At 44.0% G+C, this 57,671-nt stretch carries 52 protein-coding genes, 6 tRNA genes and 2 pseudogenes (1 of these 60 only partly in view); 24 read left to right on the top strand and 36 right to left on the bottom strand.

The genetic code is table 11. The features are described 5' to 3' along the window. From C6H00_RS06320 to C6H00_RS06300, 5 genes are all read right to left on the bottom strand, one after another. Positions 1–3,023, bottom strand: the 5' portion of a protein-coding gene (locus C6H00_RS06320) for an efflux RND transporter permease subunit (protein ID WP_104750139.1). 28 nt of this gene lie to the left of the window's left edge; only the first 3,023 of its 3,051 coding nucleotides appear in the window; its start codon is at positions 3,021–3,023; its stop codon lies off the left edge, out of view. 9 nt (positions 3,024–3,032) lie between these two features. Further along, positions 3,033–3,734: an efflux RND transporter periplasmic adaptor subunit gene (locus C6H00_RS06315; protein ID WP_199769203.1), complete on the bottom strand. Its 702-nt coding sequence runs from the start codon at positions 3,732–3,734 to the stop codon at positions 3,033–3,035. Positions 3,735–3,737: 3 nt separating this feature from the next. Beyond that, positions 3,738–4,970, bottom strand: a complete 1,233-nt coding sequence (locus C6H00_RS06310; protein ID WP_233704458.1) for a TolC family protein — start codon at positions 4,968–4,970, stop codon at positions 3,738–3,740. A gap of 152 nt (positions 4,971–5,122) precedes the next feature. Continuing rightward, positions 5,123–5,199 (bottom strand) — tRNA-Arg (locus C6H00_RS06305). Positions 5,200–5,224: 25 nt separating this feature from the next. Beyond that, positions 5,225–5,530, bottom strand: coding sequence for an HU family DNA-binding protein (locus C6H00_RS06300; protein ID WP_104750136.1), 306 nt, complete (start codon positions 5,528–5,530; stop codon positions 5,225–5,227). 157 nt (positions 5,531–5,687) lie between these two features. Between C6H00_RS06300 and gap the strand changes: the two genes are divergently transcribed. The 3 genes from gap to corA are packed head-to-tail and all read left to right on the top strand — an operon-like array spanning position 5,688 to position 8,890. Next, complete coding sequence (gene gap, locus C6H00_RS06295) at positions 5,688–6,680, top strand: type I glyceraldehyde-3-phosphate dehydrogenase (RefSeq protein ID WP_104750171.1); 993 nt, start codon at positions 5,688–5,690, stop codon at positions 6,678–6,680. Continuing rightward, positions 6,674–7,894 (top strand): phosphoglycerate kinase, encoded by a 1,221-nt coding sequence (locus C6H00_RS06290; protein WP_104750135.1) that lies wholly within the window; start codon positions 6,674–6,676, stop codon positions 7,892–7,894. The genes gap and C6H00_RS06290 overlap by 7 nt, the downstream gene beginning before the upstream one ends. Before the next feature lie 42 nt (positions 7,895–7,936). Next, on the top strand, positions 7,937–8,890 hold the full coding sequence (gene corA, locus C6H00_RS06285) for a magnesium/cobalt transporter CorA (protein ID WP_104750170.1): 954 nt from the start codon (positions 7,937–7,939) through the stop codon (positions 8,888–8,890). On the opposite strand, the gene C6H00_RS06280 is transcribed toward corA, so the two are convergent. The 7 genes from C6H00_RS06280 to C6H00_RS06255 form a co-directional block, all read right to left on the bottom strand. Then, a complete protein-coding gene (locus C6H00_RS06280) occupies positions 8,887–9,417 on the bottom strand; it encodes a hypothetical protein (protein WP_104750134.1) in 531 nt (176 codons plus the stop codon). The genes corA and C6H00_RS06280 overlap by 4 nt on opposite strands. Then, positions 9,417–10,589 (bottom strand): glutathionylspermidine synthase family protein, encoded by a 1,173-nt coding sequence (locus C6H00_RS06275; RefSeq protein ID WP_104750133.1) that lies wholly within the window; start codon positions 10,587–10,589, stop codon positions 9,417–9,419. The genes C6H00_RS06280 and C6H00_RS06275 overlap by 1 nt, the downstream gene beginning before the upstream one ends. Before the next feature lie 9 nt (positions 10,590–10,598). Next, a complete protein-coding gene (locus tag C6H00_RS06270) occupies positions 10,599–11,360 on the bottom strand; it encodes a UPF0323 family lipoprotein (protein WP_104750132.1) in 762 nt (253 codons plus the stop codon). Between the two features lie 50 nt (positions 11,361–11,410). After that, the gene (locus tag C6H00_RS06265; protein WP_199769202.1) at positions 11,411–12,655 is read right to left on the bottom strand and encodes a methyl-accepting chemotaxis protein; all 1,245 of its coding nucleotides are present in this window, start codon (positions 12,653–12,655) and stop codon (positions 11,411–11,413) included. Further along, a complete protein-coding gene (locus tag C6H00_RS08650; protein WP_199769201.1) occupies positions 12,628–13,086 on the bottom strand; it encodes a cache domain-containing protein in 459 nt (152 codons plus the stop codon). The genes C6H00_RS06265 and C6H00_RS08650 overlap by 28 nt, the downstream gene beginning before the upstream one ends. A 109-nt stretch (positions 13,087–13,195) precedes the next feature. Beyond that, on the bottom strand, positions 13,196–14,830 hold the full coding sequence (locus C6H00_RS06260) for a methyl-accepting chemotaxis protein (RefSeq protein ID WP_233704453.1): 1,635 nt from the start codon (positions 14,828–14,830) through the stop codon (positions 13,196–13,198). Positions 14,831–14,941: 111 nt separating this feature from the next. Beyond that, positions 14,942–15,532 carry a phosphatase PAP2 family protein gene (locus tag C6H00_RS06255; protein ID WP_199769200.1) on the bottom strand — a complete coding sequence of 197 codons (591 nt, stop codon included), beginning with the start codon at positions 15,530–15,532 and terminating at the stop codon, positions 14,942–14,944. 39 nt (positions 15,533–15,571) lie between these two features. Between C6H00_RS06255 and C6H00_RS06250 the strand changes: the two genes are divergently transcribed. From C6H00_RS06250 to pdxA, 3 genes are read left to right on the top strand one after another with little or no spacing between them, the layout of a single operon-like run. Further along, positions 15,572–16,543, top strand: a complete 972-nt coding sequence (locus C6H00_RS06250; RefSeq protein ID WP_104750167.1) for a glycosyltransferase family 4 protein — start codon at positions 15,572–15,574, stop codon at positions 16,541–16,543. After that, positions 16,534–17,313, top strand: a complete 780-nt coding sequence (locus tag C6H00_RS06245) for a pyridoxine 5'-phosphate synthase (RefSeq protein WP_104750131.1) — start codon at positions 16,534–16,536, stop codon at positions 17,311–17,313. The genes C6H00_RS06250 and C6H00_RS06245 overlap by 10 nt, the downstream gene beginning before the upstream one ends. Beyond that, on the top strand, positions 17,303–18,226 hold the full coding sequence (gene pdxA / locus C6H00_RS06240) for a 4-hydroxythreonine-4-phosphate dehydrogenase (protein WP_104750130.1): 924 nt from the start codon (positions 17,303–17,305) through the stop codon (positions 18,224–18,226). Before C6H00_RS06245 ends, pdxA begins: the two co-directional genes overlap by 11 nt. A gap of 31 nt (positions 18,227–18,257) precedes the next feature. On the opposite strand, the gene C6H00_RS06235 is transcribed toward pdxA, so the two are convergent. Both C6H00_RS06235 and C6H00_RS06230 read right to left on the bottom strand, forming a co-directional pair. Beyond that, a complete protein-coding gene (locus tag C6H00_RS06235; protein WP_104750129.1) occupies positions 18,258–18,491 on the bottom strand; it encodes a hypothetical protein in 234 nt (77 codons plus the stop codon). A gap of 226 nt (positions 18,492–18,717) precedes the next feature. Then, positions 18,718–19,260 carry an acyl-CoA thioesterase gene (locus tag C6H00_RS06230; protein ID WP_104750128.1) on the bottom strand — a complete coding sequence of 181 codons (543 nt, stop codon included), beginning with the start codon at positions 19,258–19,260 and terminating at the stop codon, positions 18,718–18,720. A 456-nt stretch (positions 19,261–19,716) separates the two neighbouring features. Here C6H00_RS06230 and C6H00_RS06220 point away from each other — a divergent pair, with 456 nt between their 5' ends. The 3 genes from C6H00_RS06220 to C6H00_RS06210 all read left to right on the top strand — a co-directional run bounded on the left by C6H00_RS06220 (position 19,717) and on the right by C6H00_RS06210 (position 22,525). Beyond that, entirely contained in the window at positions 19,717–20,550 is an 834-nt protein-coding gene (locus C6H00_RS06220) for a DUF535 family protein (RefSeq protein ID WP_233704452.1), read from the top strand. 144 nt (positions 20,551–20,694) lie between these two features. Continuing rightward, positions 20,695–21,720: a UDP-glucose 4-epimerase GalE gene (gene galE, locus C6H00_RS06215; RefSeq protein ID WP_104750126.1), complete on the top strand. Its 1,026-nt coding sequence runs from the start codon at positions 20,695–20,697 to the stop codon at positions 21,718–21,720. Next, a complete protein-coding gene (locus C6H00_RS06210; protein WP_104750125.1) occupies positions 21,713–22,525 on the top strand; it encodes an SDR family NAD(P)-dependent oxidoreductase in 813 nt (270 codons plus the stop codon). The genes galE and C6H00_RS06210 overlap by 8 nt, the downstream gene beginning before the upstream one ends. Positions 22,526–22,533: 8 nt before the next feature. Here the strand turns inward: C6H00_RS06210 and C6H00_RS06205 are convergent. From C6H00_RS06205 to C6H00_RS08995, 4 genes are all read right to left on the bottom strand, one after another. Beyond that, a tRNA-Leu gene (locus tag C6H00_RS06205) sits at positions 22,534–22,618 on the bottom strand. A 45-nt stretch (positions 22,619–22,663) separates the two neighbouring features. After that, on the bottom strand, positions 22,664–23,956 hold the full coding sequence (locus C6H00_RS06200) for a Na+/H+ antiporter family protein (protein WP_104750124.1): 1,293 nt from the start codon (positions 23,954–23,956) through the stop codon (positions 22,664–22,666). 456 nt (positions 23,957–24,412) lie between these two features. After that, complete coding sequence (locus tag C6H00_RS06190; RefSeq protein WP_199769209.1) at positions 24,413–25,303, bottom strand: carbon-nitrogen hydrolase; 891 nt, start codon at positions 25,301–25,303, stop codon at positions 24,413–24,415. Positions 25,304–25,330: 27 nt separating this feature from the next. Then, complete coding sequence (locus C6H00_RS08995; protein ID WP_267892002.1) at positions 25,331–25,456, bottom strand: hypothetical protein; 126 nt, start codon at positions 25,454–25,456, stop codon at positions 25,331–25,333. 106 nt (positions 25,457–25,562) lie between these two features. On the opposite strand from C6H00_RS08995, the gene C6H00_RS06185 reads away from it, so the two are divergent. Continuing rightward, complete coding sequence (locus C6H00_RS06185) at positions 25,563–27,422, top strand: 6-hydroxymethylpterin diphosphokinase MptE-like protein (RefSeq protein WP_104750121.1); 1,860 nt, start codon at positions 25,563–25,565, stop codon at positions 27,420–27,422. On the opposite strand, the gene C6H00_RS06180 is transcribed toward C6H00_RS06185, so the two are convergent. From C6H00_RS06180 to C6H00_RS06105, 16 genes and pseudogenes are all read right to left on the bottom strand, one after another. Next, positions 27,384–28,784, bottom strand: a complete 1,401-nt coding sequence (locus C6H00_RS06180; protein WP_104750120.1) for a phosphomannomutase/phosphoglucomutase — start codon at positions 28,782–28,784, stop codon at positions 27,384–27,386. The genes C6H00_RS06185 and C6H00_RS06180 overlap by 39 nt on opposite strands. Before the next feature lie 9 nt (positions 28,785–28,793). Further along, positions 28,794–29,765 carry an alpha-2,3-sialyltransferase gene (locus tag C6H00_RS06175; RefSeq protein ID WP_104750119.1) on the bottom strand — a complete coding sequence of 324 codons (972 nt, stop codon included), beginning with the start codon at positions 29,763–29,765 and terminating at the stop codon, positions 28,794–28,796. A gap of 16 nt (positions 29,766–29,781) precedes the next feature. Then, entirely contained in the window at positions 29,782–32,136 is a 2,355-nt protein-coding gene (locus C6H00_RS06170; RefSeq protein ID WP_233704451.1) for a DUF7494 domain-containing protein, read from the bottom strand. Between the two features lie 7 nt (positions 32,137–32,143). Further along, positions 32,144–33,562, bottom strand: a complete 1,419-nt coding sequence (gene nuoN / locus C6H00_RS06165; RefSeq protein ID WP_104750117.1) for an NADH-quinone oxidoreductase subunit NuoN — start codon at positions 33,560–33,562, stop codon at positions 32,144–32,146. Between the two features lie 8 nt (positions 33,563–33,570). Continuing rightward, entirely contained in the window at positions 33,571–35,064 is a 1,494-nt protein-coding gene (locus C6H00_RS06160) for a complex I subunit 4 family protein (protein ID WP_104750116.1), read from the bottom strand. A gap of 1 nt (position 35,065) precedes the next feature. After that, positions 35,066–36,909, bottom strand: a pseudogene (nuoL, locus tag C6H00_RS06155) (NADH-quinone oxidoreductase subunit L). Positions 36,910–36,923: 14 nt separating this feature from the next. Further along, the gene (gene nuoK / locus C6H00_RS06150) at positions 36,924–37,226 is read right to left on the bottom strand and encodes an NADH-quinone oxidoreductase subunit NuoK (protein ID WP_104750115.1); all 303 of its coding nucleotides are present in this window, start codon (positions 37,224–37,226) and stop codon (positions 36,924–36,926) included. Then, positions 37,226–37,750, bottom strand: coding sequence for an NADH-quinone oxidoreductase subunit J (locus C6H00_RS06145; RefSeq protein ID WP_104750114.1), 525 nt, complete (start codon positions 37,748–37,750; stop codon positions 37,226–37,228). Before C6H00_RS06145 ends, nuoK begins: the two co-directional genes overlap by 1 nt. Next, on the bottom strand, positions 37,743–38,378 hold the full coding sequence (gene nuoI / locus C6H00_RS06140) for an NADH-quinone oxidoreductase subunit NuoI (RefSeq protein ID WP_104750113.1): 636 nt from the start codon (positions 38,376–38,378) through the stop codon (positions 37,743–37,745). Before nuoI ends, C6H00_RS06145 begins: the two co-directional genes overlap by 8 nt. 8 nt (positions 38,379–38,386) lie before the next feature. Continuing rightward, complete coding sequence (gene nuoH / locus C6H00_RS06135; protein ID WP_104750112.1) at positions 38,387–39,376, bottom strand: NADH-quinone oxidoreductase subunit NuoH; 990 nt, start codon at positions 39,374–39,376, stop codon at positions 38,387–38,389. Next, positions 39,373–41,805, bottom strand: coding sequence for an NADH-quinone oxidoreductase subunit G (locus C6H00_RS06130; protein ID WP_104750111.1), 2,433 nt, complete (start codon positions 41,803–41,805; stop codon positions 39,373–39,375). The genes nuoH and C6H00_RS06130 overlap by 4 nt, the downstream gene beginning before the upstream one ends. Beyond that, positions 41,793–42,047 (bottom strand): NADH-ubiquinone oxidoreductase subunit E family protein, encoded by a 255-nt coding sequence (locus C6H00_RS06125; RefSeq protein ID WP_104750110.1) that lies wholly within the window; start codon positions 42,045–42,047, stop codon positions 41,793–41,795. The genes C6H00_RS06130 and C6H00_RS06125 overlap by 13 nt, the downstream gene beginning before the upstream one ends. After that, positions 42,044–43,273, bottom strand: a complete 1,230-nt coding sequence (gene nuoD, locus C6H00_RS06120; RefSeq protein WP_104750109.1) for an NADH dehydrogenase (quinone) subunit D — start codon at positions 43,271–43,273, stop codon at positions 42,044–42,046. The genes C6H00_RS06125 and nuoD overlap by 4 nt, the downstream gene beginning before the upstream one ends. After that, positions 43,274–44,071: an NADH-quinone oxidoreductase subunit C gene (locus C6H00_RS06115; protein WP_104750108.1), complete on the bottom strand. Its 798-nt coding sequence runs from the start codon at positions 44,069–44,071 to the stop codon at positions 43,274–43,276. Between the two features lie 10 nt (positions 44,072–44,081). Continuing rightward, positions 44,082–44,591 (bottom strand): NuoB/complex I 20 kDa subunit family protein, encoded by a 510-nt coding sequence (locus tag C6H00_RS06110; protein WP_104750107.1) that lies wholly within the window; start codon positions 44,589–44,591, stop codon positions 44,082–44,084. Then, positions 44,573–44,977: an NAD(P)H-quinone oxidoreductase subunit 3 gene (locus C6H00_RS06105; protein ID WP_104750106.1), complete on the bottom strand. Its 405-nt coding sequence runs from the start codon at positions 44,975–44,977 to the stop codon at positions 44,573–44,575. Before C6H00_RS06105 ends, C6H00_RS06110 begins: the two co-directional genes overlap by 19 nt. A gap of 212 nt (positions 44,978–45,189) precedes the next feature. On the opposite strand from C6H00_RS06105, the gene C6H00_RS06100 reads away from it, so the two are divergent. The 14 genes from C6H00_RS06100 (at position 45,190) to C6H00_RS06035 (ending at position 55,934) form a co-directional block, all read left to right on the top strand. Then, positions 45,190–45,372, top strand: a complete 183-nt coding sequence (locus C6H00_RS06100; protein WP_104750105.1) for a hypothetical protein — start codon at positions 45,190–45,192, stop codon at positions 45,370–45,372. Positions 45,373–45,605: 233 nt separating this feature from the next. Beyond that, positions 45,606–45,734: a hypothetical protein gene (locus C6H00_RS08990; RefSeq protein ID WP_267892000.1), complete on the top strand. Its 129-nt coding sequence runs from the start codon at positions 45,606–45,608 to the stop codon at positions 45,732–45,734. A gap of 783 nt (positions 45,735–46,517) precedes the next feature. After that, complete coding sequence (locus tag C6H00_RS06090) at positions 46,518–47,381, top strand: coiled-coil domain-containing protein (RefSeq protein WP_158655741.1); 864 nt, start codon at positions 46,518–46,520, stop codon at positions 47,379–47,381. A gap of 125 nt (positions 47,382–47,506) precedes the next feature. Continuing rightward, a complete protein-coding gene (locus C6H00_RS08840; RefSeq protein ID WP_233704450.1) occupies positions 47,507–48,808 on the top strand; it encodes an outer membrane protein in 1,302 nt (433 codons plus the stop codon). Between the two features lie 180 nt (positions 48,809–48,988). After that, positions 48,989–50,005 carry an ABC transporter permease gene (locus tag C6H00_RS06080; protein WP_104750103.1) on the top strand — a complete coding sequence of 339 codons (1,017 nt, stop codon included), beginning with the start codon at positions 48,989–48,991 and terminating at the stop codon, positions 50,003–50,005. Between the two features lie 4 nt (positions 50,006–50,009). Next, positions 50,010–51,545 (top strand): dipeptide ABC transporter ATP-binding protein, encoded by a 1,536-nt coding sequence (locus tag C6H00_RS06075; RefSeq protein WP_199769208.1) that lies wholly within the window; start codon positions 50,010–50,012, stop codon positions 51,543–51,545. 42 nt (positions 51,546–51,587) lie between these two features. After that, positions 51,588–51,662, top strand: a tRNA-Gly gene (locus C6H00_RS06070). Between the two features lie 102 nt (positions 51,663–51,764). Continuing rightward, positions 51,765–52,025 (top strand): TRL-like family protein, encoded by a 261-nt coding sequence (locus C6H00_RS06065; protein ID WP_199769207.1) that lies wholly within the window; start codon positions 51,765–51,767, stop codon positions 52,023–52,025. 64 nt (positions 52,026–52,089) lie between these two features. Beyond that, positions 52,090–52,176, top strand: a tRNA-Leu gene (locus C6H00_RS06060). A gap of 1 nt (position 52,177) precedes the next feature. Beyond that, positions 52,178–52,251, top strand: a tRNA-Cys gene (locus C6H00_RS06055). A gap of 27 nt (positions 52,252–52,278) precedes the next feature. Further along, a tRNA-Ser gene (locus C6H00_RS06050) sits at positions 52,279–52,366 on the top strand. Positions 52,367–52,386: 20 nt separating this feature from the next. Beyond that, the gene (locus tag C6H00_RS06045; protein WP_104750101.1) at positions 52,387–53,895 is read left to right on the top strand and encodes a Na+/H+ antiporter NhaC family protein; all 1,509 of its coding nucleotides are present in this window, start codon (positions 52,387–52,389) and stop codon (positions 53,893–53,895) included. Positions 53,896–54,060: 165 nt separating this feature from the next. Further along, the gene (locus C6H00_RS06040; protein ID WP_104750100.1) at positions 54,061–55,566 is read left to right on the top strand and encodes an aldehyde dehydrogenase family protein; all 1,506 of its coding nucleotides are present in this window, start codon (positions 54,061–54,063) and stop codon (positions 55,564–55,566) included. Further along, on the top strand, positions 55,566–55,934 hold the full coding sequence (locus C6H00_RS06035) for a DUF779 domain-containing protein (protein WP_104750099.1): 369 nt from the start codon (positions 55,566–55,568) through the stop codon (positions 55,932–55,934). Before C6H00_RS06040 ends, C6H00_RS06035 begins: the two co-directional genes overlap by 1 nt. On the opposite strand, the gene C6H00_RS06030 is transcribed toward C6H00_RS06035, so the two are convergent. Together C6H00_RS06030 and C6H00_RS09145 are read right to left on the bottom strand one after the other, a co-directional pair. Continuing rightward, the gene (locus C6H00_RS06030; protein ID WP_104750098.1) at positions 55,931–57,391 is read right to left on the bottom strand and encodes an outer membrane family protein; all 1,461 of its coding nucleotides are present in this window, start codon (positions 57,389–57,391) and stop codon (positions 55,931–55,933) included. The two genes, C6H00_RS06035 and C6H00_RS06030, sit on opposite strands and share 4 nt — an antisense overlap. 192 nt (positions 57,392–57,583) lie before the next feature. Beyond that, positions 57,584–57,671: pseudogene (locus C6H00_RS09145) on the bottom strand (zinc-binding dehydrogenase); the annotation flags it as partial.

Here is a 57,671-nt window from a genome sequence, read left to right as displayed (position 1 = left end):
AGTTTGTCGTCTAAGGGAGCTAAAAGGCGATAAAAAATCGGCACAACCAACAAGCTTAACGCCATTGAAACTAATAGTCCCCCACTCATCGCAATACCTATAGGCGACTTCATGGCCGAACCCTGCCCGACTGCAATAGCTAAGGGCAACATCCCACACACCATCGCGATCGTGGTCATCAAAATGGGTCGTAAGCGCGACTCGCCAGCCAAAATGATGGCTTCTTCAATACCATGCCCTTCTTTACGCCGATCGTTGGCGATGTCAATGATGAGTGTAGCGTTCTTGCCAACCATCCCAATAAGTAAAATCAGTCCCATTAAAGAGAACAGGCTCAAGGGTTGGTGTACTAAAGTGAGCGCGAAAAAAGCCCCCGAAAAGCTCAAAGGCATGGTAACCATGATAATTAAAGGTTCTAAGAGCGACTCATAGAGGGCAGCCAAAATCATATAAATTAGCACAAAGGCAGTCGCGATCGCCACCCCAAAGGCTTGGTTAGTTTCTTGGAGTTTGTCTGAGTCGCCTGTAAATTTAAAGGATGCCCCCTTAACAAGCCATTCGTCCTTATGTTTCTCCACTTGACCTAAAAGTTCGCTTAAATTCACGCCAATAGCCGGGCGGGCTAAGACCGTAACACTTCTTTGGCGGTTGTAGCGGGTGATATTGGAGGGCACTTTGCGCTCAATCACCTCAATCAACCCGTCTAAAAACATCAATTTGCCGTCTTTATTTCTAATCTGTAGGCGTTTGACATCATCTATGCTCATTTTTTTACCAGCAGGGACTCTAATAATGATGTCGTATTCCTTACCATTTTCTTTAAAATAGCTCACCCGATTCTCCCCTGAAAAGGCGTTGCTCAACACAGAAGCGATCGCTTGTACGCTTACTCCATACTTGGTCGTGGCTGCCCTCAAAATGCGTAATTGATACTGGGTTTGTTGATCGGAGGTGTTGGTGTGATAACCATCTACTTTGCCTTTCAACTCAGGGCTTTCTAGCAAGAATTTTTGGAGTCTTGCCACACTTTCATCCACGAGCTTTTGCGTGGGGGCATAGACAAAGACTTGAAACGCCGAGCTGTCCCCTCCACCAATTAAGGGCACTTGAGCTAGATTGATCGAAGCTAGGTCTTTGGCTTCGGGAATGGCTCTTAATTTGTGGCGCATCTCTTCCATAATGACAAACTGGCTTCTTTTATGCCCTTTCTTGAGCTTGACATAGAATTTACCCTTAAAGGTACTTTGGATACTGCCATAGCCCACTTGCATAGAGTCAAAATCCACATCAGGATCTTTCTCAATCACTGCTTGCAAAGCCTTCATTTTGGCGAGCATCGCTTTTAAGCTAATGTCTGTATTTGCCTTGACAAAAACATAAAACATGCCTCGATCTTCTTTGAGCAAAAACTCCATACCCAGTTTGCCCGCAAAGTGCAAAGAAGCCCCAAAAATCCCCGCTACAACTAATCCCACAATGAGTTTATGATTTAAAAGCCAGCCAAGCAAACGGGCGTAAGCTTTCTCCATGTTAGTAAAAAAGGGCTCTGTGCGCTTGTAAAACTTGGATTGTTCGGGAGATACAATGATTGAGCTAAGCATAGGAATCACGGTAACCACAACAAAATAAGAGATCGCAATAGCAAGAGCTACAGTGATTCCAAAGCTTTGGAAAAAGCGCCCCACCATTCCGGTCATATTGCCCACAGGAATAAAGACAGACAAGAGCATCGCTGAAATAGCGATGATGGCAAAGGCAATTTCATGCACGCCCTCATAGCTGGCGGTTCTTTTATCCATGCCTGCCTCTAGTTTTTTGTGGATATTTTCAATCACCACAATAGCATCGTCTATAATGATCCCAATGGAGAGCGTGAGTGCGACCATTGTCATCATATTTAAAGAAAAGCCCATCCACTGGATGAGCGCAAAAGTTCCCATAACAGAAATGGGGATGCTTACGGCTGAAACAAAAGTGATAGAGAAACTGCGTAAAAAGAAAAAGACCACAGAAACAGCCAAAATCCCCCCTAAAACCAAGTCAAACTTGACATCTTTAATGGAGTGGCGGGTATAGTCTGTGGTGTCTAAAAAAGGACGCAATTCATAACCCGGGCTGACTGCACGCATGGCATCCATTTCTTTATACACTGCATCCACGATTTGGATTTCATTTGCCCCGGCGATCTTTTGCACTTCTAAAACAACACCCTGATCATGCCCATAGCTAGCGTAAGTGATGTCTGGGTCAATGCCCTTCTCAATCGTGGCGATATCGCTTAGGCGGACATGATTACCAATTTGAATGTCGCCCAATTCTTTGAGTGTATAACTATTGCCATCCACCAAAATGGCATAGTTTTTCTTGGAGCCGACAATCTTGCCTCCATCCATTTCTAAGTTTTGGGTTTTTAAGGCATTGTAAAGGTCGATATAGGTCAAGCCGTATTTATTCATCAAACTTGGATCGGCATAAATGCGTACTTGCTTTTCTTCAAAGCCCTGTAGCTGTACTCCGCCCACACCCTCGACCTTTTGCAACATGGGCTTGATGATATTCTTAGCGTGGTCGTTGAGCTCGGCGGGAGTTTTGGTCTTGCTGGTTAAAAAAATGGAGAGAATCGCCTGTCCGCTTGTATCAACCTTATCAATGGCTGGACGACGGATGTTGGGATCATCAAAGCTCACCGAAGACACTTTGTTAATGATGTCATTTAAGGCGGTCATGATGGGCTTTTCAAGTACAAACTCCACGGTTACAATGCTGATATTGCGCGCGCTGTTGGAAGTTACTTTTTTGATCCCATCCACTCCCATCACGGCTTCTTCAATTTTGTCTGTAACCTTACTCTCTACAATGTCTGCACTCGCCCCCGGGTAAGCGGTCTTAACCACAATAATAGGAAAGTCAATATTAGGAAAAAGCGCGACGCTGATTTTTTTAAGTGCCATTGTGCCAAAGAAGACCACCATGCACGCAAACATTAAAGTTGTGATGGGTCTTTGGATTGCAAATTTATACACAAAAACTCCCTATTGAATAAAGCCGTCCCCAAAGACACCGGGGACTAAAGTACTATTAGGGGGTAAAAGGGCTTCAGCACTCACCTTACGCGTACTCACATCAATGGTAGGATAAATTTTGGTGATAGTAACTTGTTGTTTTTCTGGCTCACCATCGATACTATAAATAAATTTATCCCCCACCTTAACATCGGGGAGATATTTGGAATCAAACTCTAGTACCATTTTTGCTTTCTTGCTTACAAGGCGAAAAAGCACCGTGTTATTAGCCCCCATCCCTTCACCTAGTTCAATATTCTTACTAGCAATCACCCCATCAAAAGGAGCTTTTAAAATGGTTTTTTCTACCACAGCTAGAGCGTAATTGCGATCAAATTCCAATTTCTTGTAATCTGCATAGTATTTATCTAGCGTATTTTTATCAATCGCACTTCCAATCTTTTTATAACGCTCATATTGCTTTTGCATGAAATCATACTGCTGAGTAATAGAATTAACTTGGGATTTTTTGTCTTTGTTATAAAGAGTGAGCAACACATCTCCCTTTTTAACTTTGCTTCCCACATCAACATAAATTGCATCCACAATGCCCGAAGAATCTAAAGTTAAGTTCGCATCTTCGAGTGCTTCCACATTGAAGATCGCATACACTTCTTTAGCTTGAAGCCCTATTAGCAATAATAGGGCGTATAAAATCACTTTCATTATCAATCCTTAACGCACATAATCTTGAATGTGGTGGCCGCTGTAAAAAATGTAGTTGGCTTTTTGCATTTCGTAATTGTTTAGAGACTGGTTATAAATCACTTCTGCATCAAAGCGAGTACGCAACGCTCTCAAATAGGTTGTAAAATCTACCAAATTGGCGTTATATTTTTTCTTGATACTTTCATAAGAGAGGGTAGCAGATTTCAAACTCGCTTCAGAACTACGGATTTTAGAGCGCGCCATGTCTAAAGACTTGCGGTAAAGCTGCTCATCTTTTTGTTGCTCCAACTTTTTGTAGGTGAGAGTTTTTTCTTGGGCAAGCTGTCCTAAACGGATAGATTGTTTTTGCAGACTTAGACCAATATCGCTTAAGATGTCCAGACTCACTACAACTGCCACGGTATTTTGTTGGTTAGGAAAGAGATTGCCTAACCTATTGTTCGCGCCTCGGGCAAAAGCAGGCTTTTGGATATAGTATTGCCAATCATCGGTCAAATCAACACTAGGGTAGTAGTTGAGTTGCTTATTTTGATAGCGAATGGCCGTAATTTGTTCTCTCAAGGATCGCAAATCAGCGCGTTCTCTAATGCCCAAATTAGGCTCTAAAATAGTGGTGCGCTTCAAAGAAGGAATTTTAGAATTGGTCAAATACTCTAAGGTAAGGCGGTTTTGCTCGATAGCAAATTCCATATCAGTAATATCATTTTCACTAAGAGCCCCTTGAGCCTTAGCGCTCTCTAGGTTGTCGATGGTAGTCAGTCCCTGATCAAAGAGCTGGCTCACTCGTTTAATATCTGCGCGTAATTCGGCTAACTTACGCTTGAGAGCGACAAGTTGTGCCATGTTATTAAAGTATTGATAGTATTGTTGCACCACTTGCAAATAGATGCTCTGCCTTGTGTATTCCATACTGGCTACATTAGAGCGGTAGGTAGCAGACTTTTCCTTGATGCCATTGATCGTGCTAAAGCCCTTAAAAATATTGAAATCAAGTTTCGTATTGAGGAGTTGCATGTCGTATTCTGGAAACTCTAAGGTATTCCTATTGCGGTGGTTAAACGAATAATTACTATTAAGGGTAGGTAGAAAAGCTGCCTTAGCGATGGTGTGATTTTTAAGAGCCTGACTAACCTGTAAGCGAGCCGCTTGCAAAGAGTAGTTGTTGTTGGCATTTTTGATGAGTTCGGCCAAGCCTAAAGATCCGCTTGTCGCCATCGTTGAGAATTTTTTATCATCCATAACTTCTAGTTCCTGAATGGCTAAAGAGTCAGCGGGATGATAGGTGTCTAGCTCTAGGGCGCACACAAGCGAAGCACACAAGCCATACAACCATAAAAGAAGCTTGGAACGCATTTAACTCCGTTTAATATTACGCATTGGGATTTAGATGATGGTGTCCTTGGCGGGATTTGAACCCACGGCCTCACGATTAGGAATCGTACGCTCTATCCAACTGAGCTACAAGGACAAGTGCGCCCAAAGGCGCACAGAAACTATTTCTTCTTTTTTCCAGTTTTAGGAGGGGTGGCCACTGCGTCTTTGAGGATTTTACCGGGCTTAAACTTAGGCACCATTTTGTCCTTAGTCGTGTAAGTCTTGTCGCTCCCGGGCACTTTGCCTTTTTTGCCTTTTTGCAACACAGCTTCGAATTTGCCAAAACCTACTAATTCTACGCTCTCATGTTCGCTCAAAGCTTTCTCAACGGCTTTTACAAATCCATTGAATGCCAACTCGGTATCCTTCTTATCCTTAAAGCCCCCCTCTTTTTGCATCAAATCTATGAACTCTAATTTCTTCATAACCATCCTTCGAGCAAGTTTAATAAAAACAAAACGCGATTATACTACAAAAAACTCTCAATCGTGTCAACTCCGTATTTAAGAGCCCTTCAAGTTAGCTATTGTATGATACACGGCTAGTCAAAACTTTGTATACCAAATTAAAGGGGCTAAGTTGGTGCGTGTAGCGATCAATGGAACAGGGCGTATTGGTCTGTGTGCCGCGCGCATCGTAACGCAACATGAAGACATGGAGTTGGTCGCTATCAATTCTACTTGCGATCTAGATGCTTTGATTCATCTTTTGCGTTACGATTCTTTGCATAAGTATAGTGAACGCGTAGAAAAGGTCAATGAAGAGGGTTTGTGCATGGGCAATAGTTTGTTTGTGCGTGTTTTGCATGAGCGCGATCCAGCCAAACTAAATTTTGGCAATGCGCAGGTAGTGCTAGAGTGCACAGGACAATTTAACGACTATGACTTGGCCAAAGTCCACTTAAAAAATGCTGTGCAAAAAGTGATTATCTCTGCACCTGCGACCAATACTCCTACTTTCGTTTATGGAGTGAATCACATGAATTATGCTGGAGAATCTGTGATTTCTAATGCTTCTTGCACCACTAATGCGCTAGCTCCTTTGTTGATGGTGCTCGATCAACATTTTGGCATAGAACACGCCTTAATGACGACTATTCACAGCTACACTAATGATCAAAATCTCTTAGATTCTAAACATAAAGACTTGCGCCGCGCTAGAGCGGCCGCTCTAAATATCATCCCTACAAGTACGGGAGTCAACAAGGCTTTAGCGCACATTTTGCCCCGTTTAGCCCCCAAGATTAAAGGCTTGGCTTTGCGCGTGCCCACTCCAGTAGTGAGTTTGATTGATTTGAGCGTGCATGCCCATCAAGAGATGAGCTTGGAGGGTATCCATGCAAGCATGCAATTAGCAAGTCACACCAGTTTACAGGGCATTTTAGGTATTGATGCTCACCAGCGCGTTTCTAGCGATTTTATCGACAGCCCTTATAGCGCAGTATATATTGAGGATCAAACTTTAGTTTTGGACAAACACCATGCTAAAGTATTGGCATGGTACGATAATGAAATGGGCTATTCTCGACGGCTCATAGATATGGCTTATCACACTATAAAAGGATCAACATGTTAGCTGGAATCAAGCGCATGCAAGAAGTTTTAGGAATCCAAGATGTAGAGGTACGGGGTAAAAATGTACTCATCCGCGTGGATTTTAATGTGCCTTTGGATAAGGATTTTAATATTATGGAAGATACGCGCATGCGCGAGAGTGTTCCTACTATCAACTATTGTATTGACAATGGGGCTGAGTCTGTAGTTTTAGTAGGACATTTGGGTCGCCCCGATCCCAAACTAGATGGACAACATGGGAGTCAATTTTCCCTTAGTCATTTGGTAAAGCGTTTGGAGCGTCTTCTCAACAAGGAAGTCTTCTTTGCACATTCTTTGCCAATGGCACAAACACTCCAAGTCGAACATAAGCACCCTGTGATTTTAATTGAGAATCTGCGTTTTTATAAGGGTGAAAAGGAAAATGATCCTGAGTTTTCCAAACAATTAGCCAGCTTGTGTGATATCTATGTCAACGATGCCTTTGGTACGAGTCATCGTAAACATGCCAGCACTTATGGAATCGCCCAATATGTGCCCACTAAAGTGGCTGGTTTTTTACTCAAAAAAGAGATTAATTCTTTTGCTAAAGCCCTTGCTAACCCTTTGCGCCCAGTGCTCTTGATTGTGGGAGGCGCTAAAGTTAGCTCAAAGCTGACTTTGTTGCGTAATATTTTGGATCGAGTAGATAAAATTATCATTGGGGGAGCGATGAGCAACACTTTTTTAAAAGCCCTCAATTACAACATGCAAGCCTCTTTAGTAGAAGAGGATTTGATTCAAGATGCCTTAGAAATTTTGCAGATAGCCAAACAAAAGGGCGTCCATGTTTACTTGCCTGTGGATGTAGTGAGCACAGCTCACCTAGAACACACAGATCAGGTACAAATCACCCCAGCTCAAGACATTCCTTTAAATTACATGGCTGTAGATATTGGCCCAGCCACCTCCAAGCTCTTTTCTTTAGTGATTCAAGGGAGTCAAACCATCATTTGGAACGGCCCATTAGGTGTTTATGAAGTGCCTCTTTTTAGCCGAGGTTCGTTCCAGATCGCCCATAGTATCTCCAATACCTACGCTTTTTCTTTGATTGGAGGGGGAGATACTATTGATGTTTTGACTCGCGCAGGTTATAAGGATAGCGTGAGTTTTATCTCTACGGGTGGGGGAGCGAGTTTAGAGTTGTTGGAGGGTAAGATTTTAGTAGCCTTTGAGGTTTTGGATCGCCGATCATGAAAGAGAGTGTGCCGTGCCCATCAGGATGCAGGAGAGTTGGGCATGATCAATGTCTTTGCTAAAAATAATGAGCTTGTTGAGGTTTTTGCGTTTCAGGACTTTGAAAGTTTCCCCTTTGAAGAGCAAAATATTCTTTGGTATGAACTCATCAACCCGACTTTTTCTGAACTCTATTGCATTGCTCAGAATTATGATCTCAACCTCTATGAAGACCCTGAAAAAAGTGCGGTAGTCAAGTATTGGGAAAACAGCACTTCCATTACCATCAACACTTATTTTATCTATAAAGATTCGCCCCTAGCTTTCCATACAGAGGCAATCACTTACTTTATCTCTAACAATATTCTTTTCACTCTTTATAATGGAGACTTTCCCGTTTTTCAAGATGTGCAACGGCGTGTATTAGCTAGCCCTAAGAAATTCTATGATGGGTTTGACATTTTGGCTAAAATCCTAGAGCTTTATTTTGAAAAAGGGGCAGACTGCTTAGAAGAAGTCAATCGGGAAACTAGCGCGTTACGCAAACAAATTGTCTTTGATTTAGAGGCTTGCACCCATGAAGAAACTTTAATCGCTCTTTCTTTCTTGCAAGAATTCAACATGGAATTGCGCGACTCCCTCTTTGATAAACGGCGCATCATCACTACTCTATTAAAGAGCAATAAGGTAGATAGCGAGGCCAAGAATGACTTTAATATTATTGTTAAGGATTTTAACTCCTTAGTAGAATTTAGTACAGCTAATCTCAATGCCCTAGATAATATCCAAAATCTTTTTACCTCTCAAGTGAATGTGGAACAAAACAAGATTATCAAGCTTTTCACCGTGGCAACAATGGCGATGATGCCTCCTACCTTGATTGGAACAATTTATGGAATGAATTTTGAAGTAATGCCCGAGTTGCGTTGGGAATATGGTTATCCTATTGCGATTGTAGCGATGGTTGTTTCTACCATTCTGCCTATTTTATATTTTAAAAAGAAAGGTTGGCTCTAGGATAGCGCAAGCAAACTTCCTAGAACAATCAAGCCTAATACAAATGCCCCGATGATGCCCTTAGCATTTTTACGCTTAAAACCCATGAGCAAGCCACTGGTATAAAAGAGGGTTAAGAAAATTCCAAAAAAGACTCCAAATATCTTCAAGGCTTTGCTTACTTTGCCCTTATGCACCTGCATAAGTAGCCCTAACAGGCTTCTATGAATGCTTGTAACAATGCTTGCATTTCCCCTAGAAGTCAAATTGATTTCATAACTAGCCGTGCCAATGATTAGCACACCCCTATGCTTTCTTGGCTCAATTTTAGAGGGTAAGGCAATGCTTTTCTGCTTTAAGAAATCTAAGAGAAATTCTAATTCTTTGTCTTTGGGCACGAAAGGCACATTCCAGTGCTTAATTTTAGCCCCGCTGTTAGAGTTAAAATCTAATAAGAACGCCACCCCACTGATCACAAACAGCAAGGCTATAGGTAGGAAAAATACACTTGCATAAGCGTGGAATCTATAAATAGCCTGCAGACGCATTACTGCAAAACATGGCTGACAAACTTAGAGTAATTATCCATCACAAGCCCCCCTTTACGAAAGCCCAACCCGCACGCCTCGTAAGCAAAAAATACATTAGGTTGGTAATAGAATTCTCCCACCTTATTAAGTGGAGCGTATTCTTGATACACCGGTTTATGATTGCTATAAACCCCTCCAGTTTCATGCAAAACACTGAGATCGGGATTAAGGATTTGTACATTAGCTCCCTCACGCCCAAAAGCAACTTTGCGCACTTGTTTTTTATTTCGTAAGGGCTCATAACTAGCTTCTAAAAGCAAAGGATGATTAGGATAGCGTTCCCAAAGCACCTTTAAAAAGCGTTTGCTTTGGAATAGTAGCGTGTAGGCAGGGTTTAAAAAAATGGTATTTTGATTGACCATCATGTCATGCATGAGTAAAGTCAATTCAGGCTCATCAATGGCGATACTCTCCCAAGGCACCAGCTTAAATAAAAATTCGTAATTCACGCCCTCAAAAAAGACACCCGCTTCTGCATTAAATTGCACTTCATCCATATAAGCAAAATGTGTCTCAAAGCCCGCGCTTCGTGCAGCATCTTGTAAAAATTTTACACTCCTTTCTTCCTCAGAACTTCCCCGCACACTAGAAAAAAGAATTTTCCAACCTTCATACATGCTTTCAAATTGACTCACATCTTCGCTTAGAGTAACAAGGCGTTTAAAATTCTGCATGAGAGCTTCATGGATATTATTAAACTGCAAATCCTCATTATAGCCATTATGTTTAAGTAATGCCCACTGAATCACGGCACTCTCATAGAGCATTGTAGGCGTATCCGCGTTAAATTCCAAAAGTTTGATGGGTTGCCCATCCAGCCCTCCAGCCAAATCAAAACGCCCATAAATATGCCAATGCACTTCCTCTTCAAAACTCTGCTTGATCATTGGAATCAGACTATTAGGGATGTCCAGCTCAAAAAAGCGTTCCTGATTAATGATCATTTCTGCAGTTTCTACAAACATGTCATATAGCTCATTGCACGCCTCATAATAGGCGTTAGCCTCTTGCTGAGAGACAACAATCAAATCATTGCTCAAATAAGGGCTTTGATCGGGATCTGTATGCCAATCTAGTCCAATCTCTTCTAAGGCATGGTGATTTAGGGGTTGTAAAGTTTTAATTTGCATAGGATTCCTTTATGAGACTGCGTTGCCACTATGTGAAGAGCCAAAAAATCCGCTACGCCCCTGTGTAGGGCTAGAAGAAGGCGCACTTTGTGGGCGCGGAGCAGTGGTGCTAGATTGGCTAGGGGTGGTAGGAGTGGTAGTGGTTGGCGCGCTAGGTCTAGGCGCGCTAGAACTTGGATTAGAGGGGTTAGAGTTGAAGAAGCCACTACGATTGGGACTGGCTGGAGGCACGCCCCCTACTCCTCTAAAATTATTTTGACTGCGTTGATAGGCTTGCGGTGAGCTGTAATTTCTTTGGGCGTTTTGGGTGTAATTGGGGTTATTAAAAAGTTTATTGCCTATGTAGCTCCCCAAAATCGCCCCAGCCGCGCTCCCTAAAATGGCTGCTCCAATGCCAAGCCCTGATCCTCCCCCCTCAGCAGGGGGTTTGGTGAGTTGGCTGGTATTATTATTCACCTTAGCCTCTTCCTCTTTGATGAGTTTTTGTACCTCCTCATCAGAGAGCATGCGCTCCTTGCCTTGCATATCGCGCACCACCACCCGTGTTTTATCGCTAGGGTACTCCTCAGCGACCTTATAACTTTTATCAGGCTGTTCTTGCAAAATTACCAACGCGCCCTTTTTGATCTGCTGGGTTTGATTACTGGATTCTTTGGGTTTTTCTTGGGTGTTTTGTGAGTTATTATTGCAACCAGCTAAGGCTACCACCACTACCGCACTAAGTCCTCCAACAATGGCGTAATCTGAAATCTTTCTAAATGGTGTTTGCATCTTTATCCTTATCTTGTAAAGTTCCTATGCTAGCATAATTTTACCTAAGCCTATATTTTAAATTGCCCAATATCTGCATCTAAGTCTGTAGTGGAAGAATGCAAGGAATTTGCCAATTTGAGCACTTCATTAGCGTTCTTAGCAGATTGTTGGGCGTTTTTCTCAATTTGATTGAGTTTGCCAATCATCGTGTTGATATTCTCACCTGTTTGTGTGTAATTGCGTATAAATCCATGCGTATTGCTCACCATAATTTCTATATCCGAGCTCATGCCCTTAAAATTCCTTTGCACCTCCAAACTATTTTCACTCAAACTCTTGATCTTTTTAGAATTATGCCCCATTTGAGTTGCAACATCATTGATTTCTTGAACAATCAAACCAATGGTAGAGTTGATTTCTGCTAAACTTTTTTGCGTGCGTGCAGCCAGATTTCTGACTTCATCAGCCACTACAGCAAAACCTCTTCCATGTTCACCTGCTCTTGCAGCTTCAATAGCAGCATTCAAAGCCAATAAGTTTGTTTGATCGGCAATATCATTGATGATATGCAAAATGCTTTTGACACTATCTGCATTTTTACTAAGTTGCTCAATTTGTAAAGCGAGAGCTTCTTCGGTTTGGGCAACCTCTAAAATGTGATCTAACATGCCACTTAACGATGTGTTAGAAACATTGATCGAGTCTTGGGTTTTGCCTAGTTTATCACCCACCCCTTGTGCCTCCTCTATTAATACCTTCATGGTATTAGAAAAATCCAAAGAAGAAAGATAAAGCTCTTTAATGGTTTGCACATTCGCCTGAGTATTCTTGGTAGCATTGGCAATGATTTTTTGCAATGAATCTGCTAGTGCTCTATTTTCAATACTATGATATTGGATATTTTTCATAATCTCATGGATATTTTCTACAAAATGGTTAATATGATTACCCGCCTGCCCAATTTCATCTTTAGAGTTGTCCACTTTAAAACGACTTGTTAAATCCCTATCCCCATGCGTGAATGCGGCAATCTTTGTAACTAAATCTTTCAAGCGATTAAAAATAGTGAAATACATCAAAATAGCCGAGATAGCGATGATGCCTGCCATGATGCTCATATTCCACGCGACTAAAATTTTAGAATCATGCCTATCCTGCCTTTTTACTCGCGATTCTAAAGTATCAAAATCCTTAACAATATCGCTGTAGTAGGAAGTGATAGCAAGCACAATATCTCCGGAGGGATCGTAATGGGCGTAAGCTACTTTAGATTCGGGTCTACCTCCTAAACTTTTGGGAACTTTATAGCGCACATACCACCACCCGCATTGGCCTGCTCTATAAATTTTTTAACATAGTAGACTCCATCCTCACTGATAAAACCATTTCCATCTTTGCCTGCGTTACTAACATTAGCTGGATCTAAAAGCACCTCCCCAGTTTTCTTGATTGCCATAATGTAATAGATACTGGTGTCTCCATTAATTTCTTTAAGTAATTCCAAAATGGAACGAACCGCTTCTTGTTTGTTTTGAGTTTGGTAAAATAAACGCAAGGAACGCTCCAAGAGTTCGTACATGTATCTAAGGGCGTATTCTTTCTTGTGAATATCATCTTGTTCAGTCTCTTGGACAATATTTTGCACTAATTTATGTCTTTTATAATCTGCAACAAAAACAAGAATAGTACCCAATACCACTAGAGATAAAAAAAGATTACCTGTAATTTTGAGACTCAGGCGCATAGATACTTCCTTTCAAAAGTGTTAAGTCTATAGAATATATCACACAAATACCTAAAAGCAAAGCAATGCTTAAGGTAACTTGATCCGGATTTGTCCGGATCTTTATCTTCTATAGTTTGAACTGGTTAATATCAGCATCGAGCTCTGTAGTGGATTTATGCAAAGAATTAGAGAGTTGCAACACCGCTTTAGCGTTGCTTGCAGATTTTTGAACGCTATTTTCAATAGCCGTAAGATTGTCGATCATTGTGGTAACATTTTGACTGGTTTGGATGTAGTGCTGGATAAATCCTTGCGTGTCTTCTAGCATCCCGCCCATTTCTGCGCTCATGCCTTGGAAAGTTTGTTGCACCTCCAAACTATTTTCACTCAAACTCTTGATCTTTTTAGAATTATGCCCCATTTGAGTTGCAACATCATTGATTTCTTGAACAATCAAACCAATGGTAGAGTTGATTTCTGCTAAACTTTTTTGCGTGCGTGCAGCCAGATTTCTGACTTCATCAGCCACTACAGCAAAACCTCTTCCATGTTCACCTGCTCTTGCAGCTTCAATAGCAGCATTCAAAGCCAATAAGTTTGTTTGATCGGCAATATCATTGATGATATGCAAAATGCTTTTGACACTATCTGCATTTTTACTAAGTTGCTCAATTTGTAAAGCGAGAGCTTCTTCGGTTTGGGCAGTTTCTAAAATATTCTTTAACATATTGCTAAAAGAGCGGTTAGAAGTTTGCATAGAATCCTGTGTCTTGCTCAATTTATCGCCCATTCTTTGTGCTTCGCTCAAAGATGTTTGGATAGTTTTAGAGAGGTCTAAAGAAGCGGTGTGGAGATTTTTAATTTTTTGGATATTCTCCCCCGTCGCGGCTGTGGATTTTGTGATGATGTCATGCAAAGAATCGGCTAAAGAGCGATTTTGTATGCTGTGCGCGCAGATGTTTTTCATAACCATGTGAATATTTTCTACAAACTTGTTGATGCAAATGCCTGCCTGCCCAATTTCATCTTTAGAGTTGTCCACTTTAAAACGACTTGTTAAATCTTTATCGCCATAAACAAAAGCCTCTACCTTAGTTACAAGGGATTTGAGACGATTAAAGATTGTTAAGCGCATAAATACGGCTGAAATGACCAAAACGACCACAATAATGACTAGATTCCAAAGCACTAAATCCTCTGAGTCTTTAGAGGCTTGTGCATTAGCGATATTTTCTAAAACCTTAAAATCTTGCTGAATATCGCTATAGTAAGAAGTGATAGCAAAAATCAAGTCTTCTTGAGGATCGTAGTGAGCGTAGGCTACCTTAGGCTCGGGCGTGCCACCGGCCATTTTTGGCATCACATAGCGCACATAACCTCCACCTGCTTTAGCCACTTCTAAAAAGCGGCGCACATAGTAAACTCCATCCGCACTCTTTGCATCCAAACCATTTTTGCCCTGCATATTGGGAACAACAGGATCATAGATCACTTTACCAGTTTTATCCACGACAACGATGTAATAAATATCCGGATCGTTGTTGATTTTAGAAATAAGATTGAGTGCAGATTGCAACGCTGTCTCTTTATCTTGAGTATTATTAAAAATATGCAAGGAGTACTCTAAGATGTTGTACATATGCTTGAGGTTGTACTCTTTTTTGGTGATATTTTGCTGTTCAGTCGCCTTAATGATATTGTGTGCAAACTGGTGGCGTTTGTGATCGGCAACGACGCTTAAAATGATTCCTATAGTCAACATAGACAAAAGGATATTAAGAAGGATTCTAAAACTTAAACGCATCATTTTTTCCTTGATAAAGTGAGCTAATGCCCACCGCTTTGGAGTTTAGGTTTTCAAGTTAACATAGCTCTAAAACCGATAGTGTACCGCCAAACCATAGTGCATGCCCTTCTTTTCATCTAGGCCAATTTCTGGGTAAATTTCCCAATTACGGCGGTATTTGGAGGTAAATAAATAGGCAAAACCCCAGCCAATCAAGCTTCCGATCACAACTTGCAAAATCGTATGTTTGCGCGCTACCACACGGCTGGCATCTGTGAGTACGGCCAAAGCAATCACGGGTAAAGCAGGTTTCCAGCCATAGCGATAAAAAACAAACCCAGCCGCACTCCACGCACCCCCAGCATGCCCGCTAGGCATTCCTCGCCAACTATCGCAACAGGGGCGTTTAGCAAAGGGGACTTTAGCCCCCCTTTCATGCGCGCTTGCAAAGGCTTCTTTCACCCCATAAATCACCCCTTGAGTTACAAAACTCCCTACGGCCAACTCTGCCATGCCCCGATAATCACGCATGCCAAGGCTCACTACCCCTACAAAAATGGGCATCAGGCGCAATACATCTCCAATATCCTCTAAAACCTTGACTTCTTGCGCATTGGGCGCGCCCTCTAAGCGTACACAGAGTAACAACGCCAAACCCACCCGTATGATTTTTTGCATAAATTTCATTATAGCATTTTTGTTGGGTATAATGTGTCTATGTTTGCGCTTTTACTCAGTTTTTTCTGCGCGTTAGGGGTGATCCTCTACTCCCAACGCGCCCAGCTCTTTATAGACAACGCCCATAAGCCTCAAGGCTTTCATACCCAAAAAACCCCGCGCGCGGGGGGTTTAGGGATTTTCTTAGTTTTCTTATGGGGAGGTTGGGGAAATGTATACGCCTTGCTAGGGACAATTTTAGTTTTTATGAGTGGGTTTTTAGAAGACACCAACCGCCCTCTAAGCCCTAAAAAACGCCTATTTCTGCAAAGCGGAGGGGTTGCCCTTCTTGTACTCCTAAGTCCGCTAATTTTACGCGATTTTAGCCCCCTGTTGCAATTGCCCACATGGCTTGCCCTGCCCTTTAGTGTCTTTATGCTCGTGGGCGTGATCAACGCGATCAACATCATTGATGGCTTTAATGGGCTAGCTGGAGGTTTGAGTGTAGCCATTTTAGGCATTCTCTATCTAGTAGAGCCCAACCCCCACCTCTTAACCCTCTTGCTGGGCGTGGTGGGCTTTTTGTTGCTCAATTTCCCTAAGGGCTATATTTTCTTAGGCGATGGGGGGGCGTATCTCCTAGGACTGGTGTGTGGGGCAAGCTTGATGGATTTGGCCCTAAGAGAGGTGGTGAGCGTATGGTTTGGATTGGCTTTAATGGTGTATCCGGTAACTGAAGTGCTTTTTTCCATTGCACGGCGTAAACTCCAGAAACAAAAAGCGACCATGCCCGATGCGCTCCACCTACATACCCTGCTTTTTAAATACCTCTCTGGGCACAGCGCCCCCTTAAATCCCAACGCCCTCACCGGCCTTATGGTGGTGCTTTTAAACCTGCCTTTTATGCTGGCAAGCTTTGCTTGGCGACACCAGCCCTATGGACTCTTGGGATTAATAGCGGTTTTTGTATGCGGGTATTTATGGCTCTATCAATGGCTTTTACACTATTCTAAGGAACAACCATGCGCTTAGGCTTGAATATTGATCATATCGCCACACTCAGAGAGGCGCGTAAAATCCACGAACCAGACCCCCTAGAAGCGGTTTTTATCGCCAAAAATGTGGGGGTGGACTTGATCACTCTGCATTTAAGAGAGGATCGCCGTCATATCCACGAAGACGACTTAAGAAGTGTGATCAAACATGCGCCCATGCCTATCAATGTAGAATGCGCGATCGATCCCCAAATCACTAAAATTATCTGCAATTTACGCCCTTTTAAAGTTACCCTCGTGCCTGAGAAGCGCGCAGAGATCACCACAGAGGGCGGACTCAATTTAGAACACCCCCAATTGCTCCCAACTATCCAAACCTACCTAGAACATGGCATAGAAGCCGCGCTTTTTATTGATCCAGGTCTAGAGAACCTAGAGCGCGCGCGCGCTCTAGGTGTGCGCGTGGTGGAACTGCACACAGGGCGTTTTAGCAATCTTTTTAATAGCTTGCATTCCAACTTTAAACACCATAAAAACCGCCTAGATTTTCCCCAAGAGCCTAGCTCGTTAAAAGCTCTTTTAGATGAGAGTTTGCAAGAGCTAGAGCAGAGCGCTTTAGCGGGAGAGAAAATGGGGCTAGAGATGTGCGCTGGACATGGACTCAATTATTTTAGCGTAGGATTGGTGGCGCGCATACGCGCCCTGCAAGAACTCAATATTGGGCATGCCATCATGAGTAGAGCGATTCTTGTGGGTTTGGAGCGTGCGATCACAGACATGCAGGAAGCTATCCGGCGTGCGCGCTAAGATTGCTATCTCTATTGGAGATATCAATGGAGTAGGTCCTGAGATCGCGCTTAAAGCCCATAGCGTCATTAGTCAAATCTGCCAACCGCTTTATTGTGTGCATGCCAAATTGCTCGAGCGCGCCAACGCGCTTTTAGACCATGCCTATACCCACGCACTAGAGAGCATGCCCTGCATAGAGCCCAAAGTCCCTCCGCCCTCCATACAGCCTGCGTGCATACAAAAAGAAAGCGGGCGCTATAGCCATGCGAGTTTTTTATGCGCGCTAGATTTAGCAGACTCTAAAGAGGTGAGTGGCGTGTGCACTTTGCCCATCCACAAAAAGGCATGGCAATTAGCAGGAGTACATGCCCCCGGACACACCGCGCTTTTAAGAGAACGCTACAACCAAGAGGCGATCATGATGCTAGGTTGTCCTAGCTTATGGGTGGCACTTTTTAGCGATCATATCCCCTTGAGCGCGGTGAGCGCGTGTGTGTGCTTAGAGCCTTTAGCAGAGTTTTTATACATTTTGGGGCGCGCCCTGCCCCATGCGCTACAAATTGTGGTCTTGGGCATTGACCCACATTGTGGAGATGGGGGAGCGATTGGAAGCCAAGATCAGATCGTGCAAGAGGCGATCACACAGACTAACGCGCGTTTAAATCTCTCTAAATTCTTAGGGCCTGTCCCTGCGGATAGCGCTTTTGCGCCCCATTTTAGGCAGAAATACCGCTATTTTGTCGCGCTCTACCACGATGTAGGGCTCGCCCCGCTCAAAGCCCTCTATTTTGAAGAGAGCATCAATGTGTCCTTAAACCTGCCTATTAAACGCGCCAGTGTCGATCATGGCTGTGCCTTTGACATTGCCTATCAAAATCAAGCCAACACAAAAAGTTATGAAATGGCAATAAAGTGGCTGGTGGGAGATTAGCCTTTTAAAAGAGCATCCTCCCCCCTTTTTTTTATCCCTGTTTGGGGCGGGCAAAACCCTTGCCTTCTACGCACACTCCGCCCACAAGTCCCCAAAACCAAGGCCAAATTTTCTTGGTAATCTTGGTATTGACAAGCTCCCATTCTCTTGCTTTGGGTTCTGTTCCGGGTTTAAGTGCCCCATTATTCGCCAAGACCGCTTTTGATAAAGCTACCCTTTGCTCGCCTTGAGCAAAGACATTCATTTGTTCTTGCATATGTTGCATGATTTCCTGTTTTAGGTCATCAAACTTGCCATAAGGCCAAGTAAAGCTTTTACAAGCAGACCAATAAACACTTTTTGTATTGCCTGTTAGCTATGATACAAAAGTTTTAACTTTTAGCAAAACTTTTAGCGATCGTGCTTTTAGATAGGCGTGTGTTTTAGGGGGTGCATTCTCAAAGGGGAACACCCCCTAAAATTTTGGACAAAACACCCCTCAATTGCTGTATTTAGTTACTCTGTTGGGCTTGAGTTAGGCGTTCTTGCTCCTCTTTGAAGGCAGCTTTTTGGGTGCGCTTGAGCATTTCGCGCCGACGAATCGCGCGCTCATGGCGTTCTTTTTCTTTTTCAGTTTGGGGCACAAAGGGGGGCATAGGTATGGTTTTGCCATCCTTAACCGCCACCATTGTAAAATAACAGCTATTGGTGTGTACTGCTGTTTTAGCCTTGAAGTCTTCACAGACAACTTTAATCCCTACCTCACAACTCTTTGTTCCTACATAGTTAATACTGGCATAAAAGGTTACCAAAGTACCAATAGGAATAGGGTGTTTAAAGAGTACGCGATCCACGCTCAAAGTAACCGTAGGACATCCACAATAACGCGTAGAGCACACATAAGCCACCTTGTCTAGCAGGTTGAGCAACTCACCCCCGTGCATCACATTATTAAAATTAACCATTGTAGGGATTACTAAAAAAGACATGGTCAGTTGTCTAGGATCGCCAATGCTGGCTGTGGTGTCTGCCCGCAAATGTTCTTGTTCGCTCATGAAAAACTCCTTGCAAAAATAATTTTATTTTAGCCAAATTTAGATAACATTTATCTAACAAACTTTTCCAATATGGACCGCAATCTAAGACCATTACATTATAATTAACTCTCATTATTTTGGTTTTTTGATGTGGTTTTGTCCAAGACACAATGAACTCTTATAGGACAATGGAGGTGATGAATGTCTCAAATAAAAAAATTTTTAAAGCAGGTGCATGGCAAGATGAGAACTAACACACATTTAGAGAGATTGAAGAATGATATTCACCGCTTGATCAAGACTTGTAAGTCATTCTCAAAATGCTTGATACTTTTAAGCTTGAGGGTAATGTGGCATCTTTTCCCTGATTTCTGTAGAACTAATTGTTTAAGAATTTTGAAGGTTCTATGGTGGTTTGCCCGGCGCGATTCTGGTTTGGACGCTGACTTGAATGAAAGAATTTGACAACAAATGATGGATAAAGTAGAAAATTGGTTGCAAGAAAATGAAATCTCAATGAGAACACTTCTAGCTCTTGTTCCTCTTGAAAAAGCTGGTGAACGCCTTTCTGCCACCTATTGGACATTTGGAGATATTCGTCTTGTCCATGCGGAGCGTATGGAATTGCTGGTATTTAATTTAAAATTCTTACAAAATTTGCGCGCATATGACGGGTTTGAGCGTAAGGATTTTTTAATTTCGCAGGGTGTGGAGTTTTACACTTTGAGAGATGCGGGGGAGGGGGAGGGGGTATATTCTTTTTGCTTAAAACGAAAACGCGATTTTTATGTAGAGGGTTTTTTAATGTTAGAAATTTCTTATGTAAAAGAAAATGTTTCCACACTATATCACTCTTCATTTTGTATCACTCCTCAATTACACTTACTTATTGCTAATGTGCAAGGAGGAAAAGGGTTAACGCAAGAACATGTTAAATTCTTGGATAGATATTGTTGTTGCCAGCCAACTTTTTTTATTGTAGAGCTATACAAAATTCTTACTAGAGTTTTGGGACTCAAGCAGACTCTAGGTATCCCCAATACAGGACAGGTTAGTTGTGTTAAGTATCAGGGGCTTTCACGCAATTACAGCGATCTTTTTGTCCAATGCAAAGCGGATTTAGTGGAGATTGAGGGACGCTCCTACTATAATCTACCCCATGTCCATAAAGACATTTCACACTACCCCCAAAAAAGACGCGCCATTCATAGAAAACGCTTGAGGCTTTTAGACGAAATGGAAGATAATCTCAAGAATAAGATTGACAAAGCGTGGTTAAAAGAACAGGGTATAAAAATAGAGAGCTAAAAATTACAAAATTAATTTTGCTTTGTTTGAGCAATAAGACTAACTAACTGAAGGGTTTTTATTGTCACAGAGTATAGTCCTTTGGGACTGACTGTACAACTCCCAAAGCTAAATTTAGATAACATTCATCTAAAAGGGGCTTATATGTTAGTTTTTACGGGGGGTTGTGGTTATATTGGCTCATCTGTGGCACGGCTTTTTTTAGAGCGCACGGATTATAAAATTCTGCTAGTGGACAATCTCAGTACGGGTTTTGAAATTCACGCCCAAACTCTCAAACATTACCACCCAGAGCGCATAGAATTTGCGCTTTTAGATTTAAAGGACACTCAAGCCCTAGACACCCTTTTTAAAAGCAAGCGCAATCAAGGGCAAGAAATTAAAGGGGTGTTGCATTTTGCAGCTAAACTCTTAGTTGAAGAATCCACGCGCTTACCCCTAGCCTACTATGAGAATAATGTCTGCAACACTCTGCAACTTGCCAAACTCTGCGCCCAGCATGACATTCAATATTTTCTCTTTTCTTCTAGTGCAGCGGTTTATGGGCAGGCATGCGCGCATGTGAGCGAACAAACTTCCCTTGATCCTATTAACCCCTATGGCGCGTCTAAGATGATGAGCGAGCGCATTTTACTAGATAGTCCCCTCTCCTGCGCTATTTTGCGCTATTTCAATGTGGCTGGAGCGACCCATTTTAACGACTATTCTACCCTCTTTGGCCTAGGCCAGCGTGCCCAAAACGCCACGCATTTGATCAAAATCGCCTGCGAGTGCGCTACGCACAAACGCTCTTCTATGGGCATCTTTGGCACGGATTACCCCACTCCTGATGGCACTTGTGTACGCGATTACATCCATATAGATGATTTGGCTTTGGCGCATTTAGAGGCGTTCAACACTTTGCTTAAAACCTCTCAAAGCGAGATTTACAATGTTGGCTATGGGCGCGGCTATAGCGTGCGCGAAGTGATTGAGAAGGTCAAAGAGATTTCAGGCGTAGATTTTAAAGTAAAGCTACAAGGACGGCGAGCAGGCGATCCAGCAAGCCTCATTGCAGACAATACCAAGATTTTAAGTCAGACAGCTTTTAAACCCCAATTTGATAACCTAGAAAACATTATTAAAAGCGCATATGAATGGGAAAAATATTTAGGAGTACAACATGCCTAAAGTAGTGGTGCTTACAGGGGCTAGCAGTGGGATTGGACTAGAATGCGCGCAATTACTCCTTAAAAAGGGCTATAAGATTTACGCCCTCTCTAGGAAAATGAGCACCATTAAAGAACTAGAGCACCCTCAATGCGTGCGCTTGGATTGTGATTTGTGCGATCTTGCCCAACTAGAAGCGTGCGCGCAAGAGATTTTAACCCAAGAGTCCTGTTTAGATGGTGTGATCCACAATGCTGGGCGCGGGCTTTTTGGTGCTTTGGAAGAACAGCCCTTAGCGCAGGTAGAACAACTTTTTGCCCTCAATCTCTTTAGCATTGGGAGACTAAATTCTCTGCTTTTAAAGGCATTGCGCGCTAATTCTAATTCCTCTAAGCTCATCCATGTGAGTTCGAGCGCGGGACGATCTATTAGCATGTTCTTAGGCTGGTATCATGCCAGTAAATACGCCCTAGAGGCGTATAGCGATGCTCTGCGTGTGGAGTTGGCCCCCTTTGGAGTACAGGTGGTGCTCATTGAACCCGGGGCTATTCAAACCAAGTGGGGAGAGGGGGCTTTTGGGGCATATGTGAGTCAGCCTAGCCCCTATAAGGTAGAGCTGGACAAGAGCGCGCGCTTTTACGCAAAAACCTACCAAAGCGCAGATTCGCCCCTACTGGTAGCGCGCACGATTTTACAAGCCCTAGAGAGTGATCGCCCTAAAACCCGCTATTTGGTGGGCAAATACGCCCATTTGCTAGTGTGGGCAAAGAAATGGTTACCAGATAAACTCTATGATACAATCTTAAGAAAACGGATTCTAGGATAAAAAAGAATTGGTGCGGAAGAGAGGAATCGAACCTCCACGCCTTGCAGCGTCAGATCCTAAGTCTGGTGCGTCTACCAATTTCGCCACTTCCGCATAAAGGGCGCATTATACCCCCCACAAGTTTAAAACCCCCTGAAGCTAGAGCAATAATGCTCCGATCGTACCAAAGGCAATTAAAGGGATATTGTAGACTAAGAAAGTAGGCACGCAAGTATCGTAAATATGGCTATGTTGACCATCAGCATTAAGTCCTGTAGTAGGGCCAATCGTGCTATCTGAAGCGGGCGAACCTGCATCCCCAAGAGCGGCTGCAATGCCTACTAAAAGAATAGTCGCTGAGGTGCTAAAACCAAGTGCTACGCACAAAGGGCAATAAAAAGCGGCGATGATGGGGATCGTACCAAAGGAAGTGCCAATACCTATGGTGATGAAAAGCCCAATGGCCAACATCAATAATGCCCCCTCTAACTTGGTGGAAACTAAACTAGAGGTTGCATTCACTAAATCTGCGATTGCGTGGGTTTTTTGGAGCACCTCCCCAAAGCCTGCAGCCACTAGCATCACAAAAGCCACAAAAGCCATCATTTTCACACCCTCGTCAATCACGCTATCCATCTCTTTCCATTTGACCACGCGCCCAGCTAACATCACCATCAATCCTATAAATGCGCCCAATGGGAGAGAGCCAGTATAGAGTTGCACGCCAAAGGCGAGGGCTATTCCTACAAGGGTAAGATAATCGCGCCGTTCTAATTTAAGCACTTGATCGCTTTGTAAAGCGAATTTATCTTGATAGCTACGGGGTTTTCTATAGAGCACCAACACTGCTACCACCAAGCCTACCAACATTGCTAAGCCTGCAATAGACATCGCGCCCACCACTTGGGATAATGTTGTAGGGATGCCATTTTTATTTAAATTCTCTACAAGGAGATTTTGAAAAATCAGCCCAAAGCCCGCTGGGATAGTCATATAAGGGGTTTGTAGCCCAAAAGTGAGCGCGCAAGCTACAGCGCGTCTATCCAGTTGTAAGCGATTCATCAAATGCAACAAAGGAGGGATGAGAATAGGAATAAAGGCGATGTGCACGGGGATGAGATTTTGAGAAAAGCAAGCCACAAAAGCGATCAAAAAGCAAAACACAACCGCTCTTTGATCCATAATACAAATTAGCTTATGCAAGACAACTTTAATGAGATTCCCACTTGAGATCATCACTGCAAGCGCACCCAAAAGAATATAACTTAAAGCCGTCTCTAGATTGCCCTGCATGCCCTCAATCATGATCTGAATGGTTTTAACCACGCTCAAGTGCCCCATCACGCCCGCCACCAAACTAGCTGCAATGATGGCAAGCAGAATATTTAGCCGTGCTAAACTCAAGCCCACCATCACCACCACAGACACCACAGCCGCGTTACTTAAAATCATTCTATCCCTTGTTTAGCGTTTCTTTTATTCATCTCATCTTCCCTGTTTCATAGATATTTTCAAAATTTCTTATTACTTCTGCAGTGGCTTGTAAGAAGGACTGATTCACGCCATTATTCTTTAAATTAATAATTTTGCCCTGATATGTCCTTGCTAGCTTTTCAAACTTAGACAAGACAAGCATTCTAAGGATATAGCACTGGTAGGGTTGATTCGTACTATCACATATTTTGCCTGTGAAGAGGGTGGAGTGTTCTCCTTGCAATGCCAAATTGTGAGCGACAATTGCAGCGCACATGAAATATATGGCGAGCATCTCCCTATGTATCAGTAAATTTACTGAAGTATGAAGAGGGGTACTCAATAGAGAAATATTAGATGTCGCAGAAATCAGCAACACCCATTTTAACACTCTTAAACGCACAGCTGTCCTATTCTGACTTGATTAAGATGCCACTAGGACTCTTCTACCACCCGCTTTAACAGATCGCCATAAGCGTCAATGCGACGATCCCTAAAGAAGGGCCACATTAGGCGAGTTTCCCTACTTTCTTCCAAATCAATGCACGCGTAAATAATCTCTTCTTGCTCGCCCCCGCGCACTAATTCCTTCCCAAAAGCCCCATAAATAAAACTTGAGCCAAAAAACTCTAGCCCCTGCGTGTGCTCTGAGGGGTCTAGCTCCACACCCACGCGATTAGACCCTATCACTGGAATCACATTAGCAATACTATGCCCGCGTTGCACCCCCCACCATGCCTCTCTTTGCAATACTTTATCCTCATCGCTCTCATCTTGGTCGTTAAACCACCCAATCGCGCTAGGATAAATGAGCACATCTGCTTTTTTAAGTGCCATAATGCGCGCAGCCTCTGGATACCATTGATCCCAACACACCAAAACTCCCAAATTCCCCACGCTCGTTTGGATAGGCGCAAAAGTGTCCCCGGGAGTGAAGTAAAATTTTTCATAAAAACGCGGATCGTCTGGAATGTGCATCTTGCGCTGTGTCCCGGCTATATTCCCATCTCTTTCAAACACCACCGCCGTATTAGAAAACACCCCCTCCATGCGTTTTTCAAATAAAGAACTCACCAACACGACGCCATAAGTTTTTGCCAAATTGCTAAAAAATTCGACATCTTTAGAATAATTTTGCGCCAATACGAAGTGCTTGGGGTCTTCGTTTTGACAAAAATAGGCATAGGGGTGTAGTTCGGGCAAAACTACCAAATCTAATTTGGAGTGTAGTTTTTTGGCATGCGCTAGCATGGCCGCGCTGTGTTCTAAGGTAGAATTGCGATCGCCACAATAGGCGTGCTGTAAGATAGCGGTATGGATTTTCATAGGTTTCAAGATCGTTTCCTTGTGTGGCTAATCCTCTTCATCAATCTCAAACCCATCCAACTCCTCATAGTCATCTTCCTCATAGTCGCAATAAGAATCCTCATCCTCTAAATAGTCGTCTTCATCGTAGTTAAAGGGATAATCTGCATGCATTGCTGCCTCCTAAATAGAAAAACAATTATAGCTAAAATCAGAAGGGCTAAATTAAACCATTTTATGAGCATGTGCTATAAATCTCTATCTTATTAAAAGGTATTTTATGCTTGATCTGAGTGAGCGAGCCCTCAAAGAACGCTTTGCAAAGAATTTAGAGTTTTTTCAAATCCACCTGCCTAAACTTCACGCGTTATTACTCACTCCGCCCTCTGCTTATAATCTCCTCAACAGCCCGCAGGGTTTTAATATTATCCACCTTGAGAGCGGCGATCTGCTTTTTCCTTATGAAGATGGAGAACATAAAATGCTAGAAATATCTCAAGAATGGGCGCGCGATATTTGGCACAATGCAAAATGGCAACTTAAAGGAAATGGAGTAGAGCTAGGGCATTTTGATTTAGAAAGCCTACCCTTCACCCACAAAGCTTGTCAAGAGATTTTTCAAACAGGGAGTGGGCAAGATGTATGGGATTTTGGGGAAAATTTTTACCCGCCTAGCGCGATTTTTGGTTTGGCTGGGGGGCTATTCTTAGCTCTTTTGCTAGAAGAGGGGGCTTTTTTTTACGCCGTGTATATCTTTGAGGAGCATCCCGATTTGCTGCGTTTGAGCGCGTATTTTTTAGACTATGCCAAACTTTTTAAAGCCACACCCCCAAAAGGGTGTGTTTTCTTTTTAAAAACGCTCTCAGAGCCACTTTTACACAGGATTTTTAGCACCAAAAAGATCACCCATAGTTTTCTGCATTTAGAGTTTAAACCTTACATGAGCCCGGCTAGTGCGCGCGCGTTAGAGAGCTTTAATGCCCAAAAATCTAGCGCATTGCGCGGGTGGGGAAGTTTTGAAGATGAGATGTTGGGGCTCAAGAATACTTTTAAAAATCTCAAAAAAGCCCCCCTAGTTCTCAACCCCAAAACCTGCACGCGCGCAGATGTACCTATTTGTGTGGTGGGCAATGGTCCTAGTTTGGACACTCTGCTAGATTTTATACAAGCCAATCAAGACCGCATGATCATTTTTAGTTGCGGGACAGCCCTCAAACCCCTTAAAGCCCGCCAAATTACCATAGATTTTCAAATTGAGATCGAACGCATCGACTATCTTAAAGATGTCCTTTTGCAAGCTCCCCTAGATCACACCCCCTTACTTTATGCCAATATGTGCAATCCGGGCGCGGTTAGTTTAGCTCAAGAGAGCTACATGTTCATGCGTGGGGGGAGTGCGAGTGGGTATGCCCTTAAAGAGTGGGCTATAGAATACAGCGCACCCTTTGTGGGCAATGCGGGGGTGAGTTTGGCATGTTTATTTTCTAAAACTTTGATTTTATGCGGGCTGGATTGTGGCTATATTGAGGGGAAAAGCAAGCATGCTAGGGGTTCGTATTATGGGCATGAAGGTGTGGAGATTCCACAAGGGGCGTTAGCCATCCCCTCTAACTTTGGGGATCGCGTTTTTGCAGACGGACTTTTTATTCTCTCTAGGGATCAAATGGGTCTGGCCTTTAAACAGCATAAAAGCGAGGTTTATAATTTATCTAGCGGGGCATTGATTGCCAACACGCGCCCTACACGCCCCAAAGACCTACAATTACCCCCCATTAACAAAGCGCGCGCGCTAGACCACCTCAAAACAGCTTTTCAGCCCGCCCCTCAAGCCCAAATAAACCCCAAATCCTATTTTTCTTTTCACGCCCAGATACTCAAGATTTTCCAACAACCCTTTCAGACTAAAAGAGATTTATACCAAGTGGTGGATCAACTCAGCATACTTAGCATGGATTTGAGCGCGCAAGACCCCTTAATGGGGATTTTATTTGAAGGATCGCTAGCGCATATCTGCCAACATCTGCTAGCAAGAGGGCTTTTGCTCCAACAAGCAGAATTGCCAGCTTTTTACGTCCACGCGCAAAGTGTGATTTTAAATACTTTAGAGCTGATGAGAGTCTCTATGTTGCAAGAGACTTAAAACCGCCTGCTTATATTTTTGAGCGCAGGCTTCGTCTTTGCCCTCAAAGCGGGTTACTAGCGTGGGCGTGGTGTTGCTAGCGCGCACCAAAGCAAAGCCATGTTCAAAAACCACGCGCACCCCATCGATGTCAATCACCTCCACAATGGGCGGAAAATTTGAAGGAAGTTGTCCTTTTAATACATCTTTAAGTTGCTCAATGAGGGTAAATTTTTCCTCTTCTAAGACATGGATTTTTTCTTCAGGGGTTTTATACGAATAGGGCAGGGCGTTAATGACGCCCTCTAACTCTGTAGGCGTGGAGTGTAAAAATAGCTCTAAAATGCGCAGAGCGGCATAGAGAGCATCGTCATAGCCAAAGTAGCGATCGTTAAAGAATAAATGCCCGCTCATCTCAGCAGCAAAATGGGCGTTAATTTCTTTGAGCTTGACTTTTAAATTGCTATGCCCTGTTTTATACATCAGCGCTTGACCTAGCTGGTTAATGGTGTCATACATCACCTGCGAGCATTTGACCTCGCCAATCACAAGGGGTTTAATCCCCTCCCTTGCTAGGTTCTGAGCAAAGAGAATGGCTAACTCATCGCCCGCGTAAATGTGATTTTGTGTGAGCAGGGCAACGCGATCTGCATCCCCATCAAAGGCGATCCCTATGGGGATGTTGTGTGTTTGCATGTGTTTTTGTAAATCTTGTAGATTTTTAGCTTCGCTAGGATCTGGGTGGTGGTTAGGAAAAGTGCCATCTGGGTTAGGATACAAACTATCAAAGTTGATATTTAACGCTCTTAGCACGGGTTCTAATCCTAATGCCCCCACGCCATTACCAAAATCTAGGGCGATTTTATAGGAGAAGTCTTTAAGATGAGAAAAGGCGTGAATGAGGTAGCTATGGTAGGCTTGCTTTGCCTTGAGCTTGTGGGCTGTGGTGGGTTTAGGGTTATAGGGCGTGGGGTTATCCAGCATTTTAACTTTTAACTCTTGGATGGCTTGACCATAGAAGGGTTTTTGATTTAGAGTGATTTTAAAACCATTATATTCAGGGGGGTTGTGCGAACCGGTGATCATAATAGAGTGGGGGATTTGCACGCCCTCAATGGCGTTAAAGGTAGCAAAATAGGCGACAGGGGTGGGGATGAGTCCTAAATCATAGACCTCTACAAAGTTTTCAAGCCCGCTTTTAAGCCACTCAAATAAAATGGGTGAGTGGATGCGCGCGTCATAGCCTAGTGCTACTTTAGCACAACTCTTAGCCATGAGCGCGCCCAATTCTAACCCGATTTGGCGCACGCAAGACTCGTTTAAATTTTGCCCAAAAATGCCCCTAATGTCGTATTCCCTAAAAATGCTCGAATCTAATTGCATCAAAATCCCTTATGGAGTAGGTTTATTGCGCTTAAATATAAGTTTAAAATTCTTGGGTTTACATAAAGCCAGGCACGCCCGCCCAAATTTATAAACATCACAGCACACACGGCGACAAAAACGCAGGGATTCTAACATAAGATTATCTGAATACACTTCCCTAGAGGCAAAAAATTCCTTTAAGGCCACCTTGCGCCTATCTTCAGAGTAATGGGGTGGCAGAACAATGTCGCTAATATGGTGATCCGGTTTAGCTTGTCCTAATCTTAATCTTTCTTTAATTTCTGCACTCAGAGCGTTTTTATGTGGACTTAATGGCACAATTTGTGTCAGGAGAGTGTCAGGCACTAGAGAATAAATGGTAGCAAATTCTGTAGCCAATTCAATCGCCTCAATGTCTAAGTTTTTGCTGTGAGCAGGATCGGTATGGATTTTAAAAAAGGTACTCCTGTTGGGATAAAAATGTCCGGGCCCATCTGTATAAAAGTCAATACCTGCCAAATAGATTTCTTTATACCCTAAAGCGATGGCGCAAATAAGCATCACCACACCGGAAGTAAACCACTGGTTTTTAAAATTCATAGATTTGGCATGTAGGCTATAGAAGGGTTCTAAGGTTTCAAGCAAATTATGAGTGGTACGTACCCCTGTATAGTTTTTGTCTAAAAAATCTCGTATAGAAACTGATTTACCATTTATATAGTGGTGTGAGTTGTTGGTTGTGCAATACAAATCGCATAAATCGTATTCTCCCTGATTGTACAAAAGGCGCATAGTGTGCATCTGTAACTCGAAATAATTGGGATTAAAAAATGCTCCTTTAATTTCTTTCCCTAGGTAATACTTATCCTCAAAATAAAACTGGTTGCACCTGAAGACTTCAAAATCTGGAGGAAAAAGGTTATAATCTAGGTTTTTAACACTTGGACCATTGCCAGCGACAATGAGAGGTTTTTGTTGTGGGGGGGGGGGGGGTAACATTGATTTCCTTTGGCTTTCATGGTTGCAAGAGATTCAAGGCTTGTTGGCAGAGATCTTTCCAAGCGGAGGTATTTTTGATGGCTAAACAGGCACTAAAAGCCTTTTGACTCTCTTGAATTTTATTTTGTTGTTTTAAAATACTCCCTTGCATGTAAAGTGCATGTTGCCTCTCTTGAGAATCTAAACTCTCCTTGAGTAAAGCTTGATTTTCTTGAAGTGCGCGATCTAGTTTGCCTTCTCGCATGAGTGCGCTAATAAGTTGTTGTTGGGCGTAGGGGGTGAAAGAATCGTTTTGATGGGTTTTTTGCAAAGCAATAAGGTTTGTAGCATAGAGTTGCAGAGTGGTAGGGTTATTGGTCGTTTTGGCTTCATTTTGCAATAAAAGCCCATAGACATCAATCATGCGTTTATCGTCTTTAAACCATTTTTGGAGTTTAGGAAAGAGATCAAGGGCTTGGGTGGGGTTGTTAGTGCGCATATAATCTGCAAACAACACAAAGCCAATATCATAGTAGCGTTTGGCTTTTTTAAGAGTGGCTAGAGTGAAAGCATCTTTAGCTGCAAGTAAGGAATCTTGAAAATTATCAAGCTTATAAAGATTGTTACCTTGACGATAAAGCCAATCGATTCGTTTTTCAGGATTTTCTGGACTCTTTTGCAAACCATTTTTGGCAAAAACCTCTGCTTGATTGTAAAGCTTGGCATTATAAAGACAATCAAAGGCCTCTAGTTGCTCTTCTTGAGTAAAAGCATCTGGTTGGAGGGGTACCACTTGCACGAGGTAATCTACTGCACTTTTACAATCACCCTCTTTGACTGCGTTTCGCCCCAAAGCTAGCAAGGCCTGTTGCATGGGTTCAGAATCCATAGGGAGATCAGGAGCCATGCCCAAAACTTGGCTATAATAGCGTTCTTCAAGCAACATTTGAGCCTTGTAGTCTAGGGCTTTCTTATGCTCATTAGAGCCTGCGGGGTAGTCTTTGAGAATTTGATTAAAACGGGCAAGTTTTTCTTCAAAACTTCCATGCATTAAAAAGAGGACTTCATTATCTCGTTGTTTGACCAAAGAGATGCGTGCAACATTATTAAAATTATCCAAATATTCTAAATTAGCCACATGGGCTTCGTTAGGCTGGTTATTTTTAGCATAAAGAAATCCTAAGTCAAAAGCGGCCTTTTCTTTAATACTGGGATCATTATCTTGATCGCTTAAAATTTTGGCGATGGCGATGGCAGGGGCAAAGAGGGCATGTGTTTTAAGGTTAGTGAGGAACTCATAGGATTGTATAGGGTAGTGCAGAAAAAAGTTAGGATTAGCCTCCAAGATTTTATGAACAAGAATAGGGGCGTTCTTGCCCCCATAGGTATTAAGATCAAAACGCGCCCAAGAAAAAGCGATCAAACTTGCGCTTTCTATATCTTTAGCTGCGCTGTAAGCTTTTTGAAAAAGAGTGAGTGCGCCGCTATTATTACCCTCATTGGCACTTTGTTCAGCTAAACGCATCTGGGAGAGAGGAGCGTAGCGACTCTGCGGATATTCTATAATAGCTCGCTCAAAATGGTTTTGTGCTTGTCTGGCGTGGTTAATATGATCATAGGCTGTACCCATTAGGTAAAGCACATGGGGCACTTCAGGGTCTGCTGGGTAAAGCTTAAGCCAACGCTCTCCAATTTGCAATAATAGGTCTTGGCGTTTGTTGAGCTTATCTAGGGCAATCATCTCATAAAGATAGAGATCTTTTCTAAAAAGGGTATTTGGATAAGTTTCAAAAATACTTCCAATCGCCTTAAGTGCTGCCAAATAGGATTGTTCACCCATAAGTTTTTTGACTTGCAAATAGCCATCTAAATCCGCTCCTTTGGAGTAATTTAGAGGTTTGTTATCCACGCCAAGTTCTTGGATATAGGGAGTTTGAGCATCCTCAATTAGAATAGGAAAATCTAAGCCTTTGTAGGATTCTTGAGCAGAGTCTTTGGAAGTAAGAAAAGGAATTTTGTTAGTGAAGCCCACTATTTGCCAAGTATCGGAGGTTTTTATGGGAAGATTTTGAATAGGAATGTGGCGTTTATAGTCATGGGGGAGGGCAAAAAGTTGTTGTTGGAATTTAGGCTTGATATACAAGTAAAACACATAATTTTTAATATCATAGGAGATGTTAAAAAAGGCCGTATTCATGGGCGTAAAACCGGGTTTTGGAATGGAGTGAATCACACAGGTGATTGTTGTAGGAGGAATGGGGTTTTGCGTACAAGTAAATGGAGAGTCGTTTTTGAGCGTGAGGGTCGCAAAATCTTGATCTTCTTCTTTACCTTGAGTGATGCTAAAGGTGAGGGCAAAAAGAGGGGTGCATAAGAGCACCAAAAACAACAAAATGCGCTTAAAGTGCATAGTATTGGAGTACAGAAATAGAGCCTATACAAAGAAAAGCCATGCCACAGAGGACGGCATAAACTGGATAACTAGCGTTTAAATGTTTTGGGGTACTAGGAGTTGCAAAAAACATCGCTACACACAAGCGCAAATAATAGCAAGCTGCAATGGCACTATTAACCACCATCACGATCGCCAAAAATATATTGTGCTGACTGAGCAAGTTTTGCAAGATCATCACTTTTCCCCAAAACATAGAAAAGGGGGGAATGCCCGCTAGGGAGAATAAGAAAATCGCTCCTAAGAGAGCCAAGAAAGGTTTGGCATGAATAAGGCCATTAAAACGCGCAAAGGGGTAATCATAGTGATGTGCTAAAGCATCCTCTTTGGTACTTACACCCCAAAACAGAGCAAAAGCTCCAATATTGGTGATTAAAAACAATAACCAGTAGGCAAACATCGTTTCTGCCCAGCCTCCAAAGACACATGCAAGCGCAAAGCCGGTGTGCGAAATAGAACTATAGGCCATCATGCGTTTAGCATCTCTTTGTAAGAGAGCCATTAGGTTTGGAATGGTGATAGTGAGGGCTATTAAGAAATAAAATAGGGCATGTATAAAAACAATTTGAGTGCTTAAGAAAAAAGCAAATACCCGCCACGCCACCACAAGTCCGGCAATTTTAGGCACAATGGAAATAAAGCCGGCAAAAACGGGGTTATTGCCCTCATAAATATCAGGCATCCAAGTGTGGAAAGGCACTAAGGAAACCTTGAAACCCAACGCGCCTAATAAAAAGATTGCCGCACATGTGCACAGCAAGGCGGGGCTAAAATTTTGCGTAAAAGACATGGTAGAGAGGTCCAAACTACCCGTAAGAAGATAGAGTAATGCTGTGCCCATAGAGAAAAATACGCTAGCTAACATCCCCATCGTAAAGTACTTTAGACCTGCTTCAAGTCCGCCATGCTTATTGTTCAGTGCCATGATAACGCACATAGCTAAAGAAGCACTCTCTAGGCCTAAGATGATCATCAATAAGTGATTGCTAGAGACCATGAGCTGAAAACCCACCACCATAAATAAATAAAGAGGGTAAAACTCTGGAGTTTGAAACTCTGCAAAGCGCTCTTTGCTTAAGACAAGACACATTAATAAAAAACTCGCTACTACAATGAGCTTTTGTGCCATTAAAGAGATGGGATCGGTAACGATCAAATTAAAAAAACTAGAGGGGGCACTTACCGGCCCCAAAAGAGCCAAAAAATCTAAAGCAAGAGTAAAGAGCACTAGAAAAACGCTAAGATTGCGTGAAAATTGCTGTTTACAAACATTGGTTAGGAGGATATACACTCCCCCCACCATACCAATTAGCATGGGCAAAACACTAGGAAGGTTAAATTCTTGAGTTGAGAAAGAGAAATCCATAGCAATCCTTATGGAGAGACTTGTAGGCGGGTGTGAGCATTTTGCACCAAGAGTTGGGTACTGGCCTCAAGCGTGCTAAGCAAAGGCTTGGGATAAATACCAAAGAATAAAATAGCCGCCATCAGAATACCCAAAACACCTCTTTGACCCCAAGAGAGATCGCCTAAGATGGCCTTTTTTGGCAAACCAAAAAAGACCTTTTTGTACAAGACTAGCATGTACACAGCCGATAAAATAATGGTGCTTCCTGCCACAAAGGCTAAGATAGGGGCTCTTTGGAAAAAGCCCAAGAGACTTAAAAACTCTCCTACAAAGGCACTTGTAAGAGGCAAGCCTACATTGGCTAAAGTAGCGATCATAAAAAAGGTCGCATAAACAGGCATAGAATGCGCCACACCTCTAAAGGTGGCGATCTTGCTTGATCTATAGCGTTGATAAAAAATACCTACTAGCAAAAAGAGTGCGCTACTCACAAGGCCATGCGAGATGAGCGTAAAGAGCGCCCCCCCCACACCCTCCACATTGAGCGCATACATCCCTAAGAGAGCTACACCCATGTGCGACATTGAACTATAGGCAATGAGGCGTTTCATCTCTTTTTGCGCGCAGGCCAAGATGCCTGCATAGATCACCATGCAGAGTGCTAACACACAAAGAGGTAAAAAGAAAGTTTGCACCCACTCAGGAAAGAGGGGGATAAAAAAGCGCAATAGGGCATAAGTGCCCATTTTAGAGAGCAGAGCGGCTAATACTACAGAACCTAAAATAGGAGCGTTGCCATAGGCATGGGGTAACCAAGAATGCAGGGGGAAAATGGGAATCTTGACCGCAATCCCCAAGAAAAACGCTAGAGCAACCCAAAAACGCACATGATCGGGCAAAACTATCTGCCCTAAATCATAGAGATCAAAGCTCCATCCCCCAGAAACGCTCGCATAAGCATAACCACAATACAGAATACCCAGTAACATAAATAAAGAAGCCACAAAGGTATAAAGGAAAAATTTGAGTCCAGAATAAACTCTAGGACCTACCCCAAAACGCCCAATCATATACAAGACGGGTAATAAAGAAACTTCCCAAAAGAGATAAAAAAAGATCAAATTGAGAGCACTAAAAACTCCCATTAACATGCCCTCAACTAACAAGAGGGCGATTAGCATGGATTGTTGGTTTTCATGCACATAGAGCGCGCATAGAAAAATCACAAAGGCACTGAGCACTAACAAAAAGAGCGAAATCCCATCTATACCCACATGGTAGGCAATGCCATATTGACTTAAAAATCCCAATGCACTCACTTCTTCAAACTGCATGCCCGCTTGAGCAGGATCAAAAAGCACCCAAAGCCAAAACACTAATGCGAGTTCCACACCGGCTACCATGACACCATAGGTTTTGGCATGATCATCACGCATGCCAAAAAGAGGTAGTGCTCCCACTATGGGTAAAAGAATCAACACGCTCAACAAGTGGGAAGGCAGTAATTGCAAATAATCCATGTTATCTCCAAAAACTCAAAATCGCCATTAATAACGCCATTGCCACCCCAAAAGCCATCCATCTTAGCGCACTGCTTAAATTCCCACTTTGCATGGGGGTTAGCATTTGCCCTAAAAGAGCGGGGATTTTAGCGATGGCATCTATGAAGGCATCGAGTGTGCGCACCTCAATTTTACGCCATATCCAAAAAGCAAAATTTAAAAATGCTTGAGAAATCGCGCCATACAAGGCGGGGATATAGTATTGATTTAAAAGCAGACGGTAGAAAAACCCGCCCTCTTTGTTGCCAAAGCCTTTTTATATTTTTGCACGGCGTAGGCAATAGAAAACAAGACCCCGATTGTGGTGAGGGCTAACAAGAGCATTTTAGGTACGGGGTAATCGGCAAAAGAGGGCACGCTGATCGCCTTTGAGACAAAATGAAAAAAGCTGTGCTCAAAAAACCCGGCAATTACGGCTAAAATGGCTAAGGGCAACATCGCTAAGAGCATAAAATTTGGGGCTTCGTGGGGGTGCTCGATGTTGTGCGCTTTGGGGGCAAAGAACACCAACATTAAGAGCCTAAAGCTGTAAAATGCCGTAAAGAGCGCACCAATAAGCAAGGCTAAAAAGAGCCCATGATGCCCCGTAGCAAAGGCAACTTCTAAGATTTTATCCTTAGAGAAAAAGCCGGCAAAGGGGTAGAGCCCACACAGAGCTAAGGAGGCTAGCCCCATTAAAATCGCCGTGGTTTTCATAGGTTTATATAGAGCGCCCATTTTAGTGATATTCAATTCATCGTGCATGGCGTGCATGACATTGCCCGCACCCAAGAATAGCAGGGCTTTAAAAAAGGCATGGGTGAAAAGATGGAAAAGCGCGATCCAGTAAGCCCCAAGCCCCGCGCCCACAAACATATATCCTAATTGTGAGAGTGTAGAATATGCCACGATGCGTTTTAAGTCCTTATTCACTAACGCCATGCTTGCCCCAAACAACGCCACAAACGCCCCTAAGCAGGCGATAGCATAACCTAGCTCAGGCAGTGCGCTATACAAGGGGTGTGCTCTAATCACCAAATACACCCCAGCAGTAACCATAGTCGCGGCGTGGATGAGCGCAGATACAGGTGTGGGGCCCTCCATCGCATTAGCTAGCCAAGTGTGCAAAGGGAATTGCGCGCTCTTACCCACCGCGCCTATAAAGAGCAAGAGCCCGATGTAAAAGAGGATATGGGGATCGGTGTTGGCAATGTTGGCAAAGACGACCGAGTATTGCACCGAGCCAAAAGTCCAATACACCAGCAAAATCCCCATGAGCATCCCCAAATCAGCGATGCGATTCATCACAAAGGCTTCAATGGAGGCGTTGTTAGCACTCTGCTTTTCATACCAAAACCCGATGAGTAAATAAGAGCAAAGCCCCACGCCCTCCCAGCCCACAAACAGCCCCAAGAAATTATCACTCAGCACCAAGATAAGCATAGAAAAGACAAAGCCAGAGAGGTAGCTAAAATAGCGGTTATAGCCCTTATCCTCGTGCATGTAACCGATCGAATAAACATGCACCAAGAAAGACACGAGTGTAACGACCACAATCATCACTGTGCTGATGGGATCGACCCCAAAAGAAAAGCCCACACTAAAGCCCCCCAAGGTCATCCATTCAAAAAGCGTGGCTTCGATTCGTTGTCCATGCAGGCTCAAATTTAAGAGATATAAAGCTCCCAAAAACGCCAATCCTAAGAGAGTCGAATTAATAACCCCCACATGCAAACTCTTTGGGCTCGTCCCCCATAAACCTGCATAAAGAGCCCCCAAAAGAGGCAGAAATAACACCGCCTTTAGCGCAATAGACGCGCACATGCCAGCTTCCATGCTTAACCTTTCATGCGAGCTAGAGTGTCGATGTCTAAGGTTTTGTATTTTTTGTACCACAAAATTACAAGACCTAGTCCTACAGCCACTTCAGAAGCCGCTACTGCGATCATAAAAAGCGCGAAAATCTGCCCATCAATGTTTTTTAAAGTATGGGCAATAGCTACAAAAGCAACATTGATCGCATTGAGCATGATTTCCGTAGAAAAAAAGAGCATCAACACATTCTTGCGTCTAAGCATGCCAAAAAGGCCGATACAAAAGAGTAAAGAGGCAAAGACTAAATAATGAGCAAGGGTAATCATCAACATTCCTTCTTATGGCTTTTCTTGAGCGCGCCTGTAATAGCTCCCACTAGGGCTACTAAGAGCAAAAGTGCCCCTACCTCAAAAGCCACAAGGTATTTAGTGAAAAGCGTAAAACCGATCAATTTGGTGTTTGATGAAATCAAATCCGGGGTTAAACTCTCTTGTAGATTATGGGCATACTCAGAGATAAAGGGCGCGCCCAAGATCAGCACTAAAACAAGCGCAATTAAACCAGCTAAAACTACCACCAACTTAGGCGCATGCGCTCTTTCTACCACATCCTCAGAGGCGTTAAAAAACATCATCCCAAAGGCATACATCACCACCACCGCGCCCACATAGACCAAAATTTGCACCACGCCTAGAAACTCTGCATTCAAGAGAAAAAAGAAAGCGGAGACAAACACCATGCTAGTAGCTAACGCGCTCATTGCGTATAAAATATTAGTAGTGGTTACAACGACTAGAGCCATACCCAAAGTTAAAGTAGCGAAAAAGTAAAAGGCAAGGGTATCAAACATGAGAGTCCTTGTTTGCTTGCACTTCTTGGGAGTGTTCCTCTGTATTGGCATAATCTAGTGGAGTTTTTTGTAGTCTTTGGCTGGCATTGACACTGGGCGCACCAAAGCCGGCAAACTCGACATGGCTATGATCTTTTGCGCTTTGTATGTCGGTTAGAAACTCTGCCTTGCCTCCAAACTGGGAGCGTTGCACGCTGCTATTTTCAAAGCGTTGCCCCATCACAATGGCAAGCTCGGGGCACACCTCCGCGCACAGCCCGCAGTAAATGCAACGCCCTAAATTGATGGTGTAGCTATCTATATATTTACGCTCATCCTCGCCCTTGTGGGTGATGATGCGGATGCAATTACTCGTGCAAATCTTTTCGCACAGCCCGCACCCAATGCAACGCTCCGATCCGGATTCTAAAAGCCTTTGGAGGTGGTGCACGGCGCGATAACGTGGGCTTAGGGGCAAGACCTCCATAGGATAATGAATGGTAACCTCTTTGCTAAAAAACTCTTTAATGGTGAGTCCCAAACCCTTAAACAACTCCAATCCAAAGCTGGTTTTGAGCGTGTCTAAGAATTTGCTAGCCCCACTGCTAGGCTTGCTTGGGTCTAACCATTTGTAATTTTGTTTTCCCATTGTGCCTCCTAAAGTAAAATGATAAGCCCAGTAACTAGGATATTGAGTAGGGCTAAGGGCAACATGATCTTCCAGCACATGCGCATGAGCTGATCGGGGCGCACATGGGGGAAGGTCGCGCGCGCCCACATGGACAAGAACACAAAGAAACAGACCTTAATTAAAATGGCAATTCCTCCGGGAATAAAGCCCCACGCATTGTAACCCCCAAAGAAAATCAAAGAGATCACAAAGCAGAAGGCGAACAAGTGGGCGTATTCGGCTAAGAAAAACATCCCCCATCTAAGCCCGCTATACTCCGTGCAAAACCCGGCGACAATCTCGGCTTCATGCTCTAAGAGGTCAAAGGGGGTGCGGTTAAGCTCAGCATAACTAGAGATCAAGAATAAAAAGAAGGCTAGGGGCTGTTTAAACACGAGCCAGTGCAACATCCCGCCCTCTTGGTAGTGGTTGATTTCCACTAAGGACAGAGAGCCTACCACCATGATCGGGGCTAAGATCGTTAAGGTGCTCACCACTTCAAAGCTTAGTAGCTGTATGGTCGCGCGCGCCGCCCCAATGAGCGAGTATTTGCTATTAGAGGCTAACCCAGCTAAAAGGGGGGCGTAAATGCTCGCTGAACCCACTGCCAGGAAGAATAACAAGCCGACATTGATGTCTGAGATGATGGGCTTGATGGTGTGCCCAAAAATAGCAAAATCTCCAAAAAAGGGAATGGGTGCCATGCTCACAAACGCGCTCACCATCGCGATCACGGGGGCAATGGAGAAAATCAAGCGGTTCGCATTCTGAGGGATGATGTCCTCTTTAGTGAAAAGCTTGATCGCATCAGCGATCACTTGCAAGAGTCCAAAAGGACCCACATAGGTCGGACCTAATCGGCGCTGAAAATAGGCTAACACCTTGCGCTCTAAATAAGTCCCAAACGCCCCAAGCCCAGCAAAAACTAAAACCACCACTAAGATTTTAATTAAGGTTTCTATGATCTCAGCACTCATGCGCGCTCCCACTCTAAGCTTTCAAAGGGGCTGCTGGTAAAGACTTGCGCTTGATCGAGGCTAGGGCTTACCATAAACACGCCCTTTTTTAGGCTGTGATCGATGTAAATTTTGCCCTTGAGTGTGCGCCCCTCTTTGCTAAGACTAATGAGCGCGCCCTCTTCTAGCCCCAAACTCTCTAAATATTCCTTAGAGGTATAAATGCCCTCTTTGAGTTGCAGGTTTTGGCTCTTGAGCGTGTGGGTGTTAAATTGTGTTTCGGCAAATTGCAAGTAGGCGTTAAACTCGAGCACGCTCTCAAGCGGGCTGATGGGTTGGCTAGCCTCTTTGCTTTGGCTAGGGGTATTTTGGAGTTTATAACCCCTGTGGTTGCTCTTGTCATTGGCGTAAAAGTTCGTCAAATCATCGTAGTTAATGGGTAAAAAGCCCTTTTCTTGGGGTAATAGATGGGTGTATTCAATGAGGCTCTCCCCATACAATCCAAAGTGTTGGGCGATGTCGGCTAAATCTAGCCCCTCATAGGCTAAAGCCGGGCGCAGGGGCAAGAGCCGTCCCTCTAGGTTTGTCATGGTCGCCTCTACTTGATTGAAACTTGGCAAAATAAAATCCACCGCATTTTGTGCCACTCCATTTATATCCACACAATCGCTATCTAGCACAAAATCCCCTTTAGCGCGCACGCCCACACTAGGGCTAGCCTTGTTGTCTTTTTCAAGCTGGCAAATGGAGACAATGCCTAAAGCATTCGCACTTGGGGGGATCAAAAAGATTTTTAATTTCTCTAAGCTGCTTGCCTCTTGCAGCATTAAAGCGATATTTTTAGCTTTGGGGTGGGTGTAAATCTCTGGACCGATTAGAAGAGCCACACTGGGGGCTTTTTCAATGAGGGCTTTGATTTTCTCATAAGTGGGGCTGTCTAGTTTGGCACTTTCTAGCATAGCATAGACAGGGGGTTTTGACTCGGGCTTGGTTTCAGCTTCCTCTATGCCACAGGCATGCTCTTCATCTTCTATAAGGGCTCGCTCTTGGCTTGTTTGAGGAGCTTCTTGGATAGGCTCTAGCTTGGGCTCGGGCTCTTGAGTGATTTGACTATTTTTTAAACTCTGCAAACTCGGGCTATCAATCCCTAAAGCCATTAAAAACGCCCCTAAGATGATCTCCTCAGCCCCTACTGCGTGGCACACAGGCACCACGCTACGGCATATTTTCTCCAGCGCACTATCTTCTAGCGGGTGGGCGTAAATCAAACTTGTGCCCTTATTCACTTTGAGCGCATTGGCTAGAGCGTATTTGAGTAAGGGGTTTTCATTTTTAAGGCGCGATCCTAGACTTAGCACACAGCTAGATTTTTTTAAATCGGCCAAATCGTGCCATTTAGGGTTAAAGACACCTAAAAACTCTTGGAAGGCGTAAAGTTTGTCATTATGCAGGCTAAAGCCACAAGATTGGCGCATTTGCTCCACCAAGTAAGCTTCTTCATTGCTAGTATCTCCCCCGATATACACCGCCTTAGCTTCTTTTAACTTTTGCACCGCTTGCTCTATGTTTGTGCTCCCCTGCCTAGAGGCGTGCAGATCAAAGGCAAAACGCCCCGCCCCACAAATGGGGTTGTGATAAAAGTCATTGCCCACTCTAAAGATTCTTTGTTGCTCGCCTAGCGTGTCAAAGTGGCGCACTTGATAATCCAGCAAACACCCGGCTGCACAATGCATGCAAGTCGAGTCGATGTGTTTGAGCTCCCACGCGTTTGCCTTGTAGCTAAAGTCCTTATAGACAATCGCGCCCACAGGGCACACAGCAATGCACTCCCCGCAATCATAGCAAGGGGTGGAGCCCACAAAGGCGATCATGCCCTTTTGTTTGCGACTCCACACACTAAAGGGGTCTTTGGGCATGTCTGCCTTGCATTTATCCGGAGCATGTAAATTGGCTTTGCTCGCCTTTAAATTACTATCCCCGATATTGTCGCTACAAGTAGTAACGCAGCGTTCACACATGATACATAAGTTTGGGTCATAGGAGGCTTGCGCCCAAAAGGCAAAGGGCTTTAGATTGTCGCGTACACTAAAGGGTTGGCGATCGACTAAAGTTCGATGGGTCATGTCTTGCAATTCACACTCCCCGCTTTTATCGCACACCCCGCACTCTAAGGGGTGATTGACATCATAGGTTTGCATGATCATCTGCCGTTCTGCAATGAGGGCGGGGGTGTTGGTTTCTACCTTGCTACAAGCCTTTGGTTTGGTGTTGCAGGCATAAACCCTTTTGCCCTCCACCTCCACCATACACATTTTACACGCCACCGTGGGCGCGCACCCGCTCAAATAGCAAATGGCCGGAATATAAACGCCAGCGCTACGCGCTGCCTCTAAAATGGTCTGCCCCTCGCTAAACTCTACCTTTTGCCCATCAATTTCTATGCTTGGCATGCATCAGCCCTTTTTACCACTAAAGTCCAATCCACCCGATTAAAACGCAAAGAGTTCATCAACACATCCCCCCGATCCCTGATCGCCTCTGCGCTCTGCTCCACAATGTCAAAATCCACCACTTCAAACATAAAAATCACCACCTCCCCGGGGCTAACGCTTTCATCTAAAATCGCCCGCATGCGCGCGATCACCGCGCTATTTGGCTCATCTCTTAAGTGCCTTAAATCAAAACGCTTCATCGATCCACCTCCCCAAACACCGCATTGCTCGAGCCAATGATAGTAACCGCATCAGCCAAATACTGCCCCACTAAAATATCTTGCATAGAGCCTATATGAAAAAAGCTAGGCGCACGGATTTTTAAGCGATAAGGGTAGGGCTCGCCCTCTGAGTGGATAAAAAAGCCCAACTCGCCCTTAGGCGACTCGGTGGGAGCATACACCTCACCTTGTGGGGGGCGCATGCCTTGAGTTACCAGCACGAAGTGTTGCATTAAGGCGTAGTTTTGAGTCATAATGTCCTCTTTGGGCGCGCTAAAATACTGCGGGGCGTGCGCCATAATGCTAGGGTCTGTGGGGGCGTGCATGGGGATTAATTGCTCTAAAATGCGTAAAGACTCCAAGATTTCTAGCATGTAGAGTTGGTAGCGATCGTAACTATCCCCATTGTTGCCCACAGGAATATCAAAGTCTAGCTCGGGGTAGAGCTCATAGGGCTCTTCTTTACGCACATCATAGGCAATCCCCGTGCCTCTTAGCATGATCCCACTTGCCCCCCACGATTTGGCTTGCTCCTTTGTGATCGTGCCCACATTCTCTAGGCGGGCTTTCCAAATGCGATTGCTATCAAGCAGTCCGCTAATGAGCTTATGCATCTCTCTTACTTCTTTAATGAAAGCTTTTAGCCCCTCTAGCCAATTAGGAGGCAAATCTAAGGGTACGCCCCCGATTCGAATGGCGTTATGCGTGAGCCTTGCCCCGCAATAATCCTCCATCAAGTCCAGCCCATACTCGCGGGTTTTAAAGCAATACAAAAATACCGACATTGCCCCCACATCCAGAGCATGCACGCTCAAGAAAAACACATGGGAGATCACGCGGTTTAATTCTAAAAGCAAGGTGCGAATCACCTGCGCGCGCCTAGGAATTTGCACGCCTAATAAAGTTTCTACCGCGCGGGCGAAGGCGTAGTTATTGCTGGTCGAAGAGGTGTAATCCAGCCTATCAGTGGTGGGCATGTATTCATTGTAAGTCATGTTCTCGCCCAGCTTTTCACAGCCCCGATGCAAGTAGCCAATCTCTGGCGTGGCTTTGGTGATTTTCTCGCCCTCGAGCTCTAAGATCAAGCGCAGCTGCCCATGCGAAGAGGGGTGCTGGGGACCAAAGTTAATCACCATTTGTTTATCATCGCGCTCAAAGAGGACATTTTCAAATTGCGGTTTGAGTTTGGTAAAGATTTGTGCCATTTAAGGGCGCTCCTTTAGCTCTGTGGGCTCTTGGCTGTGTAAATCCTTGACAAAAAGGGATTTTTCAAAGCTGTATTTGCCCGCCTTGTCCTCTAAGGGCAAGCCTTTAGCCTGCTCATGCCCCACTTTAGAGAAATTAAAGGTGTCCTTTTCATCCACCCGCGCGCTATCTCTTTGTTCTGGTCCTATAATCTCTCGATACTCTTTGCCAAAAATCTTATCCACCTCATACCACGCAGCGTGCTCATCGCCTTTAAGCGGATAGGATTTTAATAGCGGGTGGCCTACCCAATCATCGGGCATTAAAATGCGCTTTAAGTGCGTGTGCCCCTCAAAGACAATGCCAAACATGTCATAAGCCTCCCTCTCGCTCCACAGAGCCGAGCGGTATAAGTGGCTTAAAGTGGGGGGGGTTTCTCCTTTTTTAAGGACGGCTTTTAAGCGCACGCGCCGTTTATTGGCATATCCGGGCAAATAGGATAAAAATTGGTAAAACAGCTCAAACTCCCCGCGCTTTTCTAAAAAGTCGATCGCGCTCATCTCGCTTAAGCTCTCATAGCCCAAATTCTTTAACCTTTCAGCCACTTGTGCCACCTCGCTAACCTCGATGACAAAGACCGCGTTGCCTAGCTCAATAAAACTTTCTAGCACCTTGTGGTGATAGCTGATGTGGTTAAAAATCACCTCATAGGGCGAGCCCACAATGGGGGTTTTGGGCGTGGGGGGGACGACATAGAAACGATCGGAGTAGTGGACTTGCTTTTGGACATTGGCGTTAGGGCGTTGTTTTCTAACCATAGTTAAGCCTTTAGATCAAGCGTTTGGGGTTGTTTTCAGGCAATGCCTTTTGGCGGCGGATTTTATCTTGCAACACCATTAAGGCGTATTGCAGGGTCTCAGGGCGGGGCGCGCACCCGGGCAGGTAAATATCTACAGGGATCACTCTATCCACGCCCTGCACGGTGGCGTAAGTGTTAAACATCCCTCCCGTGTTCGCACACGAGCCCATCGAGATCACCCATTTAGGTTCAGGCATTTGGTCGTAAAGACGGCGGGTAAATTCGGCGTGCTTTTTGGTGAGAGTGCCCGCGATGATCATCACATCCGATTGTCTGGGCGATGCCCTAAAGATCGTGCCAAAGCGATCAAAGTCAAAGCGCGAGCCCCCCGTTGCCATCATCTCAATCGCACAGCACGCCAAGCCATAAGTCAAAGGCCATAGCGAATTGCTACGCCCCCAATTTAGCAAGCGATCTAAAGTCGTCAAGGCGATGGGTAACCCCCCATTTTTTAAATAACTCACTGCATGCTGTGCCATTCTAACGCTCCTTTCTTTAGGGCATACACAAAGCCTACCACAAGCAAGCCAATAAAACTTAGCATCTCAAAAAAGCCAAAAAAGCCCAATTCTTTAAAATCCAAAGCCCAAGGGAACATAAAGACAATCTCCACATCAAAGAGAATAAAAAGCACCGCCATCACATAGAATTGATGGCTCACGCGGTTTTGTTGCTTTAGGGCGAGTGGTCCACACTCATAGGCGGCAAGCTTGAGTTTTTCATTTTGCTTGCGCGCCAACTTACGGCTAATGAATCGCTGTATGCGCAAGGTCCAATTAAAAACTAGGAAACTAAAGACCAATAAGACAAACACCCCAAAGTAAGGATGTGATGCAACGCCACTGACTCCCACCACTAGCTCCATTCTGACGATATTAACGGAGTATTAAAGCATAATTTGATTAATTCTAACTTTTGGCAAGATGTCGGAGTTATTGAGCTGACAAAATAAACTCAAACATAAACCTCCGCATTTGGTTTTTAATGCAGATTCTGCAAGGCGAAATGTGTTACAATGCTGCGCTTTGTGAAAGGAAATATATGAAAACCTGCTACAAGCTTTAAGAGAGGTTGGCTATGTTACCTCCTAAACCTTATAAACTTGTGTGCTCTTGTGGGTATTCTAGAATTGTGCGCTTCAAGAGTGATTGCTTGAGTGGAGCGGACTTAGCGCAAATGGGCGACACTTGTCCCAAGTGTGGACAAAGCATGCGCGAAGTCCCTCTTAGCTTATTTGATCACCTCTTTAAAAAGAAATGATCAMCCCCCCCCCCCCCCAACAAAACTAACTCTTCTAAAAATCTTGTCTGCGTCATCATGCCTAACTGTGTCTCAGCTCAGTTGGCTGGTTTACAGTTTCTTGCTCGTGTGAGTGCTATATCTGTTGGCTTAAATAAGATTTTTCAACAAAATTTGTTGCAATGGGCTTTTTGTAGCAATATTGGACTTTGTGATGTTTTGGACCTAATAGAGTATAGAAGAATGGAGATTTCATGCAAAAAGTGTCGTTAGTTGTAATGCTAGGTCTTTTGGGGTTTATTTTAGTCCCTCTCAACGCTGAAAACAGCGGAGTTTATGGAGAAATTGGGTTTCAGTATTCTAATAATGACCCAAGCTACTAAGAGCCAAGTAGGTCCTCAGTTGCAAAAGAATCCTTTCAGCTCTACAGCTCCAGTAACTGCTGTGAATGTAAATAACTTCCTACAGCAATCAAACAATAATAATCCAAAACAAAACCGCCAATGAGTCCTTACCCCCCCCCCCCCCCATTTGTAAAGCCTCAGACTTTTCCTAAGTTTCATTTCAACTGCACTCTAAGATCATTTGATCTAAATGAAGGCAATTTAGTTAGCATCGCTCTAGCACAGATAAAGCCGTGGTGCAAACACAATAAGCGATGCTTGCTCTTTTTTATGCTCAGAGTTTTTAGATAGCCCTACCCTTAACCCCCCGATGTTTATACCTAGATTATCAATTTACTAACAAACTTTTTTGTGATGGGGTAAGTAGCCACATACAAAAACACAACCAATAAAGGAAATTTTGTGAGAAAGTCATTTAAGCAAATCAATAGGCACTCTTTGCGCAGATATTCAAGTTATCCTTTGTGTCTAGCACTTGTTGTAACTCTCTTAAATTCTTTTTTACAGGGGATTGAAAGTAAAGATATGAGAAACACAAAGATTGTAGACACAAATTTCTTAACCAGCCAAACCTTAGTGTCAATGTTAAATCCTCAAGTTTTTGTTCTTACAGAATCGCAACAACTCCAACATCTCCTAAGTGCCGCACAAGGACAATTAAAGAATGCCAAGCAGGTCCTAGCAAATGCTAGAGCCAATGTAGCCACTGCTCAACAAGCACTTAACATAGCCCAAGAAAAGGCTAACCAAGCTAATGCGGCTTTGCAGAGTGCAGATGCAAATTATGCGGATGCCCAAAAACAATTTCACAAACAACAAGAGACACTTGGGCAAGCCCAGTCAAATCAAACCCTTGCCGAGATACAAGTAGGAGAAGATCAGGGTTCTATGAAAGGATACCTTGAATTTATTCAACAATCCAACAAGCGTATCCAAGATGAAAAAGAGGATATTGTTAAAAATGAACAAGCACTTAAGGTGAATCAGCCCAAGTTAGTGGCTGCACAACAGGAAATCAAGCCATGGTTGGATAAGTATCAAAAAGCATCGAATGCCTATGATACAGCAAAAATCAATTATAGCAATGCGCAATTTGAGGTTGAGCAAGCAAAAATGAATCTAAAATATCCAATGTCTTGGCAGACTACAAGTAGCTTAGAGGCGGCATTAAAGGAGGCAGAAGCAAAACTTGCCCAAGCAGATACCGCCTACAAAGCAGCAGAGGCAACACTGCAATCTGCAACTGCAGCTTATAATCAGCAGATGCAAGACAAGGTATCCCCAATACAGAACAAAATAGATGCAGAACAAACCCAAATACAAATGGATCGAAACGACATATCTTCTAGGGAAGAGACTATACAAAAGACACAACAAGACTATGCAGACGCTAAAAATCGCCTAATAAAAGACCAAGTCGCACTGCAAAAAGCGCAACAAGCCGTAACCACTGCACAACAAGCACTCAGTGTGGCGCAAGGAAAGGTGCGCCAAGCCAATACAGCTCAGGAGACAGCAAGCTCAAACAATTTAGACGCGCAAAATCAACTCATCGATACTCAAGCTGCGTTACAAAACACTAAGATAGATCAAGATAACGCTAGTATAAATGTAATTAACGCGTAACAGGCGTCAATACAGCACAAGATAAGCTCAAGCAAACCGCTACAGCTTTACAAACGGCACAAACAAACCACGCAGATGCGCAAAATCAACTCAGCAAAGATCAAGCAACGCTTAAACAATCTCAGTTGGAAGAAGCTAATGCCAAACAAGCAGTCAAAACAGCACAAGCTTCTATTGCCAATCTTCAAAACCAAATACAGAGCCACAACTCTCACCCAACCTCTAGCCCAAAAACAAACTCAGGAACAGGTGTTGGTCATGATAAAATAGCTTCTACTAGCAACAAAAAAGAAGGGACAACAAGCAACAAAACTTCCAACACTACATCTCTTGAAAATCTCATTGATTCCTTGATTCATAAAACAGAAACCAACATCCAATCAGCTATAGATAACTACTTTAGTCAGGTGGAACAAACAATTAAAAACGCTGTGAGCACCATCATCAGCAGTTTGGATCAGAATACACCCGCTCAGGCTATACAAAGTATTATATCCGGAATGCAAAAATATGTCAGTATGGATAGTGGCTTAACCAGCCAGATAGCAAGTGCAATTAACCCCTCTTTCCAAAAGAACCTTGCAAATCTTGAACATAGCATGCAAGATAATATGATAGATTTAAAAGCCATGCAAACTAATCTCCATGTTTTGGTGGCTCAAGCTTCTCAAATGCGCGCCACCTTATTAGAGGGCTTGGCTAGTGGAACTATCCCATTGGCAATTTCTGCAAAATTACCTGCAAATTCCATACAACAAGAAACCCAGTCGATCATCGAAAATCTTAATAAACTCTTGATTTACCTCAAAGCCACTCAGCAAGAACTGCAAGCCTACCAAAAAACCAGTCCTCAAGAGTTTTTAGCGACAGCTGGGGGGATAGGTTTAGCCAACCAAACCATGAATTCTCATGCAAACATGTATGGAGTGGATGTCCAAGTCGGTTATAAACAATTTTTTGGCAAGAAAAAACGCTGGGGTTTGCGCTATTACGGCAGTTTTAGTTACCAAAGAGGGGTATTTTATGACAAAAATATTGCAAGTCTAAACGACCTTGTCTATGGCGTGGGTATGGACGCCCTTTATAACTTCTATGAAAGCAAGGATGGCAGATACATCACAGGAATGTTTCTAGGCTTTATGCTTGCAGGGAGCAGTTGGGTTGTTCCAAGCTACCACACTTTGCATACAGAAATGAGTCGCATCAATGAGCAAGGAGGTAAAGCCAAAATGAATTCTACTTATTTCCAAATCCCTCTCAACATTGGGTTTAGAACCAATGTAAACAAGCACAATGGCTTTGAAATAGGTCTGCGCATCCCTCTAGCCACAAACTACTACTTTAAAGGTAATCTACATGACTCTAGCCTAGAAACTACCTATAAACGCAATGTGGCGATGTATTTCAACTATGTATACAATTTCTAGGCGGTTTGTAGCGGTTGCCTTCATGCCTTCCCTGTTTTACGATTGTTGCCCCTGCCACATACACTAAATTTTATGTGTTATGCCGAAAATTAACCTCTAAAAAGCAATTATTTGCACTATTTTCCCAGCCCCCTGTAGGCTTTTTGCAGTAAAATAATGCATCACTAAAAGGGGTTTGTTGTGGTGAATGTACATGCGCGGCGTTGGCGGGCGTTTAAGGAGAATAGGCGGGCGTTGTGGGCACTTATTATATTTCTTGCTCTCTTTGTGCTCTGCTTAGGTGCAGAGTTGTGGGTCAATGATAAGCCTCTTTTTATCTACAAGGATCACAAGGCGTATTTTCCTATCTTTAAAGATTATCCTGAAACCACCTTTGGGGGAGATTTTTACACCAGTGCGGATTATAACGACCCCTATGTCAAAAACCACCTGCTCAAAGATGCTTTTGTGATCCGCCCCCTTATCCCCTATTCTTATGACACCATTATTATGGATTTAAAACAGAGCGCGCCCACGCCTCCTAGCTGGGAACATTGGCTAGGCACAGACGATCAAGCCCGCGATGTGCTGGCGCGTTTGATCTATGGGTATCGGGTTTCAATCCTCTTTGCGCTTCTGTTGAGTGCCTTTAGCGTGGTGGTGGGTGTGGCTGTGGGAGCGTTGCAGGGGTATTATGGCGGGCTCTTAGACCTCTTGGGGCAACGCTTTATTGAAATTTGGAGCGGGATTCCTATGCTCTTTTTGCTCATCATTCTTTCCAGCATGTTCACCCCTAGCTTTTGGTGGCTTTTACTCTTGGTGCTGGCCTTTTCTTGGATGGGGTTAGCCCAAGTGGTGCGCACGGAGTTTTTGCGCGGGCGCAATATGGACTATGTGCGCGCCTCTTATACTTTGGGCGTGAGCGATGCGCGTGTGATTTTTTATCACATCCTGCCTAATGCGATGGTGGCCACCACGACTTATATCCCCTTTATCATGGCTGGGAGTGTGGGCGCGCTAGCCAGCTTGGATTTTCTAGGCTTTGGGATGCCTATTGGTAGCGCGTCTTTGGGCGAATTGCTCGATCAAGGTAAAAACAATCTTTATGCCCCACATTTGGCCTTAGTGGGATTTTTTGCCATCGCGCTTTTGTTGTCTATTTTGGTTTTCATCGGAGAAGGAGTAAGAGATGCCTTTGATGCCACCAACTTCAAATAAAGCTTTGTTGCACCTAGAGAGCGTGCAAGCCAAAGTAGGAGAGGGGTTTTTGCTCCAAAATATTAGCTTGAGCGTGGAGGCAGGGCAGAGGGTGGCTTTAGTGGGAGAGAGCGGAAGTGGGAAAAGTTCGCTAGCGCGCCTCATTTTGCAATTAGTCCCCTTTGTGCGCCCCTTGAGTGGCAAGGTGCTTTTTGAAGACACCGATTTGCTCACCCTCAAGCCTAGTCATCTACGCAATATTCGGGGTAAAGACATCGCCTATATCGCCCAAGAACCCCTAAGCGCGCTCAATCCCTTACATAAAATCAAGCACCAAATTATTGAGAGCCTGCGCTTGCATAAAACCTGTCCCAAGCAAGAATTTAGCGCACGCCTTGAAGAGGCGATGAGTCAGGTGGGCTTAGGGATGGATTTGTTAGAGCGTTATCCCTACCAACTCAGTGGGGGACAAAACCAGCGCGTGAGCATTGCCATGAGCATTATCAATCGCCCTAAACTTTTGATTTGCGATGAACCCACCACCGCCCTAGACGCGCAGGTACAATTACAGATTTTAGAACTTCTAAGAACCTTGAGTGCGCAGCACAACATGGCGATCTTGCTCATCAGCCACGATCTAGGTGCGGTGCAGTGGCTGGCTGAATATGTCTATGTCCTGCAAGAGGGAAAATTATGCGAACACAATGAGATTAAAACTCTCTTTGCCAACCCTGCCCATCCCACGACTAAAATGCTCCTAGAAGCGCGCGCCCTCCCGCGCAAAAAGCCCTTAGAGCAGGGCGAGGAAACCTTGAGACTACAAAATTTTGGGGTGCACTATGTGCAAAAACGCTTCTTAGGGGCTAATAAGGTGCGTATAGCCATTGATGGGGTGAGTTTCTGCCTGTGCGCGCGCCAGACTTTGGGCATTATCGGAGAGTCGGGCAGTGGGAAAAGCTCACTAGCTTTGGGGATTTTAAAGCTGATTGCCTCAGTGGGGGAACAATTTGTTTTAGGTAAAAGCGTGCACCAACTCAATCGCAAAACCTTTAAACCTTATCGCAAATCCTTACAAATGGTGTTTCAAAACCCTTATGCCTCTTTAAATCCGCGTTGGAGTGTGCAAGAGATTTTACTAGAGGCTTTTCATGGGGCGGGTATTAAGGGGAGTGTAGAGGTGGCTCAAAAGAGTTTAGAGGCGGTGGGTTTGGAAGCCAAGCATTTGACCTTCTACCCCTTTGAGCTGAGTGGGGGACAGCGCCAACGCGTCGCCATCGCGCGCGCGATCATCGTGCACCCGCAGGTGGTGGTGATGGATGAACCCACTTCTGCGCTGGATAAGAGCATGCAAAAGATCGTACTAGGATTGCTCCTAGATTTGCAGGAAAAACTAGATTTGAGCTATCTTTTTATTAGCCATGATTTGGATGTGATTGAGAGCATTTGTGATTCTGTGTTGGTGGTAGAAAAAGGGCAGGTAGTGGAGAGCGGCAAAACTAGCGAAGTCTTTGGCGCGCCCAAACACTCCTATACCAAAAGACTGCTTGAAACAAGGCTTTAGGGCTTGACTTTTTAGATAAGTCCTGCTAAAATTGTGGTTTTTGCGGGAATAGCTCAGTGGTAGAGCACGACCTTGCCAAGGTCGGGGCCGCGGGTTCGATCCCCGTTTCCCGCTCCATTTTCAAATAAAAAAAGAGAGTTGTGATGCGATTAGTTAAGCTTGCTAGTGTGTGTGTGTGTGTGTGTGTGTGTGTGTGTGTGTGTGTGTGTTGGCATTTTGATTAGTGGTTGTGCATCACCTTTGCCACAGGGTACTTTTTGGACAGGGGTGACCATGCCGGTCTCTGGAAATGATGTAAGGCACTCTAAAGAAGGGCGTGCTAGTTGTTGGAGCATTTTCAGTCTCATTGCCGGTGGTAATTGTTCTGTAGAAAAAGCAGCTAAAAATGGTGGTGTCGTTAAAATCAAAATGGTAAGTCGTAAGGCAACCAACTTTATAGGTATTTTTGGCAAGTACACAACAATCGTTCAGGGCGATTAGTGCCACTAGGCATCTAAGCGCAGTCTATTAGTCTTAATTCCACTCTAGGCGTAAGCCTAGATTAGCCCAGGTGGTGGAATAGGTAGACACAAGGGACTTAAAATCCCTCGGTAGCAATACCGTGCCGGTTCAAGTCCGGCTTTGGGCACCATGGCGACATAGCCAAGTGGTAAGGCATGGGTCTGCAAAACCTTGATCCCCGGTTCAAATCCGGGTGTCGCCTCCAAATTTGCAATTCTATTTTTGTTTATGACGGGAGATGGCTGAGTGGTTGAAAGCGGCGGTCTTGAAAACCGTTGAGGGTAACACCTCCGGGGGTTCGAATCCCTCTCTCCCGGCCAGCTCTACTGAATAGGAATCTATGGGCCATTCCCTACTTAGTCTCTCTGTCCCTCTATTTGTAATTTTTATGGTGATCTTTACTAAGCGGGTCGCTCTCTCTTTGTTTAGTGGCATGGTGTTGGGCGCGCTGCTAGTAACCAATGGGCATTTGTGGGATATTGTTCTCTACATTTATCATAAAATGAGTGCTGTTTTTTACCACGCCACACCTCAAGGTATACAGCTAAATTTGAGTAGTTTGTTTGTCTTTGGTTTTTTGATCATTTTGGGCATTCTAAGTCAAATTATCGCTGCCTCTGGAGCGATCAACTCCTTTGTTCAGCGCGCAAGGGCTTATGTGAAAAGCGCGCGCCAATCTGAGGGTATCGCCCTTCTAGCTGGGCTGGTGATTTTTATTGATGACTACTTTAACGCCCTCATTGTGGGGCAGATTAGCAAGTCTCTCAATGACGCGCACCAGAGCAGTCGGGAACGTTTGGCTTACATTATCGACTCCACCTCTGCGCCCGTGTGTTTATTAGTGCCCATTTCTAGTTGGGGGGCTTATATTGTGGGGGTGATGCAAAATGAAGGCTCGCCTTTACTAAAGGATAGCTTTGCGCTCCTCTTAAGCAGTATTGGGAGCAATTATTATGCATGGTTTGCGCTCATAGCTGTCTTTTTAGCCATTGTGTGGCAGATTAACCTGCCCGCCATGCAAAAATATAAAAATGTTGGCGTAACAGATTTGCAAGAATTTGATTTAACAAAACACGCTCAAAACGCCCCCGTGTCCGTGTTGCTTTTGAGTATCCTCGCGCTCATTGTAAGCATCACCGCGTTAATCATCTACACGGGCTATAGCACCAGCGATCACAAAAATTTATTAAGCATTTTTCAAAACACAGACACCGCCTTTGCCCTCTTTTTTGGCGGGCTTTTTTCTCTAGGATTTGGAGCTATCTTGGCATATGGGTATTTGCCCCCCAAGGCTTTTCCCTCTCTTTTTCTCAAGGGGTTTAAAAGCATGGCTGGGGCGATTTGGGTGTTAATCTTGGCGTGGGCTATTGGACCGATGATTCGCGATGATTTGCAAACAGGCGTGTATTTAGCTGGTTTGATTGCCCATTTTCAAGGGGTGTTTTTGCTCATGCCCTTACTCTTGTTTCTCATCTCAGGTTTCATCGCTTTTACTACAGGCACTAGCTGGGGCGCGTTTGCGATCATGTTGCCCATTGGGGCGGGAATGGTGAGCGTGGTGGGGGGAGATATTGTGCTAGTCATTTCTGCGATTCTATCTGGGGCTGTTTATGGCGATCACGCTTCGCCTATTTCTGACACTACTATTCTTTCTGCTACTGGAGCAGGTTGCTCTGTGCAGAGCCATTTTTTGACCCAGTTACCTTATGCTACTCTCACAGCGGGGTGTGCAATGATTGCCTTTTTGGTAGCCAGCCTCACTCTTTCCAAAGTTACAGGGTTTGTGGTGGGCTTACTCTTGCTGGTAGGACTTTTTTATTTTCTTAAGCGTGCCCATTCTACGCGCTAGATTCACCACTTTTACAATCCTTTATTACAATTTGTAACGGCAATTTGGCAATACTTGTGCCCTACTTCTCTTTCCTACCAACTATGTTAATCTAGGCTAGGTACGATCCTATTCTGTGGATACCTAAATGTCCTAATCTCTAAAATAAGATCAAAAGGAAGGTATATGAGTATTTACAAGGATCATAAGCAAATTTTCAAATCCCGTTATGAGAACTATATTGGCGGGGAGTGGGTCAAACCTATCAAGGGGCGGTATAAAGCCAATAAAAGCCCCATTAATGGGGAGATGCTCTGTGAAGTGCCCCTATCTTCTGCAGAGGATATTGAAAAGGCTTTGGACGCTGCCCATAAGGCCAAAGACGCTTGGGCAACCACTCCTGTGGCACAAAGGGCACAGATTCTCTTCAAAATCGCTGATCGCATGGAAGCGCACTTAGAAAAGCTCGCCTATGCCGAAACTTGGGACAATGGCAAGCCTATTCGCGAAACCCTAAATGCTGACATTCCTTTAGCTATCGATCAGTTCCGCTATTTTGCCAGCTGTATCCGCGCCCAAGAGGGGGGTATTAGCGATATTAACACGGATTTAGTGGCATATCACTTTCATGAGCCCCTAGGTGTGGTTGGCCAGATCATCCCTTGGAATTTTCCTCTCTTGCTAGCGGCTTGGAAATTTGCGCCCGCGTTGGCTACGGGCAATGCTATTGTGTTAAAGCCCGCTTCGCCAACGCCTGCTAGCCTCTTGGTACTCTTAGAAATTATTGGGGATTTATTACCCGCTGGTGTGGTCAATGTAGTCAATGGTAGCGGAGGACAAATTGGTAAACACTTAGCTACCAGTCCTAAAATTGCTAAGGTGGCATTCACCGGTTCTACAGCTGTAGGCAGACAAATCATGCAATTTGCCACAGAAAATATCATCCCCTGCACTTTAGAGCTAGGAGGCAAGAGCCCTAATATTTTCTTCCCAGATATTTATGAGCATGAAGATGAATTCTTAGATAAGGCGATTGAGGGCTTGGTACTCTTTGCGCTCAATCAAGGTGAGGTATGCACCTGCCCCTCGCGTGCCCTCATCCATGAAAAAATCTATGATAAATTCATCCACAAAGTCCTAGAGCGCGTGAAAGCGATCAAAGTGGGCAACCCCTTAGAGCTAGATACCATGATGGGTGCGCAGGTGGATGAAAACCAGGTTAACACCATCTTAAACTATATGCAAGTGGCTAAAGAAGAGGGTGCAGAATGCCTCATTGGTGGGGGCAAAAACCATATTAAAGGGTTGGAAAAAGGATGCTACATCCAGCCCACCATTTACAAGGGGCATAATAAAATGCGCATCTTCCAAGAGGAAATCTTTGGCCCCGTGCTCGCAGTAACCACCTTCAAAGGTGAAAAGCAAGCCTTAGAGATTGCCAATGACACTATGTTTGGCTTGGGTGCGGCGGTGTGGACAAGGGATATTAATCGCGCCTACCGCGTGGCGCGCGCGATCAAAGCTGGGCGTGTATGGACCAACTGCTACCATGTTTACCCCGCACATGCTGCCTTTGGGGGCTATAAACAGAGCGGAATTGGGCGCGAAGGACATAAGATGATGCTAGAGCATTACCAACAAACTAAGAATATTTTGGTGAGCTATAGTCCTCATAAGCTAGGATTCTTCTAATGTCAAAGCGCGTGGTCGCTACCGAGGTAGCGCGCGCGTTCATCACAGAGCTTAAAAACATCCACCCGGAGGGGTTTATTTTTTATCACTCCTGCGGGTGCTGTGATGGGAGCGCGGTGCTTGTTTATGCTGAGGCGGATTTTAAGCTAGGCTCTAATGATGTGTGGTTAGGCGAAGTGGAGGGCGTGGGCTTTTATCTGCATGCAAAACAACAAGAATATCAAGGGCACACTCAATTAATTTTAGATGTGCAAAACATCGAGGGAAGCGAATTTTCCCTAGAATATGGCATGGGCAAGAGTTTTTATCTCAAGAGTCGAATATTTACGCCACAAGAGTTGGCACAATTAGAAGCCCAAAAAGATTAAAAGGAGGCAATGAGTTGGGTATAGAGCGCGCTACGATCCTGATACCCACCCCTGCAATAGGTTTTACTCGGATCGCAGAAGTTGTTTAACCCTGCTTGATAACCCTTGTTGGTGTGTATCCCATAATAAGAGATGTCTACTATTCCTTTTAAAAAGCTCGTGAATTGATAGCTTAGTGATACAATCATTCGCCCCTCATAAGCCACTGGCGCGCTACTCCATTGCCAAGTCATGCGCCATGCAAGCTTCTTTTTAAAATGCACTCCTCCGTAGGTGATGGCACCGGTAATAGCATTGGCTTTTAAGGCTGTACCCTCATACCCTGCCCAAACGCTGTTGCCATAGAGTTCAACCCCAGCTGGATTACCAGTGTTGCCTATGTAAGCATTAGCATTTTTGAAGTTTTTATAAAAAGTCCCCACAATGTAAAATTGGTTGATATCAAAGCGTTGTCGGATAGTTAAGCTTTGTCCATTAGCACTTACGGGGTTATCGTAACGATAAATGGTAGTGCCATTAGACTTAATCATCATCCACGGAGGGTAAAAGGGGAAAAAGGCGATGAGCTCGCTATTGGACCGAAAACCTTCCCCATTAAAATTAGGATCGCTATCCCAGCCAACTTTAAAACCCGGAGCGTTAAACATTTTGGGCGAAAAGTAGTAAAACCCCTCCAGTAATAAGTGGTGTTTTTTGTAAGTGAGTTGTACAGCGTGAGTGCCTAAAGAAACTTTATGTCCATGTGGAGTAAACCCCCCTAAGTCATTTTTGCTGTAACCTTCACTATAAACCACTCGTGAAGCCCACCAATCACGCACCAAAGGTCCTGTAGCATAAGCACGCCCCCAAGAACTAAACCACCAAAGGCGGATTCTTTTATACTGCCCCCACACTTCAAAACCCTCTGTTTGTCCGCTTTTATAAGAAGCAGTTGAGAGGTAACGCCCAGCTTTAATCCCAAAGTAATCTTTATAGGTGTAATTCAAATAGGCATCACTGAATACATAATGATGGCTAAAGTTAGAAAGTTTGCTGTTTTTGACAGCAATCGAGTCGCTTTGTGAAACATCCGCGCTTCCGCCATAAAACCCATCGTAGTAGCCAAATCTTTGATACACAACCGAGCCACCTAAAAAGCGTTTAGTCCCATCAAAGAGTACACCTCCAACTATCCCTCCAACGAGCCCTTTTAAGCTATGCCCTTTGCTTTCTAGCTCTTTTGGCAATAAAGAGAAGCCCAAAGAGAGATACCCTGCAATAGTAGCGTATTGTTGCATCGGATAAATTCCCTTATTTTTCTCCACAGCATGCTGGTTAAATCCAATAACAGAAGCTTGGTTGGCAAATCCGCTTATTTTATAATCAAAAGCCGAGCAAGGGGGAATACATACAGCAAAAGCGTTTCCTAAAAGTATTTTGAAAAAGAAGCGACTACTTGTAGAGTGTGGTGTGTGCATGTCTATCCTTTTAATGAACGCATACTAGATTGGATTGAGGCGCACCAATCTTTGTTATTTTAATCAAAACAGGGCTTATATTTTTTTTAAACAAATCACAAAACGGATCGCAAATTGCAATAAAAAGACAGACACAACGAGCCTCGATAGCTATCGAGGCTTTGAATAGTTAGAAATAAGGGCTTAAATCAATCAAGCTCCAAAAGACTTTTTCATGTCAATGACATAGCGAAAGAAGGCGTTAGAGTGCGTGAGGTTATGATAAACCCGATCAATATCT

Origin of the sequence: Helicobacter cynogastricus (genome assembly GCF_900197855.1) — a bacterium.
Taxonomy (GTDB): domain Bacteria; phylum Campylobacterota; class Campylobacteria; order Campylobacterales; family Helicobacteraceae; genus Helicobacter; species Helicobacter cynogastricus.
Note: the sequence above shows the minus strand (reverse complement) of the source record. Positions and strands in the feature narration are given on the sequence as shown.

Coding starts and splice junctions, on each gene's coding strand:
- C6H00_RS06310 (WP_233704458.1), bottom strand. CDS start 4,970: ATGGATGATAAAAAATTCTCAACGATGGCGACAAGCGGATCTTTAGGC.
- C6H00_RS06300 (WP_104750136.1), bottom strand. CDS start 5,530: ATGAAGAAATTAGAGTTCATAGATTTGATGCAAAAAGAGGGGGGCTTT.
- C6H00_RS06290 (WP_104750135.1), top strand. CDS start 6,674: ATGTTAGCTGGAATCAAGCGCATGCAAGAAGTTTTAGGAATCCAAGAT.
- corA (WP_104750170.1), top strand. CDS start 7,937: ATGATCAATGTCTTTGCTAAAAATAATGAGCTTGTTGAGGTTTTTGCG.
- C6H00_RS06280 (WP_104750134.1), bottom strand. CDS start 9,417: ATGCGTCTGCAGGCTATTTATAGATTCCACGCTTATGCAAGTGTATTT.
- C6H00_RS06275 (WP_104750133.1), bottom strand. CDS start 10,589: ATGCAAATTAAAACTTTACAACCCCTAAATCACCATGCCTTAGAAGAG.
- C6H00_RS06270 (WP_104750132.1), bottom strand. CDS start 11,360: ATGCAAACACCATTTAGAAAGATTTCAGATTACGCCATTGTTGGAGGA.
- C6H00_RS08650 (WP_199769201.1), bottom strand. CDS start 13,086: ATGCGCCTGAGTCTCAAAATTACAGGTAATCTTTTTTTATCTCTAGTG.
- C6H00_RS06260 (WP_233704453.1), bottom strand. CDS start 14,830: ATGTTGACTATAGGAATCATTTTAAGCGTCGTTGCCGATCACAAACGC.
- C6H00_RS06255 (WP_199769200.1), bottom strand. CDS start 15,532: ATGCAAAAAATCATACGGGTGGGTTTGGCGTTGTTACTCTGTGTACGC.
- C6H00_RS06250 (WP_104750167.1), top strand. CDS start 15,572: ATGTTTGCGCTTTTACTCAGTTTTTTCTGCGCGTTAGGGGTGATCCTC.
- C6H00_RS06245 (WP_104750131.1), top strand. CDS start 16,534: ATGCGCTTAGGCTTGAATATTGATCATATCGCCACACTCAGAGAGGCG.
- C6H00_RS06235 (WP_104750129.1), bottom strand. CDS start 18,491: ATGCAACATATGCAAGAACAAATGAATGTCTTTGCTCAAGGCGAGCAA.
- C6H00_RS06230 (WP_104750128.1), bottom strand. CDS start 19,260: ATGAGCGAACAAGAACATTTGCGGGCAGACACCACAGCCAGCATTGGC.
- C6H00_RS06220 (WP_233704452.1), top strand. CDS start 19,717: ATGGATAAAGTAGAAAATTGGTTGCAAGAAAATGAAATCTCAATGAGA.
- galE (WP_104750126.1), top strand. CDS start 20,695: ATGTTAGTTTTTACGGGGGGTTGTGGTTATATTGGCTCATCTGTGGCA.
- C6H00_RS06210 (WP_104750125.1), top strand. CDS start 21,713: ATGCCTAAAGTAGTGGTGCTTACAGGGGCTAGCAGTGGGATTGGACTA.
- C6H00_RS06200 (WP_104750124.1), bottom strand. CDS start 23,956: ATGATTTTAAGTAACGCGGCTGTGGTGTCTGTGGTGGTGATGGTGGGC.
- C6H00_RS06190 (WP_199769209.1), bottom strand. CDS start 25,303: ATGAAAATCCATACCGCTATCTTACAGCACGCCTATTGTGGCGATCGC.
- C6H00_RS08995 (WP_267892002.1), bottom strand. CDS start 25,456: ATGCATGCAGATTATCCCTTTAACTACGATGAAGACGACTATTTAGAG.
- C6H00_RS06185 (WP_104750121.1), top strand. CDS start 25,563: ATGCTTGATCTGAGTGAGCGAGCCCTCAAAGAACGCTTTGCAAAGAAT.
- C6H00_RS06180 (WP_104750120.1), bottom strand. CDS start 28,784: ATGCAATTAGATTCGAGCATTTTTAGGGAATACGACATTAGGGGCATT.
- C6H00_RS06175 (WP_104750119.1), bottom strand. CDS start 29,765: ATGTTACCCCCCCCCCCCCCACAACAAAAACCTCTCATTGTCGCTGGC.
- nuoN (WP_104750117.1), bottom strand. CDS start 33,562: ATGGATTTCTCTTTCTCAACTCAAGAATTTAACCTTCCTAGTGTTTTG.
- C6H00_RS06160 (WP_104750116.1), bottom strand. CDS start 35,064: ATGGATTATTTGCAATTACTGCCTTCCCACTTGTTGAGCGTGTTGATT.
- nuoK (WP_104750115.1), bottom strand. CDS start 37,226: ATGATTACCCTTGCTCATTATTTAGTCTTTGCCTCTTTACTCTTTTGT.
- C6H00_RS06145 (WP_104750114.1), bottom strand. CDS start 37,750: ATGTTTGATACCCTTGCCTTTTACTTTTTCGCTACTTTAACTTTGGGT.
- nuoI (WP_104750113.1), bottom strand. CDS start 38,378: ATGGGAAAACAAAATTACAAATGGTTAGACCCAAGCAAGCCTAGCAGT.
- nuoH (WP_104750112.1), bottom strand. CDS start 39,376: ATGAGTGCTGAGATCATAGAAACCTTAATTAAAATCTTAGTGGTGGTT.
- C6H00_RS06130 (WP_104750111.1), bottom strand. CDS start 41,805: ATGCCAAGCATAGAAATTGATGGGCAAAAGGTAGAGTTTAGCGAGGGG.
- C6H00_RS06125 (WP_104750110.1), bottom strand. CDS start 42,047: ATGAAGCGTTTTGATTTAAGGCACTTAAGAGATGAGCCAAATAGCGCG.
- nuoD (WP_104750109.1), bottom strand. CDS start 43,273: ATGGCACAAATCTTTACCAAACTCAAACCGCAATTTGAAAATGTCCTC.
- C6H00_RS06115 (WP_104750108.1), bottom strand. CDS start 44,071: ATGGTTAGAAAACAACGCCCTAACGCCAATGTCCAAAAGCAAGTCCAC.
- C6H00_RS06110 (WP_104750107.1), bottom strand. CDS start 44,591: ATGGCACAGCATGCAGTGAGTTATTTAAAAAATGGGGGGTTACCCATC.
- C6H00_RS06105 (WP_104750106.1), bottom strand. CDS start 44,977: ATGGAGCTAGTGGTGGGAGTCAGTGGCGTTGCATCACATCCTTACTTT.
- C6H00_RS06100 (WP_104750105.1), top strand. CDS start 45,190: ATGTTACCTCCTAAACCTTATAAACTTGTGTGCTCTTGTGGGTATTCT.
- C6H00_RS08990 (WP_267892000.1), top strand. CDS start 45,606: ATGCAAAAAGTGTCGTTAGTTGTAATGCTAGGTCTTTTGGGGTTTATT.
- C6H00_RS06045 (WP_104750101.1), top strand. CDS start 52,387: ATGGGCCATTCCCTACTTAGTCTCTCTGTCCCTCTATTTGTAATTTTT.
- C6H00_RS06040 (WP_104750100.1), top strand. CDS start 54,061: ATGAGTATTTACAAGGATCATAAGCAAATTTTCAAATCCCGTTATGAG.
- C6H00_RS06035 (WP_104750099.1), top strand. CDS start 55,566: ATGTCAAAGCGCGTGGTCGCTACCGAGGTAGCGCGCGCGTTCATCACA.
- C6H00_RS06030 (WP_104750098.1), bottom strand. CDS start 57,391: ATGCACACACCACACTCTACAAGTAGTCGCTTCTTTTTCAAAATACTT.